General features: G+C 34.4%; 51 protein-coding genes (2 of these 51 running past the window's edge). 14 read left to right on the top strand and 37 right to left on the bottom strand.

What is annotated here, in order from left to right; all coding sequences use genetic code 11:
* Positions 1-104: the end of a cysteine desulfurase family protein gene (locus ABR854_RS19100; protein ID WP_350267445.1), read on the top strand. Its footprint begins 1,042 nt before the window's first position; 104 of the gene's 1,146 nt are visible here — the last part of the coding sequence; its start codon lies off the left edge, out of view; the stop codon is at positions 102-104.
* A 79-nt stretch (positions 105-183) separates the two neighbouring features.
* On the opposite strand, the gene ABR854_RS19095 is transcribed toward ABR854_RS19100, so the two are convergent.
* The 10 genes from ABR854_RS19095 to ABR854_RS19050 all read right to left on the bottom strand — a co-directional run bounded on the left by ABR854_RS19095 (position 184) and on the right by ABR854_RS19050 (position 11,258).
* Positions 184-1,446, bottom strand: coding sequence for a DGQHR domain-containing protein (locus tag ABR854_RS19095; protein WP_350267444.1), 1,263 nt, complete (start codon positions 1,444-1,446; stop codon positions 184-186).
* Positions 1,427-1,996 (bottom strand): hypothetical protein, encoded by a 570-nt coding sequence (locus ABR854_RS19090; protein WP_350267443.1) that lies wholly within the window; start codon positions 1,994-1,996, stop codon positions 1,427-1,429. The genes ABR854_RS19095 and ABR854_RS19090 overlap by 20 nt, the downstream gene beginning before the upstream one ends.
* 45 nt (positions 1,997-2,041) lie before the next feature.
* Positions 2,042-3,625 carry a DndE family protein gene (locus ABR854_RS19085; protein WP_350267442.1) on the bottom strand — a complete coding sequence of 528 codons (1,584 nt, stop codon included), beginning with the start codon at positions 3,623-3,625 and terminating at the stop codon, positions 2,042-2,044.
* Positions 3,615-5,720, bottom strand: a complete 2,106-nt coding sequence (gene dndD, locus ABR854_RS19080; RefSeq protein WP_350267441.1) for a DNA sulfur modification protein DndD — start codon at positions 5,718-5,720, stop codon at positions 3,615-3,617. Before dndD ends, ABR854_RS19085 begins: the two co-directional genes overlap by 11 nt.
* Positions 5,721-5,723: 3 nt before the next feature.
* Entirely contained in the window at positions 5,724-6,104 is a 381-nt protein-coding gene (locus tag ABR854_RS19075; RefSeq protein ID WP_350267440.1) for a hypothetical protein, read from the bottom strand.
* Between the two features lies 1 nt (position 6,105).
* On the bottom strand, positions 6,106-7,440 hold the full coding sequence (gene dndC, locus ABR854_RS19070; protein WP_350267439.1) for a DNA phosphorothioation system sulfurtransferase DndC: 1,335 nt from the start codon (positions 7,438-7,440) through the stop codon (positions 6,106-6,108).
* Positions 7,441-7,450: 10 nt separating this feature from the next.
* A complete protein-coding gene (locus ABR854_RS19065; protein ID WP_350267438.1) occupies positions 7,451-8,263 on the bottom strand; it encodes a Fic family protein in 813 nt (270 codons plus the stop codon).
* Positions 8,264-8,268: 5 nt separating this feature from the next.
* Positions 8,269-8,874 (bottom strand): recombinase family protein, encoded by a 606-nt coding sequence (locus tag ABR854_RS19060; RefSeq protein WP_350267437.1) that lies wholly within the window; start codon positions 8,872-8,874, stop codon positions 8,269-8,271.
* Positions 8,875-9,016: 142 nt separating this feature from the next.
* Entirely contained in the window at positions 9,017-9,841 is an 825-nt protein-coding gene (locus tag ABR854_RS19055) for an AAA family ATPase (RefSeq protein ID WP_350267436.1), read from the bottom strand.
* Complete coding sequence (locus ABR854_RS19050) at positions 9,834-11,258, bottom strand: TnsB C-terminal domain-containing protein (protein WP_350267435.1); 1,425 nt, start codon at positions 11,256-11,258, stop codon at positions 9,834-9,836. The genes ABR854_RS19055 and ABR854_RS19050 overlap by 8 nt, the downstream gene beginning before the upstream one ends.
* Positions 11,259-11,413: 155 nt before the next feature.
* On the opposite strand from ABR854_RS19050, the gene ABR854_RS19045 reads away from it, so the two are divergent.
* The 6 genes from ABR854_RS19045 (at position 11,414) to ABR854_RS19020 (ending at position 20,111) form a co-directional block, all read left to right on the top strand.
* Positions 11,414-12,013 (top strand): recombinase family protein, encoded by a 600-nt coding sequence (locus ABR854_RS19045; RefSeq protein WP_350267434.1) that lies wholly within the window; start codon positions 11,414-11,416, stop codon positions 12,011-12,013.
* A gap of 4 nt (positions 12,014-12,017) precedes the next feature.
* Complete coding sequence (locus ABR854_RS19040; RefSeq protein ID WP_350267433.1) at positions 12,018-12,416, top strand: single-stranded DNA-binding protein; 399 nt, start codon at positions 12,018-12,020, stop codon at positions 12,414-12,416.
* Positions 12,400-13,476, top strand: coding sequence for a tyrosine-type recombinase/integrase (locus ABR854_RS19035; protein ID WP_350267432.1), 1,077 nt, complete (start codon positions 12,400-12,402; stop codon positions 13,474-13,476). Before ABR854_RS19040 ends, ABR854_RS19035 begins: the two co-directional genes overlap by 17 nt.
* Positions 13,477-13,881: 405 nt before the next feature.
* Positions 13,882-14,244, top strand: a complete 363-nt coding sequence (locus tag ABR854_RS19030) for a hypothetical protein (protein WP_350267431.1) — start codon at positions 13,882-13,884, stop codon at positions 14,242-14,244.
* A gap of 362 nt (positions 14,245-14,606) precedes the next feature.
* Complete coding sequence (locus ABR854_RS19025) at positions 14,607-15,647, top strand: efflux RND transporter periplasmic adaptor subunit (protein ID WP_350267430.1); 1,041 nt, start codon at positions 14,607-14,609, stop codon at positions 15,645-15,647.
* A 6-nt stretch (positions 15,648-15,653) separates the two neighbouring features.
* A complete protein-coding gene (locus ABR854_RS19020; RefSeq protein ID WP_350267429.1) occupies positions 15,654-20,111 on the top strand; it encodes an efflux RND transporter permease subunit in 4,458 nt (1,485 codons plus the stop codon).
* A gap of 3 nt (positions 20,112-20,114) precedes the next feature.
* Here ABR854_RS19020 and ABR854_RS19015 read toward each other — a convergent pair whose 3' ends face one another.
* From ABR854_RS19015 to ABR854_RS18910, 22 genes are all read right to left on the bottom strand, one after another.
* Entirely contained in the window at positions 20,115-20,483 is a 369-nt protein-coding gene (locus tag ABR854_RS19015; protein WP_350267428.1) for a transposase, read from the bottom strand.
* 815 nt (positions 20,484-21,298) lie between these two features.
* Entirely contained in the window at positions 21,299-22,219 is a 921-nt protein-coding gene (locus ABR854_RS19010; RefSeq protein WP_350267427.1) for a hypothetical protein, read from the bottom strand.
* A gap of 58 nt (positions 22,220-22,277) precedes the next feature.
* Positions 22,278-22,466 carry a hypothetical protein gene (locus ABR854_RS19005; RefSeq protein ID WP_350267426.1) on the bottom strand — a complete coding sequence of 63 codons (189 nt, stop codon included), beginning with the start codon at positions 22,464-22,466 and terminating at the stop codon, positions 22,278-22,280.
* 59 nt (positions 22,467-22,525) lie between these two features.
* Entirely contained in the window at positions 22,526-23,134 is a 609-nt protein-coding gene (locus ABR854_RS19000) for a hypothetical protein (protein WP_350267425.1), read from the bottom strand.
* A 199-nt stretch (positions 23,135-23,333) separates the two neighbouring features.
* Positions 23,334-24,755 carry a deaminase gene (locus ABR854_RS18995; RefSeq protein WP_350267424.1) on the bottom strand — a complete coding sequence of 474 codons (1,422 nt, stop codon included), beginning with the start codon at positions 24,753-24,755 and terminating at the stop codon, positions 23,334-23,336.
* A gap of 4 nt (positions 24,756-24,759) precedes the next feature.
* Positions 24,760-26,541 (bottom strand): hypothetical protein, encoded by a 1,782-nt coding sequence (locus ABR854_RS18990; RefSeq protein ID WP_350267423.1) that lies wholly within the window; start codon positions 26,539-26,541, stop codon positions 24,760-24,762.
* Positions 26,542-26,546: 5 nt separating this feature from the next.
* On the bottom strand, positions 26,547-28,046 hold the full coding sequence (locus tag ABR854_RS18985; protein WP_350267422.1) for a hypothetical protein: 1,500 nt from the start codon (positions 28,044-28,046) through the stop codon (positions 26,547-26,549).
* A 14-nt stretch (positions 28,047-28,060) separates the two neighbouring features.
* Positions 28,061-29,149 (bottom strand): ABC transporter substrate-binding protein, encoded by a 1,089-nt coding sequence (locus ABR854_RS18980; RefSeq protein ID WP_350267421.1) that lies wholly within the window; start codon positions 29,147-29,149, stop codon positions 28,061-28,063.
* Between the two features lie 19 nt (positions 29,150-29,168).
* Positions 29,169-29,861, bottom strand: coding sequence for an ATP-binding cassette domain-containing protein (locus ABR854_RS18975; protein WP_350267420.1), 693 nt, complete (start codon positions 29,859-29,861; stop codon positions 29,169-29,171).
* Positions 29,858-30,565 (bottom strand): ABC transporter ATP-binding protein, encoded by a 708-nt coding sequence (locus tag ABR854_RS18970; RefSeq protein ID WP_350267419.1) that lies wholly within the window; start codon positions 30,563-30,565, stop codon positions 29,858-29,860. The genes ABR854_RS18975 and ABR854_RS18970 overlap by 4 nt, the downstream gene beginning before the upstream one ends.
* A gap of 2 nt (positions 30,566-30,567) precedes the next feature.
* On the bottom strand, positions 30,568-31,434 hold the full coding sequence (locus tag ABR854_RS18965; protein ID WP_350267418.1) for a branched-chain amino acid ABC transporter permease: 867 nt from the start codon (positions 31,432-31,434) through the stop codon (positions 30,568-30,570).
* Positions 31,431-32,297, bottom strand: coding sequence for a branched-chain amino acid ABC transporter permease (locus tag ABR854_RS18960; RefSeq protein ID WP_350267417.1), 867 nt, complete (start codon positions 32,295-32,297; stop codon positions 31,431-31,433). The genes ABR854_RS18965 and ABR854_RS18960 overlap by 4 nt, the downstream gene beginning before the upstream one ends.
* 464 nt (positions 32,298-32,761) lie before the next feature.
* Complete coding sequence (locus ABR854_RS18955; protein ID WP_350267416.1) at positions 32,762-33,205, bottom strand: hypothetical protein; 444 nt, start codon at positions 33,203-33,205, stop codon at positions 32,762-32,764.
* Between the two features lie 4 nt (positions 33,206-33,209).
* Positions 33,210-34,190 (bottom strand): relaxase/mobilization nuclease domain-containing protein, encoded by a 981-nt coding sequence (locus tag ABR854_RS18950; RefSeq protein ID WP_350267415.1) that lies wholly within the window; start codon positions 34,188-34,190, stop codon positions 33,210-33,212.
* On the bottom strand, positions 34,187-34,822 hold the full coding sequence (locus ABR854_RS18945) for a plasmid mobilization protein (RefSeq protein ID WP_350267414.1): 636 nt from the start codon (positions 34,820-34,822) through the stop codon (positions 34,187-34,189). Before ABR854_RS18945 ends, ABR854_RS18950 begins: the two co-directional genes overlap by 4 nt.
* A 205-nt stretch (positions 34,823-35,027) precedes the next feature.
* Complete coding sequence (locus tag ABR854_RS18940) at positions 35,028-35,558, bottom strand: hypothetical protein (RefSeq protein ID WP_350267413.1); 531 nt, start codon at positions 35,556-35,558, stop codon at positions 35,028-35,030.
* A complete protein-coding gene (locus tag ABR854_RS18935) occupies positions 35,548-36,255 on the bottom strand; it encodes a P-loop NTPase family protein (RefSeq protein ID WP_350267412.1) in 708 nt (235 codons plus the stop codon). The genes ABR854_RS18940 and ABR854_RS18935 overlap by 11 nt, the downstream gene beginning before the upstream one ends.
* The gene (locus tag ABR854_RS18930; protein WP_350267411.1) at positions 36,252-36,608 is read right to left on the bottom strand and encodes a hypothetical protein; all 357 of its coding nucleotides are present in this window, start codon (positions 36,606-36,608) and stop codon (positions 36,252-36,254) included. Before ABR854_RS18930 ends, ABR854_RS18935 begins: the two co-directional genes overlap by 4 nt.
* Positions 36,587-37,459 carry a DUF8464 domain-containing protein gene (locus tag ABR854_RS18925; protein WP_350267410.1) on the bottom strand — a complete coding sequence of 291 codons (873 nt, stop codon included), beginning with the start codon at positions 37,457-37,459 and terminating at the stop codon, positions 36,587-36,589. The genes ABR854_RS18930 and ABR854_RS18925 overlap by 22 nt, the downstream gene beginning before the upstream one ends.
* 204 nt (positions 37,460-37,663) lie before the next feature.
* Positions 37,664-38,647, bottom strand: a complete 984-nt coding sequence (locus tag ABR854_RS18920; protein WP_350267409.1) for an AAA family ATPase — start codon at positions 38,645-38,647, stop codon at positions 37,664-37,666.
* Positions 38,648-38,692: 45 nt separating this feature from the next.
* Positions 38,693-38,995 (bottom strand): helix-turn-helix domain-containing protein, encoded by a 303-nt coding sequence (locus ABR854_RS18915; RefSeq protein ID WP_350267408.1) that lies wholly within the window; start codon positions 38,993-38,995, stop codon positions 38,693-38,695.
* A 142-nt stretch (positions 38,996-39,137) separates the two neighbouring features.
* Positions 39,138-40,382: a phage integrase SAM-like domain-containing protein gene (locus tag ABR854_RS18910; protein WP_350267407.1), complete on the bottom strand. Its 1,245-nt coding sequence runs from the start codon at positions 40,380-40,382 to the stop codon at positions 39,138-39,140.
* A 339-nt stretch (positions 40,383-40,721) separates the two neighbouring features.
* Here ABR854_RS18910 and ABR854_RS18905 point away from each other — a divergent pair, with 339 nt between their 5' ends.
* From ABR854_RS18905 to ABR854_RS18875, 7 genes are all read left to right on the top strand, one after another.
* A complete protein-coding gene (locus tag ABR854_RS18905; protein WP_350267406.1) occupies positions 40,722-41,999 on the top strand; it encodes a site-specific integrase in 1,278 nt (425 codons plus the stop codon).
* Between the two features lie 164 nt (positions 42,000-42,163).
* The gene (locus ABR854_RS18900; RefSeq protein WP_350267405.1) at positions 42,164-42,475 is read left to right on the top strand and encodes a hypothetical protein; all 312 of its coding nucleotides are present in this window, start codon (positions 42,164-42,166) and stop codon (positions 42,473-42,475) included.
* Between the two features lie 235 nt (positions 42,476-42,710).
* Positions 42,711-42,917, top strand: coding sequence for a helix-turn-helix transcriptional regulator (locus tag ABR854_RS18895; RefSeq protein WP_350267404.1), 207 nt, complete (start codon positions 42,711-42,713; stop codon positions 42,915-42,917).
* Positions 42,910-43,245 carry a HipA N-terminal domain-containing protein gene (locus tag ABR854_RS18890; protein WP_350267403.1) on the top strand — a complete coding sequence of 112 codons (336 nt, stop codon included), beginning with the start codon at positions 42,910-42,912 and terminating at the stop codon, positions 43,243-43,245. Before ABR854_RS18895 ends, ABR854_RS18890 begins: the two co-directional genes overlap by 8 nt.
* Positions 43,238-44,179, top strand: a complete 942-nt coding sequence (locus ABR854_RS18885; protein WP_350267402.1) for a HipA domain-containing protein — start codon at positions 43,238-43,240, stop codon at positions 44,177-44,179. The genes ABR854_RS18890 and ABR854_RS18885 overlap by 8 nt, the downstream gene beginning before the upstream one ends.
* A 283-nt stretch (positions 44,180-44,462) precedes the next feature.
* Positions 44,463-46,907 carry a DUF8426 domain-containing protein gene (locus ABR854_RS18880; protein ID WP_350267401.1) on the top strand — a complete coding sequence of 815 codons (2,445 nt, stop codon included), beginning with the start codon at positions 44,463-44,465 and terminating at the stop codon, positions 46,905-46,907.
* On the top strand, positions 46,894-48,213 hold the full coding sequence (locus tag ABR854_RS18875; protein WP_350267400.1) for an McrC family protein: 1,320 nt from the start codon (positions 46,894-46,896) through the stop codon (positions 48,211-48,213). Before ABR854_RS18880 ends, ABR854_RS18875 begins: the two co-directional genes overlap by 14 nt.
* 90 nt (positions 48,214-48,303) lie before the next feature.
* Here ABR854_RS18875 and ABR854_RS18870 read toward each other — a convergent pair whose 3' ends face one another.
* The 5 genes from ABR854_RS18870 to ABR854_RS18850 form a co-directional block, all read right to left on the bottom strand.
* Positions 48,304-49,626, bottom strand: a complete 1,323-nt coding sequence (locus ABR854_RS18870; RefSeq protein ID WP_350267399.1) for a hypothetical protein — start codon at positions 49,624-49,626, stop codon at positions 48,304-48,306.
* Positions 49,627-49,886: 260 nt separating this feature from the next.
* Entirely contained in the window at positions 49,887-51,206 is a 1,320-nt protein-coding gene (locus ABR854_RS18865) for a hypothetical protein (RefSeq protein ID WP_350267398.1), read from the bottom strand.
* 8 nt (positions 51,207-51,214) lie between these two features.
* Positions 51,215-51,661 (bottom strand): hypothetical protein, encoded by a 447-nt coding sequence (locus ABR854_RS18860; protein WP_350267397.1) that lies wholly within the window; start codon positions 51,659-51,661, stop codon positions 51,215-51,217.
* Positions 51,662-57,202, bottom strand: coding sequence for a hypothetical protein (locus tag ABR854_RS18855; RefSeq protein WP_350267396.1), 5,541 nt, complete (start codon positions 57,200-57,202; stop codon positions 51,662-51,664).
* On the bottom strand, positions 57,199-57,671 hold the final stretch of the coding sequence (locus tag ABR854_RS18850; protein WP_350267395.1) for a hypothetical protein. 682 nt of this gene lie beyond the right edge of the window; 473 of the gene's 1,155 nt are visible here — the last part of the coding sequence; its start codon lies beyond the right edge, outside the window; it ends in the stop codon at positions 57,199-57,201. The genes ABR854_RS18855 and ABR854_RS18850 overlap by 4 nt, the downstream gene beginning before the upstream one ends.

The raw sequence follows: 57,671 nt of genomic DNA, 5'->3' as shown, positions 1-57,671 counted from the left end.
CGTCTATTCGGTTTAGTTTGAGTAAGTTTAATACAACAGATGAACTGCCCCAAGTGATTGAGGCAGTAAAGCAAGTCGTTAAGAATTTAAGGGTTTGGAATTAGTAGGGTAGTTTACCCTACATTTATGGAGAAAAAACTACCTTGGCATTTTTCTAAAATGACGTCACAATACTCAGCTCTGCTATTTTTCATTAAAAATTAATTTTTCAAAATCATTTTTAAGTTGTGATGCCCCTTTACTTGTGTAAGGATAAGGTCTATCTCCTCCTACATTCACTAATTTAATGCTCTTTGCCTTTACTAAGAAAGATTTAAAAAAATCAACAGAAATATTTTTTTCTTTTACACATTGAGGAAAAATTCTGATTAGCACCTCAATAAGGGCAGTAAATCCAATGGTTCTTTGTAAGGCATTATCTGGGGTTACGTCAAAATCCCAATAGCTATTACCATTTTCATCAATAAAGGTTTCTCTTACAGCAATGAAATAATTTAAAATAGTTTTATAAATATTGTTGTCTTTATTTTGTGCGTACCAATCTCTAAAAATAGTTCTTTCATTGCCACCACTTTGCAACATATCTCTCTCTAAAAGTCGTTCTTGGTCTGCTTTATTTAAAGATGGTGAAATAAGTTTAAGTAGTTGTCTAATAAAAATACCTTGTGAAATTGGAGAATTGAAATTTTTTTCTTTCTGAGCAAGCAATCTGATTCTTTTGTAAAATGGACCAATAGTTCCTCTTTCAGTTAGCTTTAATCCATTTAATTTTAGTACAATAGCTAATGCCGTTTTTTGAGGAGAGTCTTTAGTTGTTAGCCCAAATAAATCATATACTAAATCCTGAGGCACTTTGACGGGAGTGCGATTAATGATGGAAAATAACATAGCCTGAAATTCAATTTCAGCATCAATAAAAAATGACACAACAAATTCAAAATTTTCAAGTTCGCTTAACTTCTCTTTGTTATTATCTAATCTTCTTAACTCTTCTATAGCGACTTGAATACCCCTAAATCTATGTTGACCGTCAAATATTTGAAGATAAATAGGAGATTCTACAGAATTTAAATCAATTTTGCTTTTATCAATCTTCAACTCAAAAACGTGTTCATTAGGATACGAGAATTCAAGATTCTTTATCTCCTCAGCAAGTAAAATTGAAGGAACAGAAATTAATATATTATTAGGAAAACAAGCATCTTCATCATTAATTAAATATTCTTTAATGCTATTAACTCGTGTAGCATTTGGCTTCCTTTGTACATAATTCTCATTATTATAGAGAGGATTACCATCGTCGTTAAATCCTGTGATTGCACGACTGGTGACTGAAACTAAACCAACAAGGTCTTTTGCTTTGATTTTACCAAGAAAAAACTCAACTGAATTTTGTTTAACTTCTTGGCATGGAATAATTATTATATTATGATTGATATCCATCATTGTTATCATCAAGTTGTTTTTTTGTTACATCAATTGTTGTAGCAAAGTCTAAAAGAAATTTATTTTGAAGCAAAAACATTTTCCGTCCACCTGATACTGAATAAATGAGTATAACTGTAGAGATTACTATTGAAAGAGTATAATATTGAGGCAAAAAATAGTTTATGAAATTAGATTGAAATATATACAAAATAGTAGAAATGAACAGTAAAATAATAGTTACCACAGTTACTTTCAATTTCATATTTTCATATATTTCTCTATATTCAGGGTCATTTTCTGGAACATTTTCAATTAAATAGAAAAAATTGGTAGCAAGAATTCCAAATGACAGAATAGGTATTGACCCATTATTGAGGAAACAGAGGAAATTATCAGAATGGAGAATACGTTCAATTATACTTGCAATAATAAAAGGAAATAAATTTAAAACCACAACAATAAAAAACCATTTCTGTGATTGACTACTATTGTTTTGTTGCAAACTATAAATTAAGTTTTTCTGTTTTTCTGAAGGAACAAAAATCCAATTCCAAATCCAAAAATACATATACATTCAATGATTTATTGTGAATATTTAGATAACTAATAACAGCTACAAACTCTTCCAAAATTGCCCAACTTCAAACAATTCGCCTTTCTTAAATTCTTTCAAGTTTGTTATGGCTTGCCCTTTTTGGATTTGCTCCATACTTCGGGCTAAAATGGTGTTTTCTTTTTCGCCAAAACCTAAAAATTTCGACATCATTTTTAAGTTGGTTTTGTCTTTTATGTCCATCAAAAATGCGGTTTCGCACATACTCGAAAAATCAAAACTTTGTTGGTTAAATTCTTCAATTCCTTGCGAAAGTAGGATAACACTTACGCCCTTCGAGCGTATTTCACGCAATATCTTTTCTAACAAATCTTGACTTTTCTTATCTTTAAATATTACGTGGGCTTCATCTATCAATAGTACATATCTAATACCCTGAATTTTATCATTCACTGGGGCATTTTCCATGTTCATAAAATTATTGTAGATATAATTGATTATCAGAAACACCGATGTAAAACGTACTGCATTAGGCAAATCGCCCGACAAACTCAAATAGTAGTTTTGGTTAAACATACTTTTTTTACTATCAATAGCAGTTTCAAAAAGGTCTAATTCGCTAAGGCTTTCCAATATCTCACGCAATGTGCTGGCTTTTGTGCCTTCCATTTCAATCACTCGTTCGTAAATATCTTTGAATGATGGATATTTACCTCCTTTTAAGCCTTGAAAAACATCTTTGATGGCATCTCTTAGCGTTTGCTGTTGGTTTTTGCCAATGCCCGAATAGTGCGTAATAATATCAACCAGTTTGTTGATACCCATTATTTTGTTTTTCTCGTTTACATTGTCAATAAACGACATAGGGTTGAGCGGAAACGGTACTTGCGGAGCATCAATAAAAGTAGTTTTTGTTTTATCGAAAAAAGGCATGAGGTCGTTTACGTCTTCTTTCTTTAAGCCCTTAAAATCAAGATAAATAAAATTAACTGCCCCTTCTGAAACTGTTACAAATTGTCGTAAAATCTCAAGTGCAAACTGGGTTTTTCCTGTTCCCGAATTGCCCGCCACGGCAATATGGGCATTATTGTGAAGGGTGGTATCATTGATGGTTGTATAAATCGGTGATTCTGTTTTGAGGTCTTTACCTACGAGCATTTTTAATGCACCACCAAAATAACCTTTATCATTGATTTTTAAATGGCGGATTCGCTCATCGAACAAAATAGGCTCATTGGTTGTAACTGATTGTTCGAGAGAATCTATGCCACGCTCAATATGTTCTAACAAAAAATCTGTTAGGTTGTAGTTTGAACTTTCGGCAAAGAGTTTATCTAACAACCTTAAACCATCATCAATATGTAGTTTGAAATATTTGGGAATATCAGAATCAGTTTTAAAAATGTTGTAAAACTGACAGATTAGAGCAATATAATAAGAACGATAACGACCCACAACCGTTATTTCTTTGTAAGGATTTCCTTTTGTGTCTTCGGGTTTTGCTGGGTTTAATCTTCGCCCTCTTGTGAGTGAATACGAAAAAGCGATTCGCATCAAAATATTTTTTGATGGTAGATTAAAACGTTGTGATAGTCGTCCTAAAATTTCTTCTGTTTCTTCTGAGGTCGAAATATTAATCTGCATTATAAAGCTTGTTGTAGGTACTAAAAAAGTCATTTGAAGTCGTTTCCAAGAATGTTGATTTATCAGCATCCACGTTTGTTATCAGAAAAGCCTTTGCAACTTTTGATTCTAACATTTTGTATTCTCGCTGAGTCAATTCTTTGTTCACTAATGGAAACAAAATCACTTGGTCTGAAATGGTTGGATAAAAATATTTGACAATATTTTCGGCGTGTTCTTCGTCAAATTTTTGCATAGGCGAATCGATAAAAACAGGAAATTCTATTTCAGACTCTGCCACTAAACCATGAAGTAAAGCGGTAGCGTACATTTGTTGCTCTCCTTTAGAAAGACTTTCTTTTCTGATAATACCAGTTTTCTTATTAATTAAATTAATATCAATTATACCATCAGTAATATCAACCTGAACTTGGTCTATAAAGCCTTTTTTATGTAATAAAGTCTGTAATCCACTTAAAATTTGTTTCTCTAAAGACTTCTTCTTTCGCTCCTTAAATTGGGTAATAAACTTTTTAAGTTTGCTGATTCTGATAGTAAGGTATTCATCTTTTTCCCTGTTTATCTCAGATGCTTTTAGCTTACTTGTGATTTCACTGATTTGACGTTTTTTATTCTCAATTTCCTGCTTAGATTTTCCTATACCCAAAAACAGATTTTCTATTTCTTTTTCTAACGAAATAATCTCTTTTTCGATAGCATCTTTTCTTTCACGGTCTGCTTTGACAATGGCATCTTCCGCTTTTGCTTCAGCATCAGTAATTTTTCTTCTTACTTGATAAAGTTCATTTTTGAGCTGATTATTCTGGTAAGTAATGTTCTTAAATGCCTCTTTGAATGAAAATTTTATTTTCTGTACAAAAGCACCCAATTCTGCTCGTTCAGCATCAGAAAACGCATGAATTGGCTGAAAGTCAGACGGCAGCTCAGGAATATTTGAATAAAAGTGCTTTTTAATTAACCTTTCAATAGTGTCAAAATAGAAATCCTGAACATCTCTTTTTATTACCCCATCAAATTTTTTTTGCTCAGAAATTAAGTCAGTAATTATGTTATCAGAAACAGCTTTTATTTTTTCTTGGTCAAACGCATTCTTTTTATAGTTTTCTTCATCATTTACTTGTTCTACAACCTCCGAAAGTTTACCGCCAGCAATAACGAAAGGTATTACCTCCATATATTCTTGCATATCATTAGCCAAGGCTTTTAACTTTGAATCAAGCTCTCTATCTTTCTCACGCAAGGTTTCTAAATCTTCGAGAGTCATAGAACTCCCAATACGTATTAGTTTCTCCTGTAATTTGCTTGCTTCGCCACGCAATTCATCTTTTTTATCTCGATATTCATTAATTTGATTTTCTTCATTATGAATTTTTAATTCAAGATTTTTGACTTCTGCGTCTAATAAATTTAACTTTTCTCGTTCTTCTATTTTAGCATTATTAGCTCGCAATCGTTTTTGAATATCTTCAAACTCATCTTTCAACTCTTCATACTTCTTGATTCCTAAGATTTCAGAGTATGCCCTACTTAAATTTCTTCTTTGCTCGATTGAATTAACTTCGGCAAGAGTAACTATTTTCTCCGCATCAAAGAAGAAAAACTTGGCAATTTCAATAGGTAGTAAGTAATCTCTAATAAAGATTTCACCACTGGCTACCTTATCATCAGAAAGTTCTCTTACGGTCTCATTTTCAAAACCGTCAATCAAAATTTCTAAATCTTCGCCTGTTATTAGATTGTAGGTTCTCTTGATGGTAATCTCATTACAAGTAAGGGCAGGAAGTATTGCATCCGTAATAGTAATTTTAACTGAAAATTGCTTTACTCCATCAGTGGCAGCTCTTCTATTCAAACTATTAGAAATGTACTTTGGATACCCCCACTGGTCTGCAATTTCTTTACGATACAAATCGTCAACATCTTGCATTTGTCTGCCATACAAACACCAAACTAATGACATTAAAAAAGTTGTCTTTCCAAAGCCATTTTTACCACTAATTATATAAATATTTTTCCCTTCAACCACTGAAAGGTCTATTTTATTATAATCCTTGTAAATTCTAAAATTTTCTAATTCTATTGATTTTATAACCATGATTTAAATAAAAATGGATTGTTTTTTATCCGAATAGTCGGAATTGTAATATTCACTTTCAGTCTTCGGTGCAGTGGCAAAGTTTATTCCCTTTTCATATAGTTCTGTCAGATATATAACCGCCTTGTTAAAGGTAGAAAACGAACCTAAAAATTTCATTTCAGCCGTTTTTTTATATGACATAACATACGTATCAAATTTACCAGATACAATTTTATGAAATGATTCATTAGGGTCGCAAATACAAAAACGCTCTTCGGTCTCTTCCAAAGAGGATATATCGTAGTTGTTAGCTACTTTTTCGTTTAATATTGTTTCTAATGGTTCTATAAAACCCATGTAGAATCCTGCATCCACTTCTCGAAAAACTAATTTACTTTCCATTTTACTTCTTTTTATTAAGTTGCTCTTCCACCAAATTTTCAATATCACTTGAAAGCCCTCTTTTTTTGACCATCAAAGTTTTGGTTTTGAGAACATTAAGCGACTTTTGGATAAATTCAAACTCATCTTCATCCGTAAAAACCTCCCTCAAAAGTTCTTCTTCTTGTCTAAATTTTTCTTCATGCTTACTCATATCTATGTGTGCGTTAAAGATTGAATTATAGATGTCTGCTACTTTATATTTCAAGATACCATCTCGGTACCAAATCACCTGAATAGCGATAAGTTCTTGATGTGTAATTAATTGCATATTTTCGCCTTGCATTTCTTGAATTTCTTTTTGAGCTTCCAAAACCATTCTCAAAATTTTGGCTCGATATTCGGGTGTATATGCCCCCCAAGAATCATCTTCTTTGTCTTCCTCACTCTTGGCTAACTTGAATCTACGGTGTCGTCTAAAAATCTCACGATTTTCACGAATATTTCGCCCTTCAACCAATTCATCACGTAAATCTAAGAGTGGATACATCCATTCTTCGCCGTTCATTATCAAGCCCTCCATTGATTTATCTCGCTTCACAACCGTACACACCCAGCAACCAAAACGACTGTTCCCACAGCTTGGTGTACTTTCATCAATTACTAAAGGGCAATCGCCCGAATTGGCATTTTTATAAAGAGTTACCAATTCTTTGTTTGTTCCTCCCCACGGTGGTGGTACTTGTTGCAAATATTGCCAAACCTCCATCGTTTCAATATCTTTGATGGGGGCATATACATACGCACTGGGCAAAAGGTGTTTGCGTAATCTCTGACCTCTTACGGCATGTTTTTTAATAGATTTAGCACGATTAGCACTCTCTGCTGACCGTGTTCCTAAAAGGATTATTACCTCTCCTTTTTCATCAATTTTGCTTTTGATAAATTGCGTTGTTGGGTTAATCTTCAAGCGTTCGGTACACCATCTAAAAGAGTTATTAGGAGCTGGGTAGCCTCTCCCAATTAAATTCACCCAAAAGGTTTCTTCTAAACGAGGGGTTGTTTGTCGAACAATAAAAGGCATTGACTGTTCGGCTGCTGCCTTCGTTATATTTACAAGGGTCCGGTTTATAAAATCAACAATATGTGGGTTTTCAACCATTGTGTCATTACAAATGATATAAACCTCACGAGTTCTGATTTCGGCAGGTACTTTTTTTAAGGCATTCCAAACCAACTGCAATAACATTGTAGAATCCTTTCCCCCACTAAAACCAATAATCCATGGACGTGGGTTTTCGTCGTATAGATACTGGTCTATTATCTCATCTTCTAAAAATTGTAAGTCAAAAAGCATCGCTTTGTTTTTAAAACACCAACCGAATATTGCGGTTGATTTTGGGTTTAGGTTCTTTTATGTTTTCTAATTTCTTAATTTCTTCTTTCAAAAATTTTATGTGTTGGCTTTTCATAAAATCTAAGAAGTACTCTATATTTTCCTCCTTTCGGGTGGCAATAAGGCTTTCAATATAGTCTTGTCGGTCTTCTTCAAAAACTATGGTGAGCGGCACTTCGTGATAGGATTGAATATAATTCATCAGAAGGCGGCTGGTTCGCCCATTACCATCTACGAAAGGATGTATCGTAACTAATTGATAATGTGCAACAAAAGCCAGTTCATTAATTTCTTCTATGGTGCGTACTGTATTGATTTTTTTATTCAAATCTTCACAAAGATTTTTTAGATAAACAGGTACTTTATCATAATTCATATAGCTCTCGCCCGAAATGCCTGCACGTACATTCAAAAGTCTTAAATCTCCTTTTGAAGCATCAAAATTACCCAATGGCGTATGATGAATTGTCCCTGTGCTGTGCATCACATGTGCGTTGATACTTTGCACAAGGGCAGTATTAAAGTTCTTTTTTTCTTTGGCAGCTTCAAGAACAAAACGTAGGGCTTCATAATGGTCTTTTACCATTAAATGATGCTCTAAAGGTTTGCCTTTTGCTGTTAATCCTTTTTCAAGAAAAATCTCGGTTTCGAGGGCTGTTAGTGTGCTGCCTTCAATGGCGGTAGAGTGGTGCGAAATCAAATACAGATTAAGCCGCTCCAAATCCAAGTAGTTTTTAGAGAGGTTTTTATATTGATTTGTTAGTATTTCTAATTCGCTTGTCAATGTTTCTATTTTTTGATTGCCATTTCGTCTAATTCCTTATCCGTATATTTTTCGGTAAATTTTAAATATCGGTAATAACTGGCATGAGTTAATCCTAAACTTTGATATATCTCTTTGGGAGTCTTGGAGTAATCTTTTGCCAAAATACGAATCATCTTAATTTTTGATATTATTTCGGGTTTTAAGCCTTTCGGGCGACCGCCCAATCGTCCTCTTGCTCGGGCAGCACCTAAGCCTGCATAGGTTCTTTCTTGAATCAACTCTCGTTCATATTCAGCCAAAGATGCCATGATATTTAAGAACAAACGCCCATTAGCCGTTGAAGTATCTACACCATCGGTTAGTCCTTTTATAACTACTCCTTGCTGGTTTAGCTGTAAAACTATTTCGACAATGTTTTTAATGCTTCTGCCCAAACGGTCAAGTTTCCAAACAACAATCGTATCGCCTTCTCGTAGTTGGTCAAATAGCTTTGTCAGTTCGGGTCTTTCTTTGGTTGTTCCTGAGATTTTTTCTTGATAAATTTTAGCACAACCTGCTTTTTGAAGAGCATCTATCTGTAAAGACATATTTTGGTCGCTGGTGCTAACCCTTGCATATCCAATTTTCATAAAAAGTATCAAAAACTTTAAGGATTGTAAATTTATGCAACTTTGTTTTTTAATACAAGTTTTTTAGATTGTGTTTTCGGCTGATTCTCGTTAATTGTCACTTTTAGCGATATTTTGCTTGAAAATTTTAGAATTATTTTGCCTATAAAAAGTCACCAATAACTAAGCAATTTCTTGCAGCTTCAACTAATTCTTTATTGATACTTTGAAGATTATTTATTTTCATGATTCTTTCTATTTGGTCGAATATTCTATAAATAAGCCTAAAGTTTCCATGAGTTATCTTAATAATCTCATTCATTGCTTCAACATCTAAATATACATTTGCTTTAAATTGATGTCCAAGTTTTTTCCATTTTTGTTCAAATAAAAACATCATTTCATCCTTTGTAATAGACTTGAACTCATGAAGAAAACCAATACGAGAGTAAAGTTGTGCATATCTTGATAACCTTTTTTCTATTCCAGGCATCCCCATCAAAATTAACCCAAACTGATATTCATCAAATAAAGCCCGAAGTTCTTCTAAGGCATTATAATTCAACCTATCTGCTTCATCTACAATTAATAATGGACATTGTTTAGGAGCTTCCATTACTAACACCCTCAAATCTCTTTCATCTTTAATACGTAGAGCGGCATTACCATAATTTAACGTTTTACTATAAACAATATGTTTGATTATTTTAGGGGTGTTACAAACAGGGACAGTCATAAAGACTCCGTTGCATTTATGAAAATTATTTTTGACCTTTTGTGGAAGTGGCACATTAAAATCAATATTGTATTCATAATAGTCAAATACTTCAGGGTGTGTAAATTCATGGGCAGAAAAAGTTTTACCAACCCCAGGATTGCCATAACAAATACCAATATATTTATACTCCATACAACTTTGAGCAAATTCTACGAACCTTTTATATTCTTTAGTTTGAATAAATGGTTTGGTTGAGTAAATATCATTCATTACTATATATTTTTAGGCTTGATAGCTTTTTTGATGACTTTGATGTTTTTTTTTCATGAATAGTTGCAGGAGTCTGGTTGGTTAAATGTCTTAGTAGCATCTTGGCATCTTTAATTTTATCATCTAATTGCTTTTTAAATGTTTTACGAGCCGAAAGTAGCTCTCTCATACTTACAGTCAAATCAGCAATATCTTGACAAATAGCTTTGCATAAAAAGTTGCCATCGGAGAAGTACACTTTAATTTCGGCTAAATCTCTTGGGTCATATTTAATGATTACATATTCTCCAACAAAAGCTACTAATGTTAAGGAAATATACCGTAAGCCTAAAAAACGAATACCATCTCTCTGGATTTTTCTAATTTTATCTACGTGTAACATTAGGTTATCTAAATCTTCTAAAGATGATGGCATTTGGGGAAGGAAAGAATCATTTCCTTGCCATAGTTGACAGGGTGATAGCTTTCCTTTTTTAGATTGATTATTATAGTCTATAATAATAAACTCATCTAACTTACTTTCAAATTGGCTAAGTGTCAATGTTGGAGTTGAGCTTGGTTTATCATGTTTAGAATACCCAGGCATAGTTTCTAATAACCTTTTATTTAGGGTTTCAAAAAATCTTTCAACTTTCCCCCTTCCTCTTGGATTACCAGGTAAAGAATGAATTAATTCAATTTTTAGTTTTAAGCATACTTGAAGAATATGGTCTGAAGTAAAGTCAGAACCGTTATCAGTATATAATTTATTTGGAATACCACAGATTTTCCATTGCGGATGCTTTTTTGACCAAATAGCTTGCCGAAGAGCCAAAGCCGTGTTGGTCGCATTAGGAGAAGCTTCTGATAAAAAGTACCCACAAATTGCCCTACTAAAATCATCTAATACAGTAGTTAACCAAGGTCTAACAATCACACCTTTGGGGTTAATGACCCATATATCCAAAAGCGTGTGGTCTGATTGCCATAAATCATTAGGTAAACCACATTCATTCCGATGTAGCAATTCAAATTGTTGTTTGTAAGCTTTACTTCCTTTTTGCGAAAGAGTTAATAATGCAGGTGAAATTGTTTTGCTATATTGATAAACCCAATTATATGAAGGAGTCGGCAATGATTCTCTTTTACATATTTGAGCTACCTTAAGATAAACATTTTTAATACTTAGAGGCGGTTTTTGCAGAAGGAAGGCTTCTACATAGCTTTCAACAATTTTAGGGATTTTTCTTTGTTTACCTGAGTCATTACGTTTTTTTCTATTCAGTCCATCAACCCCATTTGTATTGAAAATCGTTTGCCAGTGACGAAGAGTTCTTGTTGGAATCTTATGCAGTTTTGAAACCGAAACAATTGTTGCCCGTTTATTAAAAATAGGCTCAATGATTCTGTATTTTTCGAGTGAAGTAAGTTTTGCCATTTGATTTAATGATTTAACATATACTCTCTATAAATTACACCAGTAAAAACGTTCATATATACCACTTGAATAATTAGATGAAAATTCCTAATATTACAAAATGTTTTAATCCAGTATAATTCAAATTAATATCTATTTATCGAATAATCAAAATTATGCCAAGAAATGTCGCTTATTTAAGGGTTTCTACCATCGACCAAGACCTCGAAAAAAACAAATCACAATTACTACACCTTGCCAATGATAAAAATTTAGGTAAAGTTGAATTCGTAGAAGAAAAGGCTTCGGGCAGAATTCATTGGAGACAAAGAAAAATCGGAGATATTGTTGAACAACTCATTTCGGGTGACACAATTCTATTAAGTGAGTTTTCTCGACTGGGCAGAAGTATGCTTGAGTGCATGGAAATAATTTCGATAGCTACTCAGAAAGGAATTAAGATTTATACTGTAAAAGGTAATTGGCAATTAGATGATACGATTCAAAGTAAGGTAATGGCGATGGTGTTTTCGATGGTGGCTGAAATTGAAAGAGATTTGATTTCGAAAAGAACAAAAGAAGCTCTGCAAACAAAAAAAGCCAATGGGGTAAAACTCGGAAGACCTGTTGGAGCTGGGAAAAGTAAATTGGATAAATATAAAGTTGAGATTGAAGCTCTTCTCAGTAATGGTTCAACTAAAAAATTCATTGCTAAAAGATATAACTCGTCTGAGTCTAATCTTTTTAACTGGTTGCAGAAAAACCAACTAAAATAAGTCTTTGAGTAAGAAATATCAAAATTGTAAAATAGAAATAATGAGAAGTCTCAACAAGGTATCACTTATTGGAAACTTAGGAAAAGACCCTGAGTGTCAAACTTTAGAGGGAGGTATTAGCGTTGCCAAGTTTTCACTGGCGACTACCGAAATTTATAAAGATGACAAAGGACAATCACATTCAAACACTGAATGGCATAGTATTGTGCTTTGGAGAAGTTTAGCAGAATTAGCTCATAAATATTTAAGTAAAGGGAGTTTGGTCTTTATTGAAGGCAAATTAAAAACCCGTAACTTTGAAGGAAAAGATGGTATAAAAAGATATGTCACTGAAATAATTGCTGAACAATTAATAATGTTAGACAAAAAAATAGAGGAAAATAATCATGAAAGTAACTTATGAATTTGCTTTACATAGGGGTAAAGAAGTTATTTTCATTTATTTTGATTATGATATTTCCCTAAATGAGCGTATTAAGAACTTGGTAGGCGTTCGATGGAGTTTTTCAAAAAAGGCTTGGTATGTATTGGATTCTGCTTTTTATCGTGAAAAATTTGGATTATCCCCAAAATCTCCCATTGGGAAAGAGGCACTTTTCAATATTCATGAAGTAAATCAAAAAGCATTGCAAAAGTATATTGAAACTTTACAATTAAAGGCTTATAGTCAAAACACAATAACGACTTATAAGAATGAATTTGCTCAGTTGCTTTATATCTTGAAAGATAAAAATGTGGACGAATTGGATGCAACTCGGCTGAGAGATTATTTTCTTTACTGTACTAATACTTTAAAGCTATCTGAAAACACGCTTCATAGTCGCATCAATGCTATTAAGTTTTATTATGAGAAAGTTTTAGGTCGTGAAAAGTTTTTCTATGAAATACCCAGACCCAAAAAGCCTTTGTTATTACCAAATGTGCTGGCATTGAGTCAGGTAGAAAAATTATTTTCAAAATTAGAGAATCTCAAACACAAAACAATGCTTTATCTGGCTTATTCGGCGGGACTGCGAGTAAGTGAGGTTGTAAACCTGAGAGTGAAAGACATTCATTCGGCACGAATGGTGATAAATATCAAAGGGGCAAAAGGTAAAAAAGACCGTATTGTTTCATTATCACAAGGAATTTTGGAACTCTTACGAAAATATTACCTTGCCTACAAACCAACATATTGGCTCTTTGAAGGACAATATAAAGAAGAACAATACAGTACGAGAAGCCTTCAACAGATTTTTCATAGGGCAAAACATGAGGCGAAGATTATTCAAGATGTAACATTTCATAGTCTTCGACATAGTTATGCTACGCATCTGCACGAGCGAGGAACTGACATTAAATTGATTCAAGAATTATTAGGTCATAACGACATTAAGACTACACTAAGATATACTCATGTGAGTAACCGAACAATAGAAAATATTGTTAGCCCTTTTGACCAATTGAATTTAAAAGATGAATAATGTTTGGAATTTTTGAGAGGAATTTATAGTTTTATGGATACAATATTTTTACAAAAAAGGTTAGTAAAAATATTGTACGACAAAAATAATACAACGAAATCTTAGTTCAATACCAAACAATACAAAAAGTACGACAAAACTTTCGTATATTAGAGAGTTGGTGGCAATGCAATTTGACAGTCGCTGTAATTTCGAGCAAATAATTTTCATAAACTTCTAGAAGTTTTTTTATTAAATTTTAAAATCTAATTTTAAAAAAATTTCTAGAGTAAGTGTTTTGTTATTTACATTTTAATTGAATAAAAGTAAAATCACTATTTATTCATTAGATTCTTAATTCATATTGTGAGACTTTTTTATCTTTTTACTGTGACACTTTTTACAGTAAATCTTTCAAGTTGCTATTTGACTGAGAAAGCCAAAGCATTTGCTAATCTTCGTCATTGGAAAAATGACTCTTTGGAAATTGAGTTACCATATGAAATAAAAGGAAGAGGTAGTCTTCATAATTTTACATTTGAAAAATTTAAAGACAGTTCAGCAAATTACATTTACTTACAAAATATTAAGCAGAAAATCGCTTCAAGTGAACTCGTTCTAGTAAGTAAAAAAGGTTATAGTTTTCAAAGGAATTTAAAAGGTGAAATTTACATTAATGATTCATTGATTAATATTAATTTGAAAATTCCACATTATAAAAATGGAGTAGTCAAAAAATGGACAAACTATCAATTTAACGGCAAATACATTATAAAAGTACATAAATAAGATGCACTGCCACCAACAAGAGGTTTTGTGCAAGTTGGGCAGACGGAACGCAAACCAACTTTTGTATTTCAGTTTAGCTTCAGTCCCAGCTCGACAGAACGCTATTCATCAAAACAACAAAACATCAACTTAAACCTATAAATTTGGCTGACGTTTACAAGCAGACGGAACTCGAAAGCCCCAACCTGCACAAAGCCTTGAACGTTAGCTGTAATTTTAGAAAAACCCGAAACAGACATTGGCTTCCAACAGAAAAATAAATATGACAAAAAGAAAATCATATAAGATAACAAACCGATTCCCTTTTTTGATTAAAAACTAATTTTTAAACATCTTCTTAAAATTTTAAAACATATTATAAAATGACTCTTAAAAATTTATACCAAACCCTTGCCTTTGTGTTGCTCATGGCAAGTTGCAAAAGTGAAAACAAACAGCAAACACAAGTACTTGCCAACAAACCAATTCCTGTTTTAACAGAGCAAATTCTGTCTGTGCCATCGAATGGCGAGATTTCTATTTCTGGAAATATTGAAGGCAATAAAACCGTCAGACTAGGTTTTATGGTGGCTGGAAAAATTAATAATATCACCGCTAGAGAAGGACAAGCCGTAAAACAAGGACAATTATTGGCAAGCCTTGACCCCGAAAGTTATCAAATTGCCAAAGAATTGGTTGATATTCAAGTAAACCAAACGCAAGAAGAATATAATCGTTTGAAAATTATTCACGACCGCAAAAGTTTGAGCGACGGTGATTTTTCAAAAATAAATTACGGCTTACAAACTGCCACTACACAACAAAAATTACACAGAAAAAACCTCGCTGATACTCGATTATATAGTCCGATTTCGGGTGTTTTATTGAAAAAAATGGCAGAAGTAGGCGAAATTACAGGTGTAGGTACACCACTTTTTGTGGTTTCGGATATTGGCACGGTAAAGGTAAATGCCTATATTCCTGAAACTGAATTGCACAACATTAAAATTGGACAAGTTGCCAATGTTACCGTTTCATCGTTGAATGAAGTTTTTCAAGGAAAAGTTATCGAAGTAGGTTCGGCAGCCGATGTTACGACAAGAGCTTTTACTGTAAAAATTCAATTACAAAATCCTCATTACCTTATTCGCCCAGGAATGATCGCTGAAGTAAAATTAGCATCAAGCCTTAGAAAAGACATTTTGGCATTGCCTGCCGAAGCTGTTTTACATGATTCTGATAACCAGAGCTATGTCTATGTGGTTGATAATCAACAAAATAAAGCCTTTAAACGCAAAGTAAGTTTAGGGCAAATTGTGAATAATAAAATTGAAATCACCTCAGGTATTACTGCCAACGAAATAGTAGTTACGGGCGGTCAGCAAAAATTAACCGATGGTAGTTCAATTACACTTTCAAAATAAAAAGGCATGAATATTATAGAATCATCTTTAAAATATAAGCACGTTACGTTATCGGTGCTATTATTATTGTTTGTGGTTGGGGTTAATTCTTTATTAAATATGCCTCGTCGAGAAGACCCTAAAATTACTATTCGACAAGGCTTAGTTTTAGCTTATTATCCAGGAGCAAATTCTTCACAAGTAGAAGACCAAGTAACCAAAAAATTAGAACAATATCTTTTTCAGTACGAAGAAGTTAGAAAAGATAAAACATTTTCTACTACCCGTGATGGCATGGTAGTGGTAAATGTAGAATTGGTAGAAACTGTAAGCAATCCAGATGTGTTTTGGTCAAAATTACGTCATCAACTCTTGGTTTCTAAGCAGTTAGATTTACCTGCGGGCGTTAGAGGACCTATTGTAAACTCAGATTTTGGCGATACAGAAGCCGTTGTCATTGGCATCGAAAGCGACCATGCGAGCTATGCTCAACTAAAAGAATATGCTCAAAAATTAGAAGATAATCTACGAACTATTCCTTCTGTTTCAAAAATTAAACGCATTGGCGAGCAAAAAGAGCAAATTGTTTTATCAACAAGTTCTGAAAAAGTATCGCAATATGGCGTAAATTTAAAACAAGTAGTAAGCGTATTACAAAGTCAAAATTCGATTAATCCAACAGGCGAAATAAAGTCGGATAATAACAAAACACCTTTATATACCAGTGGTTATTATAATACTGAAAATGAAATTACGAACCAAATTGTAGGCACATCTACGCAAACAGGTTCGGTGGTTCGCTTGGGCGATGTGGCTACCTCGAAAAGAATGTATGCTGAACCAAGTAGCAAAATCACAGTGAATGGGCACAAAGCCATGATTTTGAGTATTCAGATGCACGAAGGAAATAATATCGTAAAATTTGGCGAAGAAGTAAGCCTTAAAACCCAAGAAGTTGCCAAATTTTTGCCTGCCGATGTAAAACTTTCGACCATCGTAAACCAACCCAAATTGGTAGATGAAAGTATTTCACATTTTATTCATGAATTTTTCTTGGCTATTTTATCAGTCGTCATTGTGGTATTATTGCTGTTGCCTTTCCGCATTGCAGCCTTAGCCGCTATGGCTATTCCGATGACGGTAGCCGTAACCTTTGCCCTTTTGCAAGCCTTAGGCATTGAGTTGCATCAGGTATCGTTGGCGGCTTTGATTATTGTGTTAGGCATGGTAGTAGATGATGCCATTGTGATTGCTGATAATTATGTAGAATTGTTAGATGAAGGCATCGACCGTTGGACGGCTGCTTGGCGAAGTGCCAGCGATATAGTTGTACCTGTTTTGGCAGCAACCATCACCATTGTTGCATCGTTTCTGCCCATGATTTTGATTAAAGGTGCAACAGGCGAATTTATTTTTGCTTTGCCCATTACGGTTGCCATTGCATTGTTTGCCTCGTTTGTGGTTGCCTTGTTTTTTACGCCTTTGTTGTGTTATGCATTTATTAAAAAAGGCTTGCACGACCATAGTGAAAATGCTAAGAAAAAAAGAAAATCATTGCTCGATTATATGCAAATGGGCTACAATAGTTTATTAGAATGGTGTGTAAATCACCCAAAAACAACTATTATTAGCAGTTTATTAACGATTATTTTAGCAGGATTAATTTATTCAAAAGGAATTAAACAAAAATTCTTTCCTGCTGCCGAACGTAATCAGTTTGTAGTAGAATTGTGGATGCCCACAGGTACAAAATTAGAGAAAACCGAACAAGCTATTTTGAAAGTAGAAAATTTGGTTAAACAAGATAAAAGAGTAACATCATTTGCAACCTTTATTGGCATGAGTGCCCCTCGTTTTTATTATAATTTCTCGCCCGAAATTCCTGTTACTAATTATGCCCAAATTCTGATAAATACTTCAACAGAAAAAACAACCGAAGAATTATCGCATGAATTAACCGAAAAAGTGGCTACGCTTATACCCGAAGGCACACCACAAGTAAAAATAATGCAACAAGGAGCAAGTCTAAAAGCACCTGTGGAGGTGCGAGTAATTGGCGAAGATATTACTCGTTTGAAGCAAATTGGCGGACAAATTGCCGAAATTATCAAAAAAACACAAGGAAGTGCTTTTGTAAGAAACGATTTTGCCGAAGATTATTACGGCTTTGATATTAAATTAAAAGAAGAAGCCAGTAGATTAGGTTTTACCACATCGAGCATTTCTCAATTAGTTTATACAGGATTTACAGGAGCAGCCATTTCTTCGATGTATGAAGGCAATAATCCCGTAGATATTGTTTTACGATTAGATGATAACAGTCGTCAAAACACAACAAATTTAGAAAATATGTATGTTTCTTCTCCTGCCACAGGAGCAAATGTACCGCTTCGACAAATTGCCACTATTTCGCCAGAATGGCAAACAGGTAAAATTATGCACCGCAACGGTGTACGTACGTTAACCGTCCAAAGTGAAACAGTATCGGGCGTGTTACCCTCGCAATTATTGGCAGCTATTCAGCCAGAAATTGAGAAATTGTCTTTACCAGAAGGATACCGCATTAGCTATGGTGGCGAATATGAAAATAAAAAAGAAACATTTAGCCAAATGATACAAGCCTTAGTGATTAGTTTAGTCTTGATTTTCTTTATTTTAATATTCCAATTTAGAAATATAAAAGAAGCCTTAATCATCATGACGACTATTCCATTAAGTTTATTTGGAGCATTGTTTGGTTTATTTATTACAGGAAATAATTTTAGTTTCACTGCCTTTATTGGACTAATTGCACTATCAGGAATTGTCGTTCGGAATGCTATTATTTTGGTAGATTATACCAATTTATTATTGAAACATGGCATGGATATAAAAACGGCTGCCATCGAATCGGGTAAAAGACGTTTGCGTCCGATTTTCTTAACCGCTATGGCAGCTGCCATTGGTGTTTTACCGATGATTATGTCGGGTTCTCCTATGTGGAGTCCTTTGGCAAGTGTGATTGCCGTAGGCGTAGTTTGGAGTATGATTATGGCACTTTTAACCGTACCTGTGTTGTATATTGGCATCATAAAACCAAGCGATAAAAAAGATGTAATGCCCATAAAAGCCGTAGAAACAAGCGAAAGCGAAGAAAATAATGAGCCTGATGGCGGAAATTTAGCACCAATTATTGCTACGATTGCTTTTTTTATTATTTCAACAACTGCTTTTGCCCAAACACCTTTATCGCTGCCACAAGCACAGCAGGCGGCATTGAGTAATAATCATTTATTAAAAATAAAAGATTTGCAGATAGCCGAGAAAAAAGCAAAAATTGAAGAAGATAAAATAAAGAAATATCCAGCGGCCACCGTAAATTCTACTTATCAATATAATTTTAATTTGGGGCAATTGGTTATTCCTGCTGGTTCGTTTGGAGCATTACCTGTTAATGCTACTACTTCTGTGCCTTTGCCCAAAACTGATGAAACATTTGTTTTAGGTAATCATCATACTTTTAATGCGGGAGCTACTGTTTATCAGCCAATTACGCAATTACGCAAAATAAAAACAGGTCTTGAAGTTGATAAAAATGAAGTAGAAACAACCGAACTTGAAAAATCAAAAGCTGCCACGCAAATTAAGCAAGCCGTTGAAAAATTGTATTACGGTTTGCTCATTACGCAACAACAAAAAGAGGAAGCACAAGCTAAATTAGCTTTAGCAAATTTAAAATTATATGACGTAGAAAGTGCTTTATTGGCAGGCAAAACCATTGACGTAAACAAAGCAGGTTTACAAGCAAATATTGCCGACGAAGAGCAAAATATCTTAAAATTAAGCATTTTACAAGAAGATTATGCCACCGATTTACGCCAGCTAACAGGCATTGAAGTAGAAAAATATGTATTGCAAGAGATTCCTTTTGAAAAAATATCAACTGAAAGCATCGGGCAATATAAAGCCACCGCAAGCACCGAAAATGTAGATATAAAATTGGCAAATCTGAAAAAAGATAAAGCAAATTTAGCTATAAAAGCAGCTCAACAAAGTTATCGACCAGATATTGGGGCATTTGTGGGTTATACTTACCAAACAGGAAATACGCTTTATCCGATGAATAATCCAGTAGCGGGCATTAGTTTAAAATGGAATGTGCAAGATTTTTTTGCTAATAAAAATATATTAGCACAACGAAATTTTATTTTACAACAAGCCCAAGAAAATATCAAACAAACAAGCGAACAAATAGATAACGACCTAGAAAAAGCTGTTCGTAAAATAAAGCAATCGGAAGCCTTAATTGGCGTAGCTCAAAAAGTGGTAAATTATCGCACCGAAGAATTAAAAGTACAAGAAGATAAACAAGCCGCAGGTTTGAATGTTGAACAAGATATTTTGGCAACAAAAGCCAGTTTAGCCAAAGCAAAATCAGATCTATATGCCTCTCAATTAGGCTACCGATTAGCACAATCGGAGTTGGGGTATTTGAGTGGGCGGTAGGTTTTACTGATGGCATGAAACATCAATGCCTTTGTCTTCACTGATGAAAGTAGCTACCTTAACTGACTGGCTATCAATACATAAAAGACTTGGTATTTCTTTTCTACCTTGTCTTTTACGTTCTATTTTATTCAAGGTGGAATTCAGACATTCAAATGTTCCGTCATTTTTCCACTTCCGAAAATAATAGTAAACGGTCTCCCAAGGAGGATAGTTTTCGGGAATATTTCGCCATTGTGAGCCTGTTCGTAAGATATAAAATTGGGCATTTAATACGTCTCGCAAATTATATTTTCGCTTTCTTTGGTCGGAAACAATTTCTTTAATAATTTCCCAGTGGGAATCGGTTATAACTTCGTAACAAGTTTGCATATCTGATAAATTTTGTCGTTTAAAAGATAACAAACCGATTCCCTTTTTTGATTAAAAACTAATTTTTAAACATCTTCTTACATAACACAGAATTATATGTTGTTAGCAGGATTTCTCCCAAGTAAAAATGGAAACTATAAAAGTGACTTAAAAGAAACAAAAAAAGACCACATAGACAGATATTCAGAAAATCAAGTTTTCGTAGGACACTCAATTCTTTGTATTGTTTATGCTCTAACAATTTATGGACTGAATTATAAGTATCAAGTTTTACCAAGACATACAATGATTTGGCTTGTCTTTTTGACATTTCCATTTATATTAAAACTTATTGAACTGACAAATAAAAAAAACTACAGCTAACATGGGTTTGCCAAAATGGGGGCAGAAGTGCTAAAATGAGCATTTTGAATTCTAATTAACTTTTGTGCTAAATTTGAAGATTAGGTTTTCAAAATCCCCCACTTCGGCAAGCCCCAAACGTTAGCTAATATATATCCAATCTTTTGTTTAAGTCAGATAAATGATATTGAACTTGTGTTTTTATTTTCAATCGCATGGGGACCCCATTTAGTTTTTCAGAGCTGTCATTAAAAGGTTAACTGAAATCTATTTTCCCGCTTCTACAAAGCCTTGAATGTTATTCTTTATAGGCAAAATAATTCTAAAATTTTCAAGCAAAATATCACTAAAAGTGACATCGTTAATAGAGCGTTTGGTGTAGATGTCTCAATAATCGAACGTTTTTTGAGAGGGAGAAAAAGAAAAAGGGCATGATTTGATTCATGCCCTTGAAGGAAGTGTAGTATAATATTTTATTCAAAACTCACTACTTTATAACCAGAAAGAGAAGTTATTTCACGTCCTACTGCTACCGTACGTTGCCACGGAATCATCCCATTTGGATTTATCCAACCTGAGCCATAATTAGCTTCTGCTACTTTAACTTTTCTAATTGTGCCATCAGCATTCCAATAAATATCAGTAATAAGAGTTGCATGGCTTCGGTCTGTTTTATATAATGCCATTCCTGGACGGTAGTTGGCTACAGATGAAACACCTGTGGCATAGTATCCACGTGCCGAACCACCAGCACTTCTACCAATGGTTTCAGCCCATTCTAAACATTGACGTTGTATATTTAGGAATGATAATGTTGCATTATCTGTTGATGGGACAGCAACTGATGAATTACAAGCAAATGAATTGTATCTTGCAATTGTTTGATTTACTAAGGCATTACGTCGAGTAACATCATAAGCAGAACCGCTGAACGAATTATACATATCTGTGCGAACCGAAGCAGGAACTACTGGGGTGCTACATCGAGTTTTTACATTAGCTCTGTACCATTTATCGTACTTTGCTATGGCACTTCTCATTCTTGCTCCATCGCCATCTGCACAATCTGTGAGCCATCTGCCTTGTGTATCGGTAACAGATGTTCCAGACATACGACCGTTGGCGGCATTAGCAAGCCTTACAACATTCATTTGTACAGAAGTTGAAGCAGCTCTGAATGCAGTAACAGATGCCCAACCTTCGGTGTTGGCGGCAGCACGAGCATTAGGATTTGTAGTAGCTGCCGCCGATACTTCCAAATCGTTTTGAGGTTGTGAAACATTTACAACAGGCTGATTTTCAGACTGAGGCTGTAAATTTGATTCTTTGCAAGATGTTGCAATGCCTGATACGATTAGGATTGCTAAGATTGATGTTGAGAATACTTTTCTCATTTTGGTAATTGTTTGTTGATGAAAGGGCATCCTTTTAGGCGATGCCCTTTTCCTTGTTTTAATCCTTTTTACTTCTCAATTTAGTGTCAGCTACACCTTGAAGCGTTTCAGAAGCCACTTGAGCAACATCACAAGCTGAAGAAGAAATTGTTTTACAACCTGCCTCAACTGTACCAGTTACAATTGCTCCAGCGGATATTACCACTGCTGCAATTGTTTCTGAGATAGAACTTGACTTGTTTGACATAATAATAAATTTAAAATAGTGGGCATCCTTTTAGGCGATGCCCATTTCCTAAATTTTAGTTATTTACGGTAGAATTTAAGAGTTGAATTACCTGGGTAGTAATAAACAGTCATATTAACATCAACGTTATTGCAGCCAGCATCTGTAAATACCTTTTTAGGGTCATTCGTTTGATTTGAGCCTTTGATTTTAATAACAAAGTATTGAGATGTTACTTTGCCATTTTTGTCTTTGGTTTGAATACGAGTAACCGAACTTGGAAAACCCACATGCCCATGTGTAGAGTTTACACCACTACCATAATTATTGCTAACAACCAATACATCGGAAGCCCAAATATTCCCCCAAGTAGATGTAAAATCTGGAGTAACTTCATAATAACCTGCATCTTTTAAGTTTTTGCCATAATCTTTTGCAGATGCAGGATTAGCAACACCCGTTTTATTTTTCACATACTTTACACATTGACAAAAAACAGCATCTGCGGCAGCACGAGCATTAGGATTTGAAGTAGCTGCCGACGAAACTTCCAAATCGGTTTGAGGTTGTGAAACATTTACAACAGGCTGATTTTCAGTCTGAGGTTGCAAAGCTGATTCTTTGCAAGAGGTAGCAATACCCAATACAAAGAGGATTGCTAAAATTGATGTTGAGAATACTTTTCTCATTTTGGTAATTGTTTATTGATGAGTGGGTATCTTTTTAGGCGATACCCTTTTCCTTGTTTGTTGATGAAGTGTTTGTTTATTATGAGTAGCGTTTTGAGGCTCGTTTTTATCCGATTGTAGCCTTAATTTTGAAAAAAATAAAAAGCCCCACCAAGTTGGTAGGGCTTTTACAACAAAATTTTGTTATTACTTAGGGCTTTTATATTTTCTTTTCAAGTGGAAAGGTATAGTTTTCAAACTTGCCGTCTTTTTGCTGATTGATGAACTCCTGATTTGATTTTATCACTTGTTCGGATAAATCGTAATGAAAGAAATCCACCTCGATACCAGCGTTTAAAAGTAGTTTGACACCATTATATTCTACATCTTTATTGGGGTCTAACATCCCAATAACTACACGTTTAACTCCTGCTAAAATTGTCCAAACAGCACAAGGCAATTTATTGGGATTTCGGCATGAACATGGTTCGAGAGTTACATAAAGAGTAGTTTTCGAATAGTCAATTTCTTTGTCTTTGAGAACAATATTAAACATGGTATTTTCACAGTGTTTTCCAGTGATAAGCCTATGACTTCTACCAATAATCTCACCCTTTTCATTAACTAAAACTGCACCAACTTTTGGATGTACTTTTTTTTCTGAATTATTTATCTTCGAGGATTTGTTGTTTGGTGTTATAATAACTTCCTCCCCAAGTATCCCAAATAATTTCTGGCGTGATTGCTCATATTCTGTATTACTTAAAAGAGCTTGATTTACAAAATGGAGAGGGTCATTTTCTTGGTTCGATTTTTCCATTTCCTCAATAGCGGCTTTCATATAGATTCGTTCTGCCATTGATGCCGCTTTGTGTAAGTACGAATGTTTCAATAAGAAGCCATTGGTATCATTAAGAAAATAATAATTCCTACCGCCCACCTGCAAAACTGGAACTGATTTTGGGTGTTTAAGGGCTGTATCATTTAATGATAAGTCCGAGTAATTTATGAGACTTTCCCAAATCTGAAATTTAGGAATTGTCTTGCCAAAATCTTTAATATCAGAATCTAACATTGATAAATCAAATGTAACTGGTTCATCAAAAAATGATTTGTTTTCTTCTGCAAGCAATTCAAGTTTAGCCTCCTCATCACTATCTACGAGTATTTTACGTCTTTTCCAATAAGTTATTATCATTCTTTTGATTGAAGAAGCAAAGAAATTCTCAAACTTGCCTTTTGAAGCATCGAAAGTTTTATTTTTCTGAATATATAAAATGACATCGTTTATGATGTCGTCCATATAAAAATCATTTGTGCCTGAACGTGTCTGTTTATAATATTTAACACCCAAAGACCAGCAGTATTTATTGAATGCTGATAATGCTTTGAGGTCATTAGATTTAGCTTTCGTAATTATCGAATCAAGGTAAAATTGAATAAAAATATTCTCAATTTCCTTATTTGACTTTGCGGTATGTGCATTATTTGCCATTACAAAATCAATCGCTGCCACTTTTGTATTTGGGTCTGAAAAGAAGGTAACTAATTTATCAGTATTACTTTTTTCGTTAAAGTAATAAGTTATACTTGTTTGTTCCAAAATACCTTCTAAAACCTTTTTATATTCTTGATTTTCCATGATTTTAAAAGAATTTTAACCAATTAGGATAATACTCATTCGGAATTTTTATACCGTTTTCATCTTCAATAAATTCATCAAAACCCATTTTATCTGCATAGTTTTTGACAAAAACCACCTCTTGTTTAGTAATAAGATTAGGTAAATTGGTGATAATATCTCCTTTGGCATCATAGCCGTGTTTTCCTTCAAAGCCTAAAATTTGTCGTAAATGTGTCCTTATTTTATCGCCATTATTACTTTCGTCTGCTTTGTGGATAGGTAAAATAATGGGTTCGGCAGGGACGGGGTATAATAAAGCAATCAAATCTCTTTCTGTAGGTGGTTCTGAAACCAACGTCTCAATACTTTTTTCCTTGAATTCGTGGTGGATATTTGGTTTGTGAATCGCTTGTGATGCTTGGTAATATTGATTCCACAACCTAACACCCATAAAAAATATAACTAATCTTTTGGTAAAAATTGACTTACTTTCAATTTCTGCTTTCCTAAGTTCAATGGTATGTTCTTCATGAATTCTTTCGCTTCTATATTTTTCAGATATAGTATAAAAATCCCTTAAATCTTGCCTTATTTTGTCTTGGTCTTTATCAAGTTTAACTCCTTCCGAAGCCAAAATTTCCTTTTGCAATTCCAAAAAAGAAAATATATGTCTTTGTCGCATTAAACCAGAAGTATAGGCTGTCCAAAATCTACTAACAATTCTTTCCGCATCTGTTATTTCTGCGTCGGTTCTACCAGCCAATAAAATTGTATATAATTGACTTGCCCACCTCATTATCGCCTCATCACGTTCAGCTACATCAACATCTATAAACAAACCATCTAAGGGTAACTCACGTGTGCCGTAGATTGAAGTAAAGGTAAAAATGCGTTTGTCGTCATTGCCAAAGATTGGAAAATGGCCACTTTTTAAATCTATAAGTTGAGTAAGGTTAGGTTGGATTTTACCTGATTCTACTTGGGTTTTGATGCGTTGGCGTAGCTGTTGAACAGCTTCTTGCAAAATATCAATCCATTTTTTACTCCCCTTATTTGTTCGGCGAAACATTGTTCCTAAATCATAACTATTCAACCATTCATAATATTTACCGTGTGCAGTCAATAAATCTACACGTCTTTTATTATTAGTTACTGGTATTCCCACCGTAACATGATTTCTGAATTGCCTTGATACTAAAACCCCTGCAAACAAACCCATATCATCATCTTTCAAATTTACTCTGTCAAGGGTTTCAACACTTTGGTCTCGTTGCTGTAAATCGTAATTTATTTTTTGACTAAATTCCTCAAAATAGTAATTTTCAACATTTTCCAAGGTTAAGGTTCTATCTCGAAAAAATGACTTAATGATTTTGAAATTTGGATTGTAATATTCTCGAAGTTTTCTAAATTCTGAAATATAAAAGATATTACCAGGGTTTTCTGTTTCATCATTTCGATTGATGGTAATATTTGGCGAAAGTTTATAGTCAAAAGGTACAATATCTGGAATACCGCCATCAATGCTACCCAAAGCCTTACTTCCATATTTATCTTCTACTTCTAAGGACATGGATAGATACTCCTTGATTTCTTCTGGATGTTGTAGGATTTGAAGATTAAAATATTTGAAATATTCTAACCTGCCAGAGTCAGGTGAAAAGGTAATCGCAGGAACTTCAATATTTGGGGGAACATCCCCCAAATCAATACTATCCCTTTCTGCAAGTGCCTCTGCAAGTAAGCCATCATTACATGGATTGTCTTCAATCCAAAGGACATTTATTTGATATTTTTTTTCCATTTTGCTTAATTGTAATTTAATTCCATTGTAAAATATGATTCATTTGCAATTTTGTAAAGTCTCAAATTTCCAATTCTTAATTGTGTTAATAAAGCATTAAATACTCTAAAGTTTCCTGTAAATTCAGTTATTTCATCGCCCGTACTGCTTATTTTTATCGCTGCTATCTCGCTTTTAAACAGTAACTGCCTCCTCTCTTTTTCGTGAATTATTTGAATAGTTTTAGTATTTAGTCCACTATGTTTATCAGAATTTTCTAAAATTGTGGCACACAAAAACTCATAAAAACGTATGGTTGGGAAGATATTTTGAAAACTAAAAATCCCCGTTAAGTCCAAATTGTTCTCTATTTCGAGGCTGTTTTCATAATAAACTAATCTGATTTTTTTTAGTATTGCAAAACGAGGATTTTCATTTTTGTCTAATTTTATTGCTAATAGGGAATCAAAAATTTGCTTTAAATCTATAATTGTTTGTGTATTAGCAAAAAACTGTGTGCTTTCAAGATACTCTAAAATTTTAGATGTAGGTAAGTCTGTTTGCGATATTTTTGACATTAAGTTGATTAGTTCTGCTGAATAAAGTAAATCATCTTTACTTTGTATCAGTCTTGCAATCAAAGTTATCAATGGACTATCTTTTAGTTTAAAAGCAAGAGAGTTTAATAATGGACTAAATTTAGAACCAATAAATGTTTTGATAGCATGAGTTGAAGCACTAATATTATTGAGTGTTTCTATTTGTTCAATTGTTTTAATGCGTTCCATTTCAATTTTAGACAACCTTTCTATTTCTAAAATTGCTAATTCTGAAGAGAATCTATGTAATAGTAATTCTATTAAAATCGCCTCTTCTTCTGTTAACTGTCTGGAAGCGTGAATCACTAAAATCGAATTAAATTTATCTTGAAACGCATATGGTCGAATCGCATAAATAAAATAGTCGCTTATTCCATTGTTTTCTGCAATAGTGACATAAGCCCTATTAAAATCCATCCAATTCGCAATTTTATTACTTACTTGGTCAAATTTTAGATGTAAATTCCTGACAAAGTTTTTTACACTCAAGCTTTCATTATTCTCATCCAAATTAAATTTGTTAAATCCACTAAAGTAAGAATCGAATTTCGATGATGTTGATTTCTTAAAAATCAAAATATTCTTTAAGGGATAGGGCTTAATTAGCAACTCTGTTAAACTTATGTAATTTTCACGTTGACTATCCTTATCTATTGATTCTACATCCTGTTCAAATTTCTTAGCTAATTCTACCGCAAGCGGGCTATCTAACTTTGGCCGAATTTGCCCTTTGACTGTAACTCTTCCAGTTATATCATGTACTAAAATTGAGCTATGGAAGAGATTATTTTTTAAGTTTTCAACTAAAAAATCGTGGATTAAATGTTCAAACTTATTATAAAACTGAGTAATACCGCTTTTATCTTTTGAAAAAGACTCAATAATATTTGCAAATTTTAAATAAGTTTCTTTTAAATTATTTACCATTATAAATCTATAATTTAATAAATTTCAAAAACGAAAGGATAAATAAAACTTCGTTCTGAAACAGAAACGCCACCCATTATACTTTCAATGTTTTTTATTTTTTCTAAGTTTTGGATTATTTTTTTTGAATCAAATTCACCTACTTCTTCAATACTTTTGAATACTAATTTTAACCCTACATAACTAAGGGCTGCAATATCAGAAGGCTCTTTGCCAAAACTTTTCTTGTAAGATTGAACAAACTCTTTAATTTTTTTTGATTCTGATTTATTATCGAAAGCAAAATCTAAATACCTTATTCCTAAAATAGATTGCCCTGCTGCATTTTTAACTTCTGCTGTATTGGACAATGGGTCTGCAATAATTTTACCTTTATAACCCGATTCTTTAATTTGTTTTATTAAAATACCTAATCCTTTCCCAACACCAATGACATAAATAATTTCGGTAGATGGTGTGATTTTAGATAATAAACTTTTAAAGTCTGATTCTTTGTCATTAAAGTTTTCAATAAAAGTATTGTTTAAATTTGTCCCTTTAATTTTTGCAATTATTGAATTACTTACACTTTTTCCAAAATCATTATCAACATAAAATATTCCTAATTTTTTTAACTTTAAAGAATCTGTTATGTAAGGGACCATGTTTTCAGAAATTGTTTTCGCATCAACATAGTTTCTAATTGTATAATTTGAATTTTCAATTAACTTGGATGCCGCTGCTGCTGCAAGAAATATAGATTTATTTTTTTCGACTTCTGGTTTAATAGCCATTGAAACGGGACTACCGTTGGAACACACGATAAATGGTGGTAGAGATGATTCGTACATATTTTTTATACTAATTAAACCTTCTTTGGGGTCTAATTTAGAATCTTGAATATCTAATTCTATTTTTTTGCCCAGTATTCCACCTTTTTTATTTTGTTCTTCGATAGCCATTTTATAGCCTTCTAAATGATATTTTCCGTTTACACTACCATTTCCAGATAGACCTAAGACTAAGCCAATTTTAACAGTATTCTCACTTTTATTATTGTTACAGGACACAAGCATAATGCCAAGCAAAAGGGCGGCATAAAAAGAAAAACGCATCGGTTTCATAATGATTTTGATTTGAGTGTTAAACATAATTATTTTGTGTTAAAAATTCGTCTTTATTTGCTTTCTTTTGCAGTTGTTTATACTGCAAAATGGCTACTGCATCAGCAATTTGTAGAGCAAAATCATGATTATGCTCCAATAATAAAATGGTTGTTCCTTGTGCTTTGAGTTTGAGTAAAGTATTGGCAATATCGCTGGTAATAGCTTCTGATAAACCTGCTGTTGGCTCATCTAATATCAGTAATTGTGCTTGTGTAGCAGTCAATGTTGCCAAAGTTACAATCATTCGTTCGCCACCGCTCAACTGTCCCCCTTGTCGGTTTTGCAGGTCGTTCAATCTTGGAAAATCTGTTTTTAACGCTTCCCATCGCTCTACCCTCTCAGTTTTTGGGTAATGATGTAATGCCAAACCAAGGTGTTCTTTTACGGTAAAATTTCTAAGGATATTACCGCCTATTAGGTTGTAATCAATGCCTAATTGGTTGAGTTTATGAGTAGGCGTACCGCCAAGTGTTTTGCCTTGCCACCAAATTTGCCCTTTGTAGGGTAGTTTATGGATAATGGTTTTTAGTAAAGTTGTTTTTCCTGCACCTTCTTCGCCCAATATCGCACAAATCTCACCTTGCTGTAAGGTAAGGCAGATGTTTTCTAAAACGTTTTCGTTTGGTAGATAACCCGTACTTAGGTTTTGTATTTCAAAATATGCTTTCATACCGCCTTAATTTTCTGGTTTTGTATCTCAAAAAGATAATCGCTTATTTGCCGAGCAAAGTTGATTTTATGCTCAATCATCAAAATACTTTTGCCCGCCTGTTTTTGCTTTAATAACACACCCGATATTTTCTGAATAGTATCAGGGTGTATGCTTGAAAACGGTTCGTCAAGCAACAACAATCGGGCTTCGCTCATGAGTAACATACCTAAGCAAACCAATTTCTGATTACCCAAACTCAATGTCCCTGCGGGTTGCTGGGTGTATTGTTCCAATCCTAATTCTTCCAGTAAGTCTAAGGCTTTTTGTTTGATATTTGCTTCTTGTTGCTTTACAGCTTTATAACTAAAAAAGTTATTCAACAATCCATCGCCTTTATGCTTGGGTGCTGCTACCATCAAGTTGTCCAAAACAGAATGATTCAAAAAAAGCATGGTACGAGGTGACTGCCACATTTTACCAATACCCAGTCGAGCTACACCGTCGGGCGATATTTTATTGATTGGGCTTCCTTCAAACGCTACCGTTCCTGCATCAGGTTTTAGATAACCAGTCAGCATATTAAACAACGTAGTTTTGCCCGAACCATTTTTACCTAATAAAACGCTTATAACCCCTTTGGGTACTTGCCAAGAAGCATCATCAAATAAACTTAGCCCTTCAAACGATTTATGTAAATGTTTTATTTCGAGTATAGTTCCCATGCTTATTCAAATCTAAATTTACCAAAAACACCATTAGGGCGGTATCTAACTACTAAAATTAAAATCAAACCATAGAGCATCAAACGAAGGCTTGCCCCCTGCGAACTACTGATGGGAATGAGCCGTATCAGTTCAGGCAAGGCAGTATAAAAAAATGCTCCAAAGATGGGACCAATCAAATTGCCAGTTCCACCAATCAATAACATACTAACCACCAAAATACTTTCGTCGAGTGTAAATGAAGTTGGGTCAATATAACTACTATTGGTAGCATACAAAGCCCCTGCAATAGTACAAACTACTGCGGCAATGGCATTGCAAACGAATTTGTAATAGTTTATAGGCTTACCGATAGTTATTGCTCCCAATTCACGGTCTCTGATACATGAGAGGGTTCGGATAAAAGGGGTTGTTTGTAAAAAAGCAAAAAAGCCAATGACCAAAGCCAATAAAACCCCACCTAAGATGGCATAATCTCGTGAGCCATTAAGAGCATAACCAAAGATAGAGACCGTTGGTATTTCAGAAAGCCCAAGACTTCCGCCAGTGAGGTCGTCGGCATTGTAAAAAAAACGAAAAACGATAATTTGAACCCCTATCGTGCCTATGGTAAAAAAAACATCCTTCATTCGGATTGCAAAATAACTCAAAACGGTAGAAAGCATAAGATTGAAAATCATAGCAATTAGCATAGCAGGGAAAAATGAAACTCCTGCTGATTTCATCAATATAGCGGTAGCATAAGCCCCAAGTCCATAAAAAGCTGCATAGCTAAACGACAATAAGCCAGTATAGCCAGAGACAATATTGGCACTGAGCGTAAGCATGATATACAGTTCGCATATAAATATGAAATTAAACCAGTTCATTGTTCTTCAATACGGTTTTTACTTGAAAATAAGCCTTCTTTAAAAAATAACAGAACAAAAATCAATAAAGCATAGATAACAACCTCACGCCAACGTTGCGAGAGGATTTTAACCGAAAAGTTATCAATCAAAGCAATGACGAAACAGGCGAGAGTGGTTCCTGATAGTGAACGTACTCCTCCTACAATCACTGCCACAGTGGCCATCAACGTAATAGCAAGTCCATCATGCGGATTGGTACTGGTGTAAAAACCGTTAAGTAAACCGCTAACAATAGCGAGAAAACTACCTACAGCCATGGCTATATACCGAGTTTGTTGTACCGAGATGCCGAACTTTTCCGAAACCTCATAACTATCAGAAATCGCTCTTATGTTGCGATACCATTGAGTTTTGGTAAAAAAAGTAAGCCCAACAAAGCAAAGCCCCCCAACGAGTAATTGTTTTGCTTCTATGCCATTGATATGAAAGTAAGCGTTCTCATAAATAAAAGTTTGGGTACTATTATCCAATGCAACCCCCTCATTTCCAAAGAAAAATGCCAGTAAGTTTATCAGAAACGTATAAACCCCCAATGATGAAATCAGCGAAATAGCCGCACTGGCGTGGCGTTGAGCTAAGGGACGATACACCCAATATTCTACCAACAGAGCTACGTTAATACTTATTACAATAGCAATGGGAATCGCGAACCAATTGCCAAACGTTGGTTGTACAGTATAGACTAAAAACACCCCTAACACATAAATAGCTCCGTGCGTTAAATGAAAAACCCTGGTAGCATTAAAAATGAGGTTAAAGCCCAAGGCCAACAAAGCCAGCATTAATGCCGAGATGATACTATTGAAAAATATTTGAATCATAAACTACACATTTTGTGCTTTTAATACTAATACTCAAATGTCTAATATGTTTTCCCGAAACTTCCCGAAATTTTTCAAAAATTTGACCTATATTTATTTAACTATTTAATAATCAAGCATTTGTAAATTACAATATTTTTTTAAATTACTCGAATGAATTTGAAATATCTAAATTTTAATAGACTACACTTTGAGTATTAGCCTCCTCGATTATATTTTTTCAAATACTATTGACAAGTTGTTTTTTCGTAAAGTTGAAACTAACTTTTCAAAACAATCTAAGAGGTTGCACGCATACCGTAGGCGTTTTTTTGCTTCCACTTTTCTGTTAGTTTAAAATTTACCTGATTTTAAGTATAGAAAGTTCTCGCTAAACGCTAATTTTCAATATGTGATAAATTCTATTTATTTACTTGCTTGTTTTAAGTCCTGAATTTCAATTTGATTCATGGCAATTTAAAACATCAAAAGAACAAATACACTGTTTCATCATCTTCTTTTTTATACTTTTCATAAGCCTTTTCAAACTCGTCTTCTAAAAAATCATCATCTGTTGTACATTCTTCCATCAATGATTTTATATCTTGACTCATCGCTCTTGCAAACTGATAGTTTGACTTAGTAGAGGCATATCTATCGGCTATTTCTTCGTAAATATTGGTGAGCCATTGAACAAATGGCAGATTTTCGTCTTCTTTCTCTTCTTCAAATTCTTTGATGATTCTCAAAATGAAATCAGCAGCGTATTCGCCTAATTCTTTCTTTTTCCTCCAATCAGCATTAAAATCATTCAAAAACAAAACGATTTCTCTGTAAATATCGGTATTACGATATTCATACAATTCCATTATAGATGGATTATCATGGTAAAAATTAACCATGTTTTCGTAAGGGTTTTCTATTTTCATCGCTTTATAATTTTGGTTTTCTTTTCCGTTTTCTTTTTAGTTCTTCTTCGTCATCATCTTCGTCTAATTTCCGTTTTGGACTGTTTGGTGCTGCGGTTAGTGTATTATCAAGAATTGGTAAAGGATTGGCTTCTTCTTTGGTTGTTGATGGCTCAACTTTCAATGAACTGTTTTCAGTTTTTGAACCTGCTTGAAGACTATTTTCAAAAGCTAAACGCTTTTCCAAATTCATTAATGAGTATTCTCGACCCAGCTCCGAGCCTTTCAATGATGCCCCAGTCTTTTTATCTAAAAAACTCACGCCTCGCCCGATATACATTTTTACACCATCTTGTGCTAAACTCTTTTTCAAACCTTCCAATGTTTTTACATAAGGAATTCGTTTGTCAATTTTTGCACGAATCGAATCTGCCAATTTACTCTGTGAAAAAGCATTTTTTCGTTCTTCTACTGGCAATAAGGCTTTCATATTTGGCACAATAGTCAACCCTAATTTTAACTCCATCTTTCGGCAAAAATCCCCCGTGCGTAAATGACTAAATGAATCTTTGGCGGTGGTAACACCTTTCACATTAATACGATTTCCTACAATATGAATATGCGGATGGTTTTTATCCATATGTTTGAAAACCACCAAATTATTTTCTTCAAAACCAAAATCTTTACTGAACTCCATCACCAGTTTTTCTAATTGCTCTTGGCTGGGGTCTTCATGTTCAGGAAAAGAAAAGGTTTGATGCCAAATATAATCTTTCAAACGACTGTTCATAGCTGCACAATCTTTGAATTGTTGGGCTAAATATTCCATATCAAAACGCCCATCTGCCAAAGTATCTAAAGCCACATTTTGTGCATAAATAATCTCTCCACGAACATCATCAAGGCTCATTTTTTCTAAATCTTTTTTAGAAAGCTCCTCTTTCTCATAATAGCAATAATTCAAGATACCGCTGGCTCGTGAACCTTTTTGTGCTTTGCCTATCATTGCTTGAGTAAGTTTTGTTTGAGTTGTTCTATTTCTCGATGCACATCAAAATCTTCTTGCCAAATCGTTTGAAATGTAGGTGGATTATACGCTTCAAATTGCTTTCCAAAAGAGATAATCAGTTCATTAGCTATTTGGTTGATTTGAGAAATTACACCTACTATTTCAGCTTTGTCATCGCTGCCAATTAAGGTATTCAATTGCCAATATAAGAGTTTTGATTTTTCTTCGATTATTTTCAAATTTTGTTTGAAACTGGGTAAATCAAACTCTGCAAAAATCCATAAACTAATCAATCGAGTAATCCACTTTACGGTCTGACTACTTTCTCGCCAACTTTCTGCAAGCATCAATTTGTCTTTGGTTTTCAGAGCAGAAAGAGCCAATAAACCTGATAGTTTTTCAAGGCTTGAAATTTGCTCGGCAACTCCTTTTGGTAATGTTTTCTTCTTCGGACGTTCAAAAGGTTTATTGATAGCAAGGGTCAGGAAAAACTGACTTGCTGATAAATTAGTAGCTTCAATCAGTGTATCAATTTGCTTTTTTTCTTCTGCCGAAACCCAAACAGAATACTGTAATCGTTTCCGTTTTGAGGCAGGTTTGGGCGGTCTTCCTTTCGTTTTCTTTTCCATAATTTTTTCGTATTTCTATGAGCCAAAGGCGAATAGTGGGGTTTCTAAGGGCTTCTCCCTTAGCAAGCCGCTTTGGTACTGCATTTTTGCAGTATCCAAAGCACAGCTTGCTTTACATTAAAAATCAGTCATCTTTCAAACGATTTCAAAATATTTGAATTGATTTCATTTTATTCCAATTCATTCCAGTTGATTTCAAATTATTTCATTCTCTGCCTAAAGGAATCAAAACTCGCTCATTTTGCTTGTCATACATATACTCTGTCCCAATAGATATATCCCCAGTTTTGGGTTTCAGTTTTAGTGGTACATAATGACTTTCTCCTATCTTTTCAACTTTGGCGTTTATCAAAAACATTCTAAAATTTGCTGCGTTTGGATATTGTTTAATGAATGCTCTTTTATCCTCAAAGGTTCTACTGGTAAACTGGAAATAAGCTATGCAGGAAACCATAAAAAGCATTGGAACAGAAAAGGGTAAATATTTTCCAAAGCCAAACCAAAACGCTTGTTTATTATCTTTGAAATGAACGGCGTACATTTGTCCTTTCAGAAGTTTTGCGGCTGCTTTGACTTCTTCTGTAGCCTTACCTATTTCGAGTTTCGATTCTTGATTTAATTGATTCATTTCATGCATTACTGCCGAAAACCATTCATCTAACTCAATACCATACTTTTGTGTAAAATAGGCTTTAAGACGTATCATGTCTTCTTTGGAAACTTGTTCAATTTTCATATCCAAAATTTTCTTTTAGTTCTTTTGTTAGTCGTAGCTTTGCACCTGCTGAATACTCATTTAAGCCTGCTCCTTTACGAATAAAATCCAATATTTGAGAACCCAAGAGGGTAGAAGGGTCAAAGTCGCCAAACTTTCGCAAATGAAGTTGAAGTTTATTACAGTTATGCTTCAGCTCAGAGGATAGTTCGGGGAAGTTTGTAAATGCTGTAATTGATTGCCAAATAGTAACATCAAATTTACCATCCAGTGCTTTTAAGAGTTTCAACATATACTCGATAGATGGCTTGTAAGCCCCCCCGCCTCCAATTACAATATGGAAATGAGCCTCAAAACCTAATTCGTCTAAAAATTCTTTCAATGGTAAATCTCTCTCAATAAAGGCTGGCATCTGCTCGCTTTCTGGGCTTCCCAAATCGAAGTAAAACTGTGTAAAGGGCGAATCTACAAGGCTTTCTAAGTAGCTTACCAAATTATCTCTGACTAATACTTCATTGTTATTTAGTAAGCTCAATAATTCCAGACGGTCTTCTCCTAAAAAACGGAGTTGTTTTTTACTGGTTTGGGTGCTGTTATCTGTGTCAATAAATAAGCAGTCGGTGTCTTTCTCTTTGGTGATTGCGAATAGGTAGCTTAATATTGATTTGCCTACACCGCCCTTTGCACATAAAATAAAATTTAATTGTTTCTTTTTCATTCTTTTGAAAATTTAGATTTGATACTTATTTGTTTTTTGAAATTATCATCGTCGGGGTCTGACCAAACGATTTCGGTATTGGTATTGACTTCTTTTGGCGTTACAGGTATTTGTTTTGTTGGTATTTTAGGGAGCGGTGATGGCTTTGAACTCTTAGCAAAATGAAATCTACAATACACTACATCTTTTTCGCTTACTAAATCATCACGTGATAATTCATTATTAATTAATTTGCAGATAAATTTCAAGGAGGCATTCATGGTGATTGTATGATAAAATATATCCATTAGCAGCCTTCGCCTTTTTCGGTCATTTGATTCATACATCTGAATCAGTAGTTCTTTTTTGTCCATAGTAAATAATCGTTTAGGTCTTTAAAATCGGCATACATAATGGTCATATCTACATAGTTGGAATTTATTTCGCCTATTTTTTTTATAGCTGATTTACCAGCTATATCATTATCTAAAAAGAGAAATATTTGTCTATGTGCTGATATTATTCCATTTATACGAGAAAGAAAACTCAAAGAATTTAGTATTAACCAATTAGCGTTTTGTATCTCGAAATCAGCTAACATTTGATAAGAAAGAAAATCAATAAAGCCCTCAAATACCGCCAATTTTTCAAAACCATTATCATAAAAGGTAATGTCTTTAGGGGAAATACAAGATTTAAAGCCTTCACTTCGTAACTCATAACCACCAGATTGATTTTTAAATCCGATACTTTTATAGTATTTGTCAGCATTCACATAGCCTATCTGATGGCAATACTTTTGTGCTACTAACTTATTTATCCCTCTGTTAGCTAAATAGTCAATTAGTGGTTCGTGGCTAATTTCTTCAATATCAACCATTTTGATTTTAGGACTTATAGAACCCTTTTGAACCACTTTTTCTACTCGAACTTGTGGCTGTTGAAAAGAAGAAAAGAGATTTAGCAATTCTTGAATAACTTGCTTTATGTTCTCAGTTTTTAGAACTAAACAAGCCAAATCAACCAAATTACCCCCTTTACCAAGACTATGGTCATACCAACGATTAAGACTTTTATCCACTTTAAACGATGGCGTATTCTCTGTAAAATCTCGAATCATACTGATATACCAATAATTCTGTCCTCGAATTTTGGTAGGTTCAAAGCCCTTCGATGATAGAAATTCAATGATTGAATAGGTTTGATTTATTTGTTTAGCATTCATTTTCTTTCTTTTTTCAGTTGCAAATATTTTCGTTCGTTCGGCGTTCTGTGCGTTCGGTTTGTTCGTTTCGTTCGGTTTTAGTTTTTCATCACTGATAATCAATGACTTACATTCATTATCTTCAAGTCCGTAGAAAATGCCGAACGAACAGAACGTTCGGAACAAACCGAATTTCCCGAACGAGCCGAACAAACCGAACGAAATTTATTTATTTAGCCAACTGTGAATTGTACTTTTTGAACGATTAAGAATTTTGGCAATTTCTTCAATACTTTTGCCCTTATCTCGAAGTTCTAAGGCAATTTCCTTTTCATCATCTTTATTAGTAGGCTTAACATCAACACCAATGTGTTCAGCTTCATCTACACCATCAGCAACAAACTCAAACCAAAGCGTATCAGGATTCAAGCGAATAAGTTTCGCTCCGTTTGATTCTTCACTATGGCGTGATTTATAGCGTTTAAAAATACGGTATTGAATATCTTGTTTGCTTTTACGAAGAAACATATCGCTATCTACCAAATCAGACTTTACACCCGAACCACTCTGTAAATCAGAATCGGTTAGTAAGTTTTTGGTATGTTTGCGAGTATGGTCAGTTATAATAATTGTAGTTTGCAGAACATCTTTCAAAGTCAATATCAATTGCATTGCTTTGGCGACTTCCTTGTTATTGTTAGTGTCTGAGTTTAAGAATGCGACTCTGAAATTATCAAGAATGATTAGTACAGGTTTCTGAATCTTTGCCATTTCAATGATAGCTTCCACTTCTTCATCAAGGCTCTTTCGAGTGGTATAAACGTAGCATTTATACTTCTTGAAGTTTAATGATGTGGGTGGTTTTTGAAATAACTTTGCTATTCTTCGGGCAATCGTACCTTCTGATAATTCACAGTTTATAAAAAGCGTGTTTCCATAAAACTCTATTGCTTCATTCAAATAAGATTCCCACTCACAAGAAATGGCTATACATATTTGAAGTCCCAACCAAGTTTTGCCAACGCCACGCTCGGCTGCAAACAATGAAGCTGAATTTTCAAGAATATAATTACCCAAGAGTTTTCTGAGTAAAGGCAAACTTTCTCCGAGTTTGGCTAATTCTTCCAGTTCTTTTAGTGATGATTGGTGTATAATTTTCCCGTTCTGATAATTGGAATTATCAGAAATTTGCTCTAAATTTGTTCCCATATCTTATTGATTAAAAGTTTTTTAAGGGGATAATACTGGCGGGTATTACCCCTTTTTTGTTTTTCTTTTTAGTTTTGTTTCTCTCCCTGATACTATTACTTCTCTTCGCAAAAAATAAGGTTTACCACCTCGGAGATATTTTTTTAGTACTCCCTGTCGTGCATAGTTATTAATTGTTTGTCGAGTACATTTTAGCAATTCTGCTACTTCCTCAATTGTCATTTCTTCTTCTCCAGTTACAAGGCTTGATACCGCTAAATATTGCCTTAGTTTTTCCTCCATCAAATCACCTATTTGTGCCAGAAAAGTGTTAGGGTCTTGCGAAATAATTATTCCATTGATAATCATAATTATAAATTTTTAAAGTTTGATAGGGCAAAAAACAGTCTTTTTAAGGACGAATACGAGAAAGGGAATCCCCCTAATTTTGGAAAAATTGAAAAAAATAGTTTTCCAAACTTTTCTAAAATATTCTTTCCTTTGATATGTTCTAACTCCAAACTTTTTGTACTTCCATGACCGCCATTAGATTGTCAATACGGATATATTTCATGAAAGCTTTTTCAGACTTGTGTCCACTTAGTTTCATAATGGTTTGCGGAGCTACGCTTTTGAGATAAAGATTGGTACAAAACGAACGTCGGCAGATATGTGTGGACATTAGTTCGTATTTTTTATAAATCTTCTCTTCTGTACCAAACTGTTTTCTATGAACTACACTGATGGGAGAGTCAAATTTTAATCTTTTCCCTAATTCTTTCAGCTTAGAGTTAAAATCGTTGTATTCTATTGTAGGAATATCATAATCATATTTTTCCACAACAGCTTTTACATAAGGGTGATAAGGAATTAAAACACTTGAGCCTTTGAGTTTTTTTTGATAAGATTGAATGAAGTCAGGTTTAAAATTGTGTTTTTTTAAGCGACTAAAATCAGAAAAACGTAACCCTGTATAACAGCCTATAATAAGCCAATCTCTGGCAAGTTCTAATTCTGAATTAGCAAAGTCATATTCATACACCTTTGTTAATTCGATTTCATCCAAGAAAATTTTATCAACCTCCTCTGTTATTACTTTTAGGAAATCAATTTCAAATCTTTGTATCCATTTTTTAGAAAACGCATAATTGAGGAAAGTTTTTAAATTTTTGATTTGCTTTCCTACAGTATTATCATCCATTCCTACCTTTCCATTCTTTAACACGATGGTATTTCTTAAAAAAGATACCAAATCATCGTAGAAGTCTTTGCTAATTGTATTGAATGTGATAGGATTTTGTATGTGCTTTTCAAATGCTTTTAAATTATTAGATAAAGCATAATACCCCTTTATACTATCCTTTTGAATACGGTTCTTTGATTCTTCACAAAAGCGTTCAAAAAGGCCATAGAATGAATTATCATCGGTTATTATGTCTTTATTATCAGCCTTTAAAAATCGGTCAAACTCCATTCTGACATATTGCGGAGTTGGTTTTATTCCTTTTTCATTAGCAAGCCTAATTATTTGCTCAGTTTGTGCTTTATAGAGCTTTAGAATATCATTTAACTTGACATAATTTTCAGCAGAACGTCGAACTTCAGTTTTTTCAAAGTTCCATTCAGAGGGGGAAATAAATATACTGGTATGAATGAGTGTTCGTTTATCAGAAGTGTAACAATATTGTAGATAAATAGGTGTAGTGCCGTCTTTTTTAAGATGTTTTTTGTTGATTATAAGTTTTACTGTTGCCATTTTCTTTCGATTGAATTGTCGAGTAATATGGCGTAAAACTATATAAACTTTTATTTACAAAAAAACAAGCAAAATGTGCAAAATGTTGATAATGTGTGAATTATGTAAAATTGTGTAAAAAACTGTAAACACGTTTTTGATATAGAGGAATCCGCTCGGGACCTCTAAAAAACGCAAAAAGCACCCCAAAAGGGTGCTTTTTTGTTGTTTTTGGCATAAAAAAGCCTTTTTATTTAACATCTAATAATCAGTTTTATCACTGTTCATGATACCAGTTTGATACCGCTTTTTATTCTGGTTACTTGAGGTATGTTTGTGAAAACTAAACGTAAACAAATCATGCAAGTAGAATACAAAGTAGTTTTCAACAGAAAAAAGAAGTTAAATAACAAAGGAAAAGCACTCATCCAAATTGAAGCTTATTTAGATGGCAGCCGTAGATATTTCAGTACGGATATTTATATCACACCCCAAGAGTGGAAACCTTCTCCCTTAAAGGCCAAATACATTGCAGTTGGGACATACAACAATGGTGCTTACTATAATAAGCTAATCTTAGATAAGATTCAGGAATTAAGCAGCTTCGAGCAGAAGTGTAGAGTTAATAACAACGGCATTTTTTCATTATCAGATTTTGATATTTTAAATCAACCAAAGCCAGTAAAGCCCATACTTTTGACTTTCACAGAGTTCTACGCTCAACAACTCGAAATTGAAAAGAAAAACATTGAGTTCGTTACTTGGCAGCAGCAAAAAACAAACCTTGACTTTTTGAAGGAGTACTGCCCTGTCATTGCCTTTGAAGACCTTACTTATGCTTTAATCGAAGGATACGACCAATTTTTGAAAAAAAGAAAAGGACGAGACGGCAAAGGTATGAAATTAAACTCGGTGGATAAACGTCATCGCCAAATGAAGAAATACATTGCATTGGCTATTAATCACGGGCATCTACCTTATGACCAAAATCCTTATTTAAAGTTTAAATCAAAAAAAGAAAGTGTAAACAAAGCATGGCTTTCAAACCTTGAGTGGGAAAGATTAGAGAATCTAACGTTTGACAGTGAATCAACTCCACTTATGGAGTTAGTAAAAGATATGTTTTTATTTTCAACATATACAGGTTTAAGATACTCTGATGTTCACGTTTTGACTAAAAAGAGCTTCCAAAATACACCAGATGGTTTAGAATTAGTCATTACAGCTATAAAAACCAATAAACCTTTCAGATTACCTCTTTCTCACCTATTTGATGGAAAGCCACAGGAAATTGCCAATAAATACCTAAATAGCGATAAGAATAGATTATTTTATGGCATTACTAATCCTAAAGCGAACAAACTTATCAAGGAGATTGCCAAACTGGCTAAAATCAACAAATATTTGACATTTCATTCTTCAAGGCATACTTTTGCTACACACATGGTTCAAAAAGTAGGATTATTATATGCTCAAAGTTTATTACAACATGGAGATATAAAAACTACGAGTGGATATTTACACGTTGACCAAGTAGAAATGTTTGAGCAGTTAAAAAACAATGGAGAAATTGAGAGAATAGGTGATGCAACTAAAACTACTATTTGGAAAAGCTCAGACAAAATAGAAAGAAAATAGAAAGAAAATAGAAAGAAAATAGTATTAATTAATTGACAATCAAGTAATTAATACACATATTAATTATAAATTTAGAAAGAAATATTATTTTTTTTAGAAACAAAGTACAAATAAATTCAATCGTTTTTGAGAAAACGAACCTAATCATGGAAGACAATGAACTTATGAACTCTCTTAGTGAGGTTGTGAAGGAGCATCAACAATTGGTAAAGCGTGCTTTAGGTATTTATAGTGTCCAAGTTTCTGAACTTATTAATTCTCAAACGAAAAACAATGAGGAAATACAACATCTACTTGATGGATTACTTAATTTCTGTTTTGATGATGATTTCTTGTTATTATTCAAAAAAGTTTGTCGCTACTACTACCCTATCAATCCGCAAGTAACAGTCAATTATGTTTATAGATACCGAGATTTATGGGATGAAAATTATCAACCTAAAGATAATGGAGAAGGAAGTAGCACAACAGATTAGGATAAACGTTTAAAAAAGGCACACCATTTATAAAACGTATCAATTTATATATTCCAGTTAATAACTGGAATATATACACATTACATAAGGAAGAATTAGATAAGCTAAAAAACCTAAAAAAGGCTTTGTTAGAAATCTTCCTTCAAATTATGTATCATTTCGCTTGATATTATACCCGAAAAGGTATAGATTTGGTTATTAAAATTAAATTATACCCTTTCGGGTATATATTTTTATGAAAATAGCTTCATTTATCAAAGAAAGAAGAAAGCATTTAGGCTTAACCCAAACCGACCTTGCCGAAAAAGCGGGCGTTGGCCTTCGTTTTGTCCGTGATTTAGAGCAAGGAAAACCCAGCCTTCGGCTCGATAAAGTAAATCAAGTTTTAGATTTATTTGGGAGCGAAGTGGGCGTAATCAGAAAGGAGGCGAGCCATGAGTAGGTCGGGTCAAGTTTTTTATCAAGATAATTTGGCAGGTATCATTACCGAAAATGAGGATGGCTATTTTTTTCAGTACGATGAACGTTATTTAGAGCTACCCAACGCTCAGGCAATATCTTTCATCATGCCTTTACAAAAACAAGTTTTTAGCAGTAATACATTATTCCCGTTTTTCGATGGACTAATTCCCGAAGGTTGGCTTTTAGCGATTGCGTCCGACAACTGGAAAATCAATTTGCGTGACCGCATGGGCTTGCTTTTAGCCGTTTGTGGCGATTGTATCGGAGCAGTAAGCATCAAACCTATAATCGACGAAAACCATGAGTAGATGCTTATATTGCTATCAGCCCTTAGAAAATCAAGAAATAGATTTTCATAAAAAATGCTCCAAACATTTTTTTGGGGTAAATCAAGCTCCTATACTCAATTTTGGCGTGGAAGAGTTGAAATTGATGGCACAGAAAGCCATAGTTCAACGTATGACGGTTACGGGCGTTCAGCCCAAATTATCGCTTTCATTAGAAAAAGTGGATGCTACTCATAACAGACTAACCATTGTAGGATTATGGGGAGATTATATTTTAAAACCTCCTACCGAACATTTTCCGCAACTACCCGAAAACGAAGATTTAACCATGAAACTGGCAGCCTTATACGGTATTCGCACGGCAGAGCATTCACTCATTCGTTTGAGTTCGGGCGAGTTGGCTTATCTTACCAAACGATTTGATAGACAAAACGGGCAAAAAATCCATGTAGAAGACCTATGTCAATTAACAGGTACTTTAACCGAGCATAAATATCGTGGTTCGATGGAAAAAGTAGGAAAGGCTATTAAAACATTCAGTACCAATACGGGTTTAGATGCACTATCGTTTTTTGAACTAAGTATCTTTTGTTTCCTGACGAGCAATGCAGATATGCACCTCAAAAACTTTTCACTGATGAAAACACCAACGGGAGAAATTCAATTAACTCCTGCTTATGATTTAGTTTCAACCAAATTGGCAATGCCCCAAGATTTGGAAGAAATGGCATTAACGATTAACGGAAAAAAGAATCGCCTAAAAAAAATAGACTTTGATAAATTGGGCGAATCGTTGGGAATTAGTCCAAAAGCAATGGAAAGGGTTTATCAGAAATTTGCTAACAAAAAGGAAAGCATGAAGAAGATGATTCATGAAAGTTTTTTAAGCCAATCGCTGGCAGATGAGTATTTGAATTTGGTAGTAGAAAGAGAGAGAAAAATAGAAACAAAATAGCTTTAATTAATTGACAATCAGTCAATTAACACACACTACTTATAAGTTTAGAAAGAAGTACTATTGTTTTTAGAAACAAAGTACAAATAAATCAACAACTAATAAGTCAAGAAAGACAATTATCCGTTTCGCAAAGTGGAAAATAAGAATTAACTCAGTTTAAAACTCTTAATTCAGCACAAAATCTGATGAGTCTGAAGATAATATGAGTACTTATTGATTCGATTCAAAGGAGTATAACAAGTTTATAGGCTTTTTGAAATGGGCATTGCAAAAAATATTTATGAAAGAGATAATAGAAAAATACAGAAAACACATACAACAATATGGTTTATCTGATGAACTCTTCAAATGGGAGGTTTTGGCAAAATATCAAAGAAAACCAAGTATTGATGCCGATAAATTTGTAGAAGACTTCAAAGCAATAGACTTTAGAAACTTGCTTTTTTATAATGCTATTTCAGTCCGTAATCACTTACTAAAAGATAGACCAGAAGAGTATAGAAAGTGTTTAATAACCCTATTTGATGAAAAGACTCCACTAAAAGACCGAATTTCAAGGTTTGATAATGAAGTATTACAAGTTTATCGCACACTCATCCCACATCTTGGTCATCATCATGATGAAAGAACAGTATCAACTTTCCTTACTTTTCATAACCCTGAAAAATATACTTTATACAAGGATTCGTTTTACAGAAAATACTGTATTTATTTAGGTGTAAAGCCTAAGAAAAAAGGAGAGAAATACGTTCATTACTTAGAGTTAGTTAGCGATTTCATCAATGATTATATCAAGCCAGATACCGAACTAATTGAATTATTTAGGTCAAAACTACCACAAGGGGTATTTCAAGATAATCATTTCATGATTCTTGCCCAAGATATTTTATATCTAACATTCGATAAGAAAATTGAATCTAAAGCAAATGAATCTACAAAAAAATACTGGATATACGCCCCTGGTGAAAATGCTGAACTTTGGGATGAATTCTACGAAAATTCAATAATGGCTTTGGGTTGGGATTCTCTTGGGGATTTAAACGAATATGAAAGTCGAGAATTAATACAGCGAGAACTTCAACAAATTGAACAAACTCAAAGTACTAAACGAAATGATACTGCTGCCAATATTGATTTCAAAGAAAAAATGCAAATTGGAGACGTAGTATTTGTTAAAAGAGGGCGTAGCGAACTCTTAGGATATGGCATTGTGAGTTCAGATTGCTATTTTGATGAAGGAAGAGATTATTTTAAAAACTGTCGAGATGTTGAGTGGAAAACAAAGGGAGTATGGAAAGCTGACCACAGTTTAGTCTTAAAAACATTAACCGATATTACGGACTATCCAACTGATAAAGCTGAGTTTAGATACTATTATGAAACACTCTTTGCTTTAATGCAAGAATCTACGGAAAAAGTTTTAAACATGAACCACCCACTCAACCAAATTCTTTACGGCCCTCCTGGCACTGGAAAAACATACTCAACGGTTGCTCATGCCTATGAGATAGCAAAAGGTATAAAGGTAACCGACGAAAACTATACTACGGCCAAAACATGGTTTAAATCAGAACTTGCCAAAGAAGAAGACCGCCAGCTTGATTTTATCACATTTCACCAAAATTATAGCTATGAAGATTTTGTGATGGGACTAAAACCCGACCTTCGTGGTGAAGGATTAGGTTTTAGCGAACATAGAGGCGTATTCTTTGAAATTTGCCAACGAGCTTTGACAAACTTAAAAGATAGTCAAAAACCAATTCAAGATATTAGGCAAGAAAAAAGCTTTGATGAAATATTAGAATTATTCAAGAACAAAGTTTTAGACCAGATAGAGACTGATAAAAACGGTCAATACAAGATAACAGAATCCGTTTATATTGATGAAGTTACAGAGGATGCTTTTTATTATACTGGAAATAACTGGAATGTAGGTAAAAGACGGATGAAGTTTGAGGATATAAAAAAGATATATAACAGCGGTTTTACAAGTAGGCAAGAAGCTAAAAAAACGCCTGATATTTCTGGTTTAGCAAGAGAACATATATCTTATTATTTCAAAATTACGGTCGAATTGAGAGAATTTGCCCAAACAAAGGAGAAAGAAATCACTATTCAGGCTGTTGAAAGTGTGGCTCTCAAAAACTACGTTTTAGTGATTGATGAAATCAATCGAGCCAATATCTCAAGAGTTTTTGGCGAACTCATAACCTTGATAGAAGACGACAAACGCTGGGGTAATGAACACGAAATGGAAGTTCGTCTGCCCGATGGTAAGACTAAGTTTACAGTACCAAAAAACCTTCATATTATCGGCACAATGAATACGGCTGATAAATCAATAGCCTTGCTTGATATTGCACTAAGACGACGGTTCGAGTTTGTTGGTCTATTCCCAAATAAAGATAAGGTTGTAAACGAATATCAAGACTTTTTTGTAGCCCTCAATTATGCCATTAAAGCGAAAAAAGGCGTTGATTTTATGATTGGTCATGCTTATTTTATGAATAAAGAAAATCAAGCATTCAATTTTAAGTCGGCTATGAATACAAAAGTAATTCCATTACTGAATGAATATTTTTATAATCCACGCTCGACTGATGATGTCAAGAAGATAATCAATGACGCCATTGAGGTGCTAAATAAAACATCTATAACGAATAAATATGAGGTTGCTGAAGAAAATTATCAATTAACCATCACTGAGAAAAATGCAGGTAATTAATCTCTTTGAGTTTGATAAATACCATAAACTTCCAACAACCGATGTCGATGGATTTAAGTCATACTTGAATGACGTATGGAAAACTCGTAATCGTTTCCGTTATGAAGTTGACGAAACCGAACAGGAATTCAGCGAAGAAGAACAGGCTATTTTCGGTCGAAATAAGCAGCGATTTATATCATTTGATGGCTCATTTATCAGAGCCAGAAACTATGTTGGTTTTATCCAGTATGAAGGACAACGAATAAATATTTATCCAAAAATCTGTAAAGACAAAAGCCCTTCTTCGATACTAAAGCATTTGTTTTATTGGCTCAGTTATAGTAAACGTATTCGGTTTCCATTTGCACAATTACCTCTTGATAAAGAGTTTGCAGATGATTGGCTCGAAGCACTCATTTATATATTTGCTCACCAAACAGAAGAAACGCTAAACAATCAGCCTTATCAAGCCTACCAAGAAGTAACCGAAGAAAGTAGCTTCCTAAGAGGTAGATTGGCGATGAACGAATACATAAAGAATAATTTATCGAGAGGAAGATACCAATATTTGTACTGCACTTACGAGCCTTTTTTGTTTGATAATCAGTTCAATAGAGTTGTAAAGTATGTAACCCGACTGCTACTCTCGGTTAGTTCCAGCACAATCAACCAAGAAAAACTCAATTCTATACTATTTCTTTTGGATGATGTGTCAGATGAGTATTGCCAAGCATCAGATTGCGACTTGGTAAAATTGAATCCATTGTACCAAGAACTAAATGTAATATTGGAAATGTGTCGAATGTTTTTAGAATCAACATCCATCAGTACCAATGATAGTTTGAATAGTAATTTTTGTTTATTACTGCCAATGGAAGTAATTTTTGAGGATTTTATTTTCGGATTCATTGAAAAACACTTACCCGAAACAAAGCCGAAGTCACAGAAGGAAACGTTTCTTACCAATGAGCAAGTTTTCAAAATGAAAACAGACATTGTACTCAAAAATCCACGAATGATTATTGATACAAAGTATAAAATAAGACAACATAATGCTGATTCAAAGCAAGGCATCTCACAAGCGGATATGTACCAAATGCTGGCTTATGCTTACAGACGTGGCGTGCATAATGTTTTATTGATTTACCCTGCCACAAGAGGCGATAGTGCAGCTCACTTCACAATTAGTGATTCATTAGGAAACAATCCTATGATAAACATTTCTGCAATGGATATGGAAATATATTCGGATGAGAGTTTGATGGATTTGGAGGTGGCGTTGGAGATGCAATTAAGAAAAATCATAAAACCAGTTATGGAATAAAGATTTAGGAGCATACTACTTACCTTCAAAATCAAAGATAAAAAGATAGTAATATGCTCCTAAAGTGCATAAATAGTGGGAATTTATATTTTAGTAAGCAAGCTTACTAAGAGGAACTGCCAATCCAAGGTTTATCACAAAATAGTTCTTTTTATTTTCTTCGGAAACAATTGCATCTTTTATATCTAACCATTTAAGCGATAAATTGACAGATATTCCTTTTTCATCTTGCGAAGGCAGTCCAAAAATAAAATCTAAACCTAAATCTTGAATAGAGTACTTCCCAAATGTTTGATTATATGATGGAGCTACTGCAAAACTCGACAACCAATTCCCTTTAATGAATTTGGGCGTAACAAGGGCTTTTATACCCCAGTATCCCAGCCAAATATAGTCCGAAAGACCAGTATAAGTATCATTAGGCTTATCATACTTTACTCCTAAAGTGTTATACAAAGACTGCTTTCCAGTTGATTCATCAAGGTCAGCATAGATGGTATATAAAGTTGCCGAATTGTAAGCCTTGACACCGACTGTGGGAGTAACCAACACATTAAAAATATTTCTCTCATAAAACCAATTACCTTTTACGTACAAATCCCATGGTTTAAAGTTATTGGTGGTTGTGTCATTCTGTTTATTTACAAACTTATAATCATTTCCCTTTATCGGTAGATACCCCCCAATTGAGACAAAACCTTTACTGATGGTTTTAATTTTATCCTTTGCGTATGTGAGTTCATCATCGGTAAATTTATCTCTGTACTTTTTATACAATTCTTTTTCAAAGCTTTTCAGTTCTGAATCGGTAAAAGCTTGAAAATTAGTATTCGATAACTGTAATTTTTTAAATTCACTTACCTCATTATCTGCAAGTTTTGTTAAAGATTCTTTTAAAAACTCTCGTCTTTTTTGCATTGCATCAATAATTGTTTTATCGTTGCAGTCTTTCTCTGTTCCAATAGTCCCTCTCCTTAAAAAAGTTAAATTGAATGATAGTCCAACGTTATTTGAAACCTTAGTGTCTGCAAATAGTTTCCCTACTTTATCACTTACTAATCCGATATTATAGATTCTTTTTATGTATTTATTATCACTTTTAGGACGTATAAAGTTGAACCCTATGGTTGTCTTTCCATCGGCAGCATCATATTTAGCATAATTTCTAAAAAGACTCACATCAGTCCCGCCTGAAAGATAATATGCCATTTTTTGTGCAAATAGTTTATTTAAAGATGGGTCTGATAATATTTTAACAAAACATTTTTCAGGGTCTTTCCTTTGTACTTGTGCTAATGTAGGGTTTGATAAATCATCTAAATAAGATTTCAAAGAGTTTAGGTCTTGAGCAACAATACTCAATGGAAATAGAAATACCAAAAAGATACCAAGAGTGCAGGTTAATTTTTTCATAAAGGTCTGTTAATTAATTTATGCCGAATATATTTGGTTTACCTTAATTTTAATATTCATTTTTATTTTTCGGTACATTCTATTTTTACCTTATCATTGGGAGGTAATAATAACATATTTGCTACCCATATTGATACCCAAATCGTTTTTCTAAGCTAAAACACTGATTATCAACACATCCTCGAATCCGCTCGGGACCTCAAAAAACGCAAAAAGCACCTTAAAAGGGTGCTTTTTTGTTGTAAGTCATTAATTTATCTTTACAGTCCTGCTTCCTCAGGGACTTCCTCAGTTACTACTTCTGATGTAAATGCATCAAATGGTTGTCCGTTGCTTCTGGCAGTCATGGTTTTATCACAACTTTCCCATTCAAAATATTTTCCTTTGTTTACAAATTTACCAGGGTTTGTCATTGGTTCGCCATTCAAGTAAATCTGATTTACCTGCGATACATTATAAAATCCATTGGCTATGATTGAATAATAATTTCCATCAGATAGCTGCACAAGTGCATGGAAAACCGTGCGGTCTTTGTTTTGCTCTTGCCCAATGCGTAGAGGCATTTTTTTAGCCGTTACGGGTTGTATATCGCACGATTCTTTCAATACTAAGCCTTTCATCGAAGGGGTATTTTCTATCGCATTGACAATCATGGTTCGGTAAGCAAATTCGAGATGCTTTAACTCATAATAATCTTCTTTGATTGGCTCAAAAATAGCCTTGTATAAATCCTGCTTTTTCTTGTCGGTCGTAAAATACTTTGAATAAACATAGCCTTCGTCGTTATTGAACAAGAAACTAAAAAATGGTGTGTCGCTCACAATTACCTTGTAATAACCTCCTTGTAGGTCATTTGAATACAATTTTAACTCCGAGGTCGTTGGTACTTCTACGTTATTTTTATCCATGTTTTTACCAAAGAGGTCGGCACTGCCCAAAAACTTTCCATCTTTTTTTGATGAATCCCTGATAATCAATTCATTACTTAGGGCATAGACCGTTCCGAGTTTTTGGTATTCATAAAACTCATAACCTACATAAGCTAACACTCCCAGCAACGCAATAAAAAAAACATTTCTGGTTGTATGATTTGGTGCAACATAATTATCGGTCGAAACAGTTCTTGGCGGAGGTGTGGTATTCGAGGGTGGCGTTGGTTTGGGCGTACGCTCAACCTCCACACTGGGTTTTGATGCTGGTTCAAGTGGTTTCTGCTCTACATTATAGGTAGGTGTCACTCGCTCTACCTCAACTTTGGGCGTTGGCTCAGGATAATTTCGCTCCAAATTATATACAGGAACTACGGGTTCTATTCTCGGTATTTCCTCAATTACATCTGGCGTTATGTATTCAGTATTTTTTCGGAGTTCTTCTTCACTTTTCAGAGCTGTAAAAGTTCTTTCCTCTGAACTCCCATCTAACGAAAACTTTTCATAAACCAACGAAAGATATTGACTAATCTGCTGATTATCAATTCTTTTTAGAGCATCCAATTTATCGCTCGAAAACCTAATTTGTGGATGTTTTCTTTCCAGAAATTTAAGAAATTCAATAAAGTTGTTTTGATTAATATTCGACATATAATTACTCATTTGTTATAGGCTAATTCGGATAATTTATAAACCACATCAGTAGGTACGAAAGCGTATTTTACCTGCCCCGCTGTTTCGATTTTAAAACTTGCCTCGACTGTGTTTTTTTCATGTTTTATCGAAAACCTGTCGTCGTCAGTTTCCAGCAATCTTGGGTTATCGTTATAAAAATTTGTAATACTATTACCTTGATTACGCAGCTTCACTTGAAATCTATCATCATCTGCCATCGAAACCGTGGCATCATCTTCGTAAGCCAAATCAATAATTTTGGTCAGACTATCTACTCGAATCTTCACGATATTTCGCTCAGAAAGTTCATCGTTTTTTTCGGGTTTGCGTAATTCAAACGGTTTGGGCTTAATTGATAAATTCCAGACATAAATCCCCAATACAAGTATGATAATGCCAAAAAAAGCATAGATTTTTTGCATATTTTTCATTTATCTCATATAATTTTTAAAGGATTCGGAATCAATAATTTGATTAATAATGGCTCGATAAACCGCCCACTCTTGGTTATCGGCTTCGTTGGCCGTAAAATAAACCACATAAAACTTATTCGGTTGACCAAAAGTTTGGGTTAAATCATTTTGCGAAATTATCAAAGCCAAACGCTTCGAATCGTTCTGTTTTCCTTCTTTGATTGTTCCAGTTTTGGCGTAGCAATAATAATTTCGGTAAACATTCGTGCCACCAAATAAACCTGATGCCGTTCCACCACCGAGCAATACTTGTTTCATGCCTTCAAGCAAATTTTGTTGCATAAAATCTACAAAAGTTTCATTCTGCCAAGTGCTGTCAATTTTCCAAGTCGATTTTCCAAAATCACGGTTCGTGAGGTGCAGGCTATAATCTTTGTTTTGGCTAATCATCTTGCCAAACATCTCGGTCATTTTCATTGGCGTTACGTTATACGGTGTTCCGCCCAAGGTTGGGTTTTTCAAACCATTGAAAAAATTTGTGAGTGCATTTGGGTGTTTTCGTTCGGCTTGAATAAAATACGATTGCTCTGGAAAACTCCACAAAAATCCGCCTACTTGTTGCTCTCGAAGTTTATCATAGACCACTGAATCAGCGTAATCTACCCTACCCTTACCTTTGATATTGCGGTCGGTTTTATCAATATCTTCCACGATTAAGCCCAGATTTTTGTCGATTCCGAGAGCCAAAAGCGACTTTTCATTACCAAAATACGTTTTTTCGTCTTTTGAGCTTCGAGGCCATGCTTTTTCTTTGAACGATTTCAAGCGATAAGACACGCCCCCCACTTCGAGTGCAGGAAACTGATTATTGGGGTCATTTAATTTAGTGGAAAGTGCATTTTCGATTTTGTATTGATTATTTTTCTTGAAATCGTCTCGGTGATACGAACCCAAAAACAATAATGCCGAATGATAAAAATTACTTGATGTTTGTAGGTATTGCACCGCACCGATACTTCCCCAACGTTCACCGTGTTCATCAATCCAGCCTTTTCTTTTCGGAAGTACATAGCCCGCATATTGTCCAGCCGATTCTTTTGTATCGCCCTTTTGTACCGAAAACACACTCGCCTGAGCTGGCTGTAAAATCAAATTTTCCCAACCAGCATTGAGCTGCGATGCAACCGAAGCATAAACCAAAGGTTTAATCGACGAACCTGGGCCGTAAGCCAAATGCAACAAATTGGTATTTCCCCATTGGTCACGCTCGTTTTTGTTATTGCTAAAGAAAAAATACTTTTGGTTCATTTCTTCAATAGCAAGGGCGTTGTTAGGGTCGATTAATTTCCTGTTTTTTACATAATCTTGCATTAACCTAATTTTTCCATCACCATCGGCGGCCATTACAGCAAATTTGAAATTAGGCACATGCTTAAACTTATTTCGGAAACTATACAAAACGGTGTCATGAACTTGCTTATTCAACTCATAATCAAGCGAAATAGTGGCGTTCGTTTTCAACAAAGTATCAACATTATAGGCCGATTTCAGAGCATTACTGTAATTATACGCCCAAAATAATTTTTCGGCCATCGGATAAACCATGCGTTGCTTGCCATTGACCCAATAATTGCTCATAAAAGCATGATTATTGTTTTTTGAAAACGACACCAAGAAATGCTTTTTGTCTTCGGTCACTTGGGCAAGTTCGTCGATATCGAATTTATTTACAAATCCACTAATATCTTGACTCAAAACTTCTTCTCTTTGGCTCGAAACGATGTCAATAGTAGTGGTTTTGCGTTTGACTTCGTTTTGCAAATTGAGCAACACAATTGGCTCCGAAATTCCCACAAACCAAGTAGGTGGCAATACCGCAACTTTGAGCGTACCTCCCTCTGAACCCGCAAAAAACGGAAACTTTGTGGTATTGATTATTCGGTTATGAATCCTGAGTATCGGATAAACCGTCGAGTCTGCACTTTCTTGATACAAATTACCTTTCCAAGCGGTTTTGTCTTGATAAGGCGGTAATTCGAGATACAAATGTTTGTTATAAACCGACTGATAACGGTCACTGTCGTAGCGAATGTAAATCGGGCTATCTTGCCTAAAAGCATAGGCAGGATTTTTACGCAGAATATCAAAAATACTCTGCGAATAAGTGTCCGAAGTATCGTACAAAGCCTTAAACTCGTCAGATTTCAGCAAAATCGACAGGATTTTTGATAAATCTTGCGGAATCATATTTTCTTTGTTCAATGCTCCATTATTGCTCGTTCGGAGCGTATCCTGAATATCATTGAACAAGTCATTGAGGTTTTTGTTGATAGCCGTTTCGGTTTTGCTCAACGTAATCTGAAAGTTTTCTTCTCGGAGATTATTCGACCGACCACTCACCAAAAGAAACACCGCCACCGTTCCGAAAAATATGCCATAACGAGTAAAATCATAGGTCGGAGCAATGGTTTTGATTTTGCGTTCGATGGGCTGATTGAGCAACGGAATAAAAAACAGCGTCAGTGGCAGCAGCAAACTCAGTTTACTGGTCAGACTCAAAAACGGAAAGTCTTGCCCAAAAAACACAAAGCGATTCGTAGAAGCCAACCACACAAAAAAGCCCAACGTAAAGACAAAAATCAGAGCGATGCTTCCACCGTAAGACTGCGGGGCAAACCGAGTTTTATTATTTGAATCTTGCTGATATAATTGGTAGCCCATCAGATGCACGAGCATCGGAATGGCCAAAAGCATGAGCAATAAATAGACAATTAAAGAACCAAACTCAGCAATCACGTAGCGTGGCAAAACCACATCACGGGTTTGAGTCGAATAATTGACCCCACGATTGAAATGTGGCTTAAAATCAATGCGTTTTGAATCGTTTTCGGTCTTATTGAGATAACTATTGATAAACCATTGCCCTTCGGCGGTTTCAATGATTTTTCGCTCTTTAAACGAACTATAATCACTTTCAGCAATCAAATCATCAATCGGCTGATAGATTAATGACGCTCGCTGTGCCACACTCTTGATTTGGTCGTCGATGATGTTATCAATAAAATTTCTCGAAAACGGAATAACCAACACCAAAACTAAAGCCAAACCAATACCCAAAATCTTGTTCTGATTTTTCTTCGGCTTGGTCAAATACAAATAAAGCGTTGAGCAAGCAATAACAATAATCAGGATAATATTTCGGTGAATTAAGAGCTTATGAAAGAGCGGTTTATAACCAATAAAAAGCAAATAAATGAGTAATGAAATAATGCCATAAATCCAGTAATTGTTGGGTTGCCAAAACATCGACCAACGGCTACCCGAATGAGCTGAATAGGGTTTGCGGAGAAAACTAACAAAGATATTTTTGAGTAAAAGAAACAACAAAAACAACACGCCAAAGCCTCTATCAAAAATGGCAAAAAATATAAAAGTGGCCAAAGTCAAGTAAAACTCTTGGTTTTCGGCCAAATAATTGAAAAACTTGTGCGTAAAACCTAAGATTTTATTACGGAAATACGGCTCGGATTTCGGCTGAAAATCGGTTTGTTGGTTGATTCTTACGGAGAAAAACAAGTAAGAAACCAAAGGAATGAAAATACCAAAAATACGAACAATGAGGTCGAAATTGGCGATTTTAAGCAACAATCCACAAACCAACAAAAGTCCGATATGGAAGTACAAATATCGTTTTGGTTCGGCGTGGTACTTTGCCAATAATTGCTCAAAAGCGGACTTTTTCCAACGATAAATATTCAGAAAAATGATGAATAAGGCTGGCACTAAGAACGTCAGCGGCACAGGAAGTGTGAAACTTCCGAGCGTAAAATCGAACTGAATAAGGGTATTTTCGAGTTCGTATTTACTGATATTTTCGAGCGGTGGAAAAGTGGCTACTCGCCAAAGCAAAAGAAATCGATAAGCCAACAGGGCATAGATAACCGTAAAAATAATCGGTTCGATACGTTCGAGTTTTTGGCCAGCATTGAAAAGCAAGGTAAAAACCAACAACAAAAATAGTATCGAAAGATACATTAGGTTGCTGTTGAGCGAGAAACCATTTGCCGAAAAATCACGGACATGAAAAAGCCATTCGTGGTTTTTATCTTGCGAACTAAGCGTAAAGTTTTTCTTGAAAACCGAAGCCTTTTGGTCATTTTGAAAATTATCAGTCATTTCGCCCGAAAAACCTACACCTGCTTGATTGATGGTGTAAATCATCGTTCCCGAAAAAAGATTCGACTGGGCATTTCGGAGGTTTTCGTGAAACAAAAAGCCTTCTTTCAACGACGAAGCATTAAGTAGCTGCGTGTAATGATTATTCAAAAAACGCACTTGTTTTGTGCCGATTTCAATAGCCTCTTTTTGAGCCGATAAGTCAAAAAACTGTGGAAAATCGAACATCAAAGCCACATTTTTAGTGCTATTCGGATACTTATTTTTATCAATCGCACTAAAGAAATATTGTTTACGAATATTATAGAAACCAATAAAAAATCTACTATTGGCATCAATCGTAGATTTTGATTGTAGCATAGGCGAAACCACCGAACCATCAACTGTTAAAGAATAGCCATTCTCAAAGAAATCATTCGTCGGGAAAAACGTAAGGCTATTTTCGGTGTTCGGATTTTTCAGTAAATAAGCATCCCCGATATTTTGCAAGATACGCTCCAGCACTTGTTTCGACTGGGCTTTTTTTGACACAAAACCATCGTTTTCAATCAAAATTGTGTATAGCTTCTTGCCTTTTTCGAGAGCCACATCAGTCACTTCGATTTCGTCCTCAAACGATGAACTGAGATTCAATTGCCTTAAAATACTTTTGGCATCGCAGCGAATCGTAAGACTATAAACGTTTCTGATTTGGTCTTTACCGAGTAGCCTTTTCCATAATGGTGCTTCATCAACGGTTTTGATATTGGTACATCGCACACTTACGCTATCATTGCTGATGGTGAAGTTATTATTGATGGATTTTCGGAAAATAGTATTGACGGGCGTAAATGCTTCATCTGCCGATTTTCTAACAAAAACAGGCTCGAAATAACGGTCGAAACTCAACTCAAAGCTACCACTATTGGTCTGTCTGGCTTTGAAAGTGCCATTTTCATTACTCCAAAGACCATCAACTGAAGGTTGATTGGCGTTGGTAGAAAGCGTAAGCGATTGATTGAAAGCCACCCCGATATTCGACACGGCATGATAATCAGCATTATTGAAATAGGGCTTCGACTCGCTGGGTTGCTGGTATTTTCGCAACACATAAACCGATGCCAAAAATGTCAAGGTCAGCAGTGTTAGGCCCAGAAAAGTTGAGAAAAACTTATAGGTTGCAAGGCGTTTAGCGTTGAGTGCTTGTTTATCTAAACTTGGAAATCTTTTCTGAAATTCTGGTCCGTCGATGATTCGCTCAGAACTGATGATTCCGAGAAAAAACAACAACGAAAACACAATAACGCCACACAAAAACAGCGAAAATAAATTCAGAAAAAAGTAAAGACCCACCACCAAACCAATCAACAGCAACGACAAAATTATAATTTTTGATTTGGTCATTTTGACGAATCGTTTTTAATGAGATACCCATTGATATTGACATTTTTTAGCTCATTGACTTCGTACTGTTTCAGCACATCAATGATATGAAGCACCAATTTATTATCGGTGTTGGTCGTATTGGCCGAAAAATCAATGGTTTTAAGCAACGAATGAATTTGTGGGTTTCGGAACTGTTGCAGATTAAGCATATCTTGCTCATTGCTCACGCCATTTTTGTGCTTTACATAACTCATAAAATGAAAAGCCAAAGGTAGTAGATTCTCAACGAGTTTTTGTTGGGTTTCTCGGTTGGCTGGGTAGTCGGTATCGTCTTTGAAATGCACGATAAACGGCCTAACGTATTCGTTCAGAATGGCAGTCAGATATTCTTTTTCTTGGCTGTTTTGCGTCTCAATTTCCTGCAAAGCTCTTTGATGGCTTTGTTTCATGCTTTCCAATTCTCGGCTCAACTCTTCGTAGTCTTTAC

The organism is Emticicia sp. W12TSBA100-4 (assembly GCF_040253585.1).
Taxonomy (GTDB): domain Bacteria; phylum Bacteroidota; class Bacteroidia; order Cytophagales; family Spirosomataceae; genus Emticicia.
Note: the sequence above shows the minus strand (reverse complement) of the source record. Positions and strands in the feature narration are given on the sequence as shown.

Bases quoted from the DNA above. Each gene is read 5' to 3' on its own strand.
- ABR854_RS19095 (WP_350267444.1), bottom strand. From the start codon at position 1,446: ATGATGGATATCAATCATAATATAATAATTATTCCATGCCAAGAAGTT.
- ABR854_RS19090 (WP_350267443.1), bottom strand. From the start codon at position 1,996: ATGTATTTTTGGATTTGGAATTGGATTTTTGTTCCTTCAGAAAAACAG.
- ABR854_RS19085 (WP_350267442.1), bottom strand. From the start codon at position 3,625: ATGCAGATTAATATTTCGACCTCAGAAGAAACAGAAGAAATTTTAGGA.
- dndD (WP_350267441.1), bottom strand. From the start codon at position 5,720: ATGGTTATAAAATCAATAGAATTAGAAAATTTTAGAATTTACAAGGAT.
- ABR854_RS19075 (WP_350267440.1), bottom strand. From the start codon at position 6,104: ATGGAAAGTAAATTAGTTTTTCGAGAAGTGGATGCAGGATTCTACATG.
- dndC (WP_350267439.1), bottom strand. From the start codon at position 7,440: ATGCTTTTTGACTTACAATTTTTAGAAGATGAGATAATAGACCAGTAT.
- ABR854_RS19060 (WP_350267437.1), bottom strand. From the start codon at position 8,874: ATGAAAATTGGATATGCAAGGGTTAGCACCAGCGACCAAAATATGTCT.
- ABR854_RS19055 (WP_350267436.1), bottom strand. From the start codon at position 9,841: ATGAATGATATTTACTCAACCAAACCATTTATTCAAACTAAAGAATAT.
- ABR854_RS19050 (WP_350267435.1), bottom strand. From the start codon at position 11,258: ATGGCAAAACTTACTTCACTCGAAAAATACAGAATCATTGAGCCTATT.
- ABR854_RS19045 (WP_350267434.1), top strand. From the start codon at position 11,414: ATGCCAAGAAATGTCGCTTATTTAAGGGTTTCTACCATCGACCAAGAC.
- ABR854_RS19035 (WP_350267432.1), top strand. From the start codon at position 12,400: ATGAAAGTAACTTATGAATTTGCTTTACATAGGGGTAAAGAAGTTATT.
- ABR854_RS19025 (WP_350267430.1), top strand. From the start codon at position 14,607: ATGACTCTTAAAAATTTATACCAAACCCTTGCCTTTGTGTTGCTCATG.
- ABR854_RS19020 (WP_350267429.1), top strand. From the start codon at position 15,654: ATGAATATTATAGAATCATCTTTAAAATATAAGCACGTTACGTTATCG.
- ABR854_RS19015 (WP_350267428.1), bottom strand. From the start codon at position 20,483: ATGCAAACTTGTTACGAAGTTATAACCGATTCCCACTGGGAAATTATT.
- ABR854_RS19010 (WP_350267427.1), bottom strand. From the start codon at position 22,219: ATGAGAAAAGTATTCTCAACATCAATCTTAGCAATCCTAATCGTATCA.
- ABR854_RS19005 (WP_350267426.1), bottom strand. From the start codon at position 22,466: ATGTCAAACAAGTCAAGTTCTATCTCAGAAACAATTGCAGCAGTGGTA.
- ABR854_RS19000 (WP_350267425.1), bottom strand. From the start codon at position 23,134: ATGAGAAAAGTATTCTCAACATCAATTTTAGCAATCCTCTTTGTATTG.
- ABR854_RS18995 (WP_350267424.1), bottom strand. From the start codon at position 24,755: ATGGAAAATCAAGAATATAAAAAGGTTTTAGAAGGTATTTTGGAACAA.
- ABR854_RS18990 (WP_350267423.1), bottom strand. From the start codon at position 26,541: ATGGAAAAAAAATATCAAATAAATGTCCTTTGGATTGAAGACAATCCA.
- ABR854_RS18985 (WP_350267422.1), bottom strand. From the start codon at position 28,046: ATGGTAAATAATTTAAAAGAAACTTATTTAAAATTTGCAAATATTATT.
- ABR854_RS18980 (WP_350267421.1), bottom strand. From the start codon at position 29,149: ATGAAACCGATGCGTTTTTCTTTTTATGCCGCCCTTTTGCTTGGCATT.
- ABR854_RS18975 (WP_350267420.1), bottom strand. From the start codon at position 29,861: ATGAAAGCATATTTTGAAATACAAAACCTAAGTACGGGTTATCTACCA.
- ABR854_RS18970 (WP_350267419.1), bottom strand. From the start codon at position 30,565: ATGGGAACTATACTCGAAATAAAACATTTACATAAATCGTTTGAAGGG.
- ABR854_RS18965 (WP_350267418.1), bottom strand. From the start codon at position 31,434: ATGAACTGGTTTAATTTCATATTTATATGCGAACTGTATATCATGCTT.
- ABR854_RS18960 (WP_350267417.1), bottom strand. From the start codon at position 32,297: ATGATTCAAATATTTTTCAATAGTATCATCTCGGCATTAATGCTGGCT.
- ABR854_RS18955 (WP_350267416.1), bottom strand. From the start codon at position 33,205: ATGAAAATAGAAAACCCTTACGAAAACATGGTTAATTTTTACCATGAT.
- ABR854_RS18950 (WP_350267415.1), bottom strand. From the start codon at position 34,190: ATGATAGGCAAAGCACAAAAAGGTTCACGAGCCAGCGGTATCTTGAAT.
- ABR854_RS18945 (WP_350267414.1), bottom strand. From the start codon at position 34,822: ATGGAAAAGAAAACGAAAGGAAGACCGCCCAAACCTGCCTCAAAACGG.
- ABR854_RS18940 (WP_350267413.1), bottom strand. From the start codon at position 35,558: ATGAAAATTGAACAAGTTTCCAAAGAAGACATGATACGTCTTAAAGCC.
- ABR854_RS18935 (WP_350267412.1), bottom strand. From the start codon at position 36,255: ATGAAAAAGAAACAATTAAATTTTATTTTATGTGCAAAGGGCGGTGTA.
- ABR854_RS18930 (WP_350267411.1), bottom strand. From the start codon at position 36,608: ATGGACAAAAAAGAACTACTGATTCAGATGTATGAATCAAATGACCGA.
- ABR854_RS18925 (WP_350267410.1), bottom strand. From the start codon at position 37,459: ATGAATGCTAAACAAATAAATCAAACCTATTCAATCATTGAATTTCTA.
- ABR854_RS18920 (WP_350267409.1), bottom strand. From the start codon at position 38,647: ATGGGAACAAATTTAGAGCAAATTTCTGATAATTCCAATTATCAGAAC.
- ABR854_RS18915 (WP_350267408.1), bottom strand. From the start codon at position 38,995: ATGATTATCAATGGAATAATTATTTCGCAAGACCCTAACACTTTTCTG.
- ABR854_RS18910 (WP_350267407.1), bottom strand. From the start codon at position 40,382: ATGGCAACAGTAAAACTTATAATCAACAAAAAACATCTTAAAAAAGAC.
- ABR854_RS18905 (WP_350267406.1), top strand. From the start codon at position 40,722: ATGCAAGTAGAATACAAAGTAGTTTTCAACAGAAAAAAGAAGTTAAAT.
- ABR854_RS18900 (WP_350267405.1), top strand. From the start codon at position 42,164: ATGAACTCTCTTAGTGAGGTTGTGAAGGAGCATCAACAATTGGTAAAG.
- ABR854_RS18895 (WP_350267404.1), top strand. From the start codon at position 42,711: ATGAAAATAGCTTCATTTATCAAAGAAAGAAGAAAGCATTTAGGCTTA.
- ABR854_RS18890 (WP_350267403.1), top strand. From the start codon at position 42,910: ATGAGTAGGTCGGGTCAAGTTTTTTATCAAGATAATTTGGCAGGTATC.
- ABR854_RS18885 (WP_350267402.1), top strand. From the start codon at position 43,238: ATGAGTAGATGCTTATATTGCTATCAGCCCTTAGAAAATCAAGAAATA.
- ABR854_RS18880 (WP_350267401.1), top strand. From the start codon at position 44,463: ATGAAAGAGATAATAGAAAAATACAGAAAACACATACAACAATATGGT.
- ABR854_RS18875 (WP_350267400.1), top strand. From the start codon at position 46,894: ATGCAGGTAATTAATCTCTTTGAGTTTGATAAATACCATAAACTTCCA.
- ABR854_RS18870 (WP_350267399.1), bottom strand. From the start codon at position 49,626: ATGAAAAAATTAACCTGCACTCTTGGTATCTTTTTGGTATTTCTATTT.
- ABR854_RS18865 (WP_350267398.1), bottom strand. From the start codon at position 51,206: ATGTCGAATATTAATCAAAACAACTTTATTGAATTTCTTAAATTTCTG.
- ABR854_RS18860 (WP_350267397.1), bottom strand. From the start codon at position 51,661: ATGAAAAATATGCAAAAAATCTATGCTTTTTTTGGCATTATCATACTT.
- ABR854_RS18855 (WP_350267396.1), bottom strand. From the start codon at position 57,202: ATGACCAAATCAAAAATTATAATTTTGTCGTTGCTGTTGATTGGTTTG.